We start from the raw sequence: 54,358 nt of genomic DNA, 5'->3' as shown, positions 1-54,358 counted from the left end.
GATTTGAATAACAGACTAGGAGTGTGACATGTTTGCTGTAATCTTCGGCCGTCCCGGCTGTCCTTACTGTGTCCGTGCTAAAGAGTTGGCAGAAAAATTGACTGAAGAGCGCGATGATTTCAACTTCCGCTATGTTGATATCCACGCTGAAGGTATCTCCAAAGCCGATCTGGAAAAAACTGTCGGTAAGCCGGTAGAAACCGTACCTCAGATTTTTGTTGATGAGAAACACATTGGCGGTTGCACTGATTTTGAAGCCTACGCCAAAGAAAATCTCAAGCTGTTTCAATAACCGTTTGCGGTAAAACAGTGAAAAGGCGCCTCAGGGCGCCTTTTGATTTATTACTGCCGGCCACGCGAGTGAAGCTGCTGCAGTGCATGCACAATAACCCGCATGAACAAATACAGCATGGCCCCAAAGACGCACCAGAACACCGCACTGACGGTATAAGCCAACTCCTGCCAAAGTGAATAACCGGGCGTCAGCCAGAAGTGACGGATAAACAAACAAAGTGGCACCGCATAGAGCGCCCCGAGCAGTGGACACAAAATGCGTTTCTTGCTCGACAGATAGCTGGCAATAGCACCAGGGATCACAAACAGCAGCAACCCCGTCTCACCATTATGAGCAGACTCGGAACCGCTGAAAACCCCGCCCTTCTGGCCCAGAAAAACCAGGCTAAACAGCAAGAAACTGCTGAGAATACCCAGCCAGTAGCGATAGCTTGTCATACACTTCTCCCCTTTAGCGATGTGACCACTGACTACATCGTAAAAACAGTCTTCTCACAGGCGTTGTGATGCGCAGCCAAAGCTGGCAACGCTGACTGAACTTTTCCTTGGCTATAAAAAGGGTTAAATGCATCGGGCGGCACATACCGGCATGCTTTATGCTGGCTGTCGCGCGTCATAGAGACTAGAATAAGCGCCGCTGATCGATGGTCTGAATTGCCTTCCGCTGGTCAGCTGTTCTATAAGTTTTTATCCCTATATTCTGTGGATAAATTTATATCTTATAGTTTTATACATCAAGAATTTACTGGTAAACAATAAGTTATCCTACGTGAACATAAACGTCGCTAGTTTGTTAAGCGGTAACTACATCCTGTTACTGTTTGTGGTACTCGCCCTGGGGCTCTGCCTTGGAAAACTCCGCCTGGGTTCCGTTCAACTCGGTAATTCCATTGGCGTTTTAGTCGTATCGCTGTTGCTCGGCCAGCAACACTTCGCTATTAACACCGAAGCCCTGAATCTCGGTTTCATGCTGTTTATTTTCTGCGTTGGCGTTGAAGCCGGCCCGAACTTTTTCTCGATTTTTTTCCGCGACGGCAAAAATTACTTCATGCTGGCGCTGGTTATGGTCGGTTCAGCGATGGTACTCGCCATCGGTCTTGGCAAACTGTTCCAATGGGATATCGGCCTCACCGCAGGTATGCTCGCTGGCTCAATGACCTCTACGCCCGTGCTGGTAGGGGCTGGCGACACGCTGCGTAACACCATTACCAATGGCCCGGCGCTGCTGGTGGCCCAAGATCATCTGAGCCTGGGCTATGCCCTGACTTACCTGATTGGCCTGGTGAGCCTCATTTTTGGCGCACGCTACCTGCCAAAATTGCAGCATCAGGACCTCCCAACATCCGCCCAACAGATTGCCCGCGAACGTGGCCTGGATACCGATAGCCAGCGCAAAGTCTATCTGCCGGTGATCCGTGCTTATCGTGTTGGTCAGGAACTGGTTGCCTGGGCAGACGGTAAAAATCTGCGTGAACTCGGTATTTATCGCCAAACGGGCTGTTATATCGAACGTATTCGCCGCAACGGTATTCTGGCCAACCCGGATGGTGATGCCGTGTTGCAGGTCGGGGATGAAATCTCGCTGGTGGGTTATCCCGATGCTCATGCACGCTTGGATCCCAGCTTCCGTAACGGTAAAGAAGTGTTCGACCGCGATCTGCTGGATATGCGCATCGTTACCGAAGAGATCGTGGTGAAAAACAGCAACGCCGTGGGTAAACGCCTGAGTCAGTTAAAACTGACCGATCACGGCTGCTTCCTGAACCGCGTGATCCGCAGCCAGATTGAAATGCCGATTGACGACAGCATTGTGCTGAACAAAGGTGACGTGTTGCAGGTCAGCGGTGATGCGCGCCGTGTGAAGAGCGTGGCAGAAAAAATCGGGTTTATCTCTATTCACAGCCAGGTCACCGACCTGCTGGCCTTCTGCGCCTTCTTTATTATCGGTTTACTGATTGGGCAAATCACCATCCAGTTCAGCAACTTCTCATTCGGCATCGGCAACGCTGCCGGTCTGTTGATGTCTGGCATCATGCTTGGCTTCCTGCGCGCCAACCACCCAACGTTCGGCTACATCCCACAGGGTGCGCTCAATATGGTGAAAGAGTTTGGCCTGATGGTGTTTATGGCGGGCGTTGGCCTGAGTGCTGGCGCGGGCATTGGGAACAGCTTGGGTGCCGTTGGCGGCCAGATGCTGATTGCTGGCTTGATCGTCAGCCTGGTACCGGTGATCATCTGCTTCCTGTTCGGTGCTTACGTCTTGCGGATGAACCGAGCCCTGCTGTTCGGTGCCATCATGGGGGCGCGTACCTGTGCCCCGGCAATGGAAATCATCAGCGATACGGCACGCAGTAACATCCCTGCGCTGGGTTATGCTGGGACCTACGCTATCGCTAACGTATTGTTAACGCTGGCAGGTTCGCTCATTGTGGTGATATGGCCAGGCATATGGGGATAACACATCAACAAAGAAATGATTCAGGGCTAAAATATTTTGGATTTTTTTATCGACCGCCAGAACTTTTCAATCTGACGATAGTCTGACTTAGTGCCACTGCTTTTCTTTGATGTCCCCAATTTGTGGAGCCCGTTAGTCCCGCCGTTTCAGGTTCAAGACTAGCGGGTTTTTTATTGCCTGAATTTTAGTGCCATTAAAAACAATCACTTACAATGTAATGAATTACCCGATGGCGACAAAGTGGCGGCGCATTTTTTATGGGCGAAAAAAAACCTGCTTTCGCAGGCTTCTTTCAGATCCACAGCGTTCCCTGGTTTTCCCTGGTTGGATGCGGCGGCACAATATCAATTTTTCCCGGTGTCACTATTTGGCGTTGAATTGATTCCAAGGTCACAAAGGTACAACTACAGTTTATATTCTGGCATTGGTGATAACGTTCTTTGGTGTTCTCACTCAGATAGCGACTTGTGCGGGCGTGTGCTGCGGTTCTGCAAAGCGGGCAATGCATCATTATACTATCCCCTCCTCTATCCCTCATTTGCCGCGATAATACCTCGCACGATCAAGAACAAAACCACCTTTAAGTGAATTTACAAAAATAATTCACATTATGATAATTGATAAGATACATCAGACAGCAAAACCTCCAACTCTACCGCCGTCGTAAAGCCGTTGTTACCCAGGTTATGCACCACCTTGCTGACTATCCAGGGTTGGGCGTCGATCACCTGCTTAAATCCCTTCACGCGGATCGGGGTTTCCGGCACCAGCTCGGCACGGCCCATGGCAAGCGACAGCGAGAACTCAGCCACACCCCGTTGTAGCTTTTCCCACTTAGCCTGTGCGGCACGCATGGCGGCTTTTTGGGTGGCGTACACCGTGGTAATGGTAAACACATTATCCTCCGCCCCCACCAGATATTCCCCCTCGCGGGGTGCTTCCGGTTTGCTGGCTTTCTTGCTGGCCGGTTTCGCCTTTGGGTGTTGCAGGGCGCGCAGGTGCTGGGTTTTCGGCTTGCGCTTCAGCGTCACTGTCTTTGGCTTGGGCTGGCGAGTATTGAGCCAGCTTGCCGTTACGCCGGTGTAGGCGTCCCGGTCAGCCAGACTAAAACTGTGCCGGTCGCCATCCTGTCGGGTCAGGGTCATGACCGGCAGCGGTTTGCCGTTCACCGTGGTGCCATTGCCTGGGCGGATAAGCAGCAGGCAGCCATTTTTCACCGCCGCCACTGTGCCGTTGAGTGACGCCAGTCGAGTGATAAACGCCGCGTCCGTTTCCTGCGTCTGGTCAATATGACCGATGGCGAGACTGTCCAACCCGTCGGCCAGCTTGGCGGTCAGTTGGTTACGGGCCGCCACCTGCTGCACGATATTGCCCAGGGTGGTGTCGTGGTAGGAGGCTTCGCGCCGGGTGTTGAGCGTGCCCCTAAAATCCGCACTGCGGGCGCGAATGGTCAGCGTGTCCGGCGCGCCCCGGTGCTCCACCTCGTCCACGGTAAAGCGTCCTTTCGGCGTCAGCGGCGAACCCTGCCAGCCGAGGGCCAGCGACAGCACCGCATTACGCTGCGGCATCATCATCAGCCCGTCGCTGTCGTCCAGCTCAATATCAAGCTGGTCAGCCTCAAAGCCCCGGTTATCGGTCAGTGACAACGACAGCAGCCGGGGGCGGATATTGTGGGTGATGTCGTTTCCCTGCAAAGTCAGTGAGAAGTCCGGGGCGACACGCGCCCCGGCGGGCAGTGGAACAGTGGTTATCATGGGACCAGTCCTCCCAATGCCTCACCGGCCTTTCCGGTCAGTTCACCCGCTTGACCATACAGTTCACTGGCCTGCTGTTGCAGGTCGCCGAACATCGCTGACAGGGATTCATCCACACGCTTGAGGGTCAGGGTAAACTCGGTGCGGCGTGGGCTGCCGTCGGCAAAGAACTGGCTGTGCGTTTCACTCACCGACTCAATCACAAACATGCCGTAAATGGTGCCGGTGCCTTCAATCAACGGCCATGCCCGCCCCTGTTCGGCCATCAGTTGCAGGGTCAGCAGTGACCAGCGCCCGCCGGTAATTTCGGGCAACAACACCCCGGATAACGTGATTTTCTCCTCATCCAGCCCCAGGAACTGCGCAGCAGGCCGCTGCCCAATACGCCCGTTGGTCGGCCAGCGGTAATCCGCCGTGCGTTGCATCGACTGGTAAGGCAGCGTGTGCAACATAAACACAAAGAGCCCCAAGGTCAGCATCATGATGATTTTCCTTTAATTGGTCATGGCACTGCGTGCCCGGGCGCGGCGTTCGCGCTCCTGCCGGGCCTGTGCCTCATTCAGCAGTTGGAGGGTCGCTTCCCGGCTCATGCCCGCAGGCACCACCACGTCATAGCGGTTATGGGTGACGCTGTTGTCGGTGTAGGCCGAGGAGGCTCCCGGCACCACCGGCGCATAGCGTGGCGGTATCACCGGTTTACTGGCGGGTAAGCTGGTCGGTGTTTCAGCGGCAGCCAAAAGCCCACCGCTGGGTGAATAGCCGCCACGCCCGTTGGGGTCGTTGGCATAGGGGTTGTTCTTTTCGGCCTCCTTATCCAGTTCGGCGGTTTCGTCTTTCATCAGCCCGAGCTTTTTCGCCAGCCAACCCACCTTGCTGCCGAGCTTTTCAAGTACCTGCATCGGTAAGGTCAACGCGTTGCCAATGGCGGCACCGAACTTGCGGCCCATCTCGGCGGCACTCTGTAATTCGGCCTGCGTGGATTTCACAGGGGCCAACAGCGCCATAAACCAGTCGTACACGGTTTTAATCTTCTCGCTAAACCAGTCAAACACAGGCTTGAGTGGCGTGAACGCTGCCACAACCGGGGCCAGTGCGGCCTTAAATCCTTCAGCCACCCCACCGATAAAGGCGCTAATCGGCTCCCAATATTTGCGGATAAGCAACGCACCGGCAGCCACGGCGGCAATCAATGCCAGCACCGGCCAGGATATCGCGGTAAACGCGGTGGCGACCGCGCCGCCGACGGCGGTAAACACCGTGCCTAGCAGGCTGGCCCCGGCCACCAACATATTCACCCCGGCCATCACCGGCCACGCCATCAGGCCGAGGGCTGCCAGCCCACCGATAAGCGCCGTGACCCCGGCGGTGACCCTCACCAACGAGCCGACCAGTTCCGGGTTGGCTTTGGCCCAGGCACCGACCTTCGCCAGCCACTCGGTGGCGGTGCTGGTCAACTGTCGCAGCGCGCTGTTCTGGCCGTCGAACACCTCAATGCGCACATCTTCCCAGGCAGAGAACAGGTTTTTCAGGTCGCCGTCCAGGTTGTCCACTTTGACCTTGGCAATCTGGGCGGTGGCGCCCTGGGAGCGGGTGACGGTGTCGTGTTTCTGCGCCAACTTGCCGTTACCGGCGGCAGCAATCAGCTTGGTGGCCCCCTTCATCGCCTCCTCGCCAAAAATCACCTTCAGGTATTCCGCCTGCTGTGCGGTACCGAGCTTGTGCTTTTTAAACGAGGTATCGATTTTCTTGAGAATGCCCGCAATCGGCAGCATGTTGCCTTTGCCGTCTTTGGTCTTCACCCCGAGTTCCGCCAGCGCGTCACCGGCCTGCCCGACCGGGGCCTGCAAGCGGGTAAACAGCGCACTGGTGGCCGTTCCGGCCATGCTGCCCTTGATACCGTTATCCGCCAGGACACCCAGCAGCGCGGTGGCATCCTCGATACTGGCCCCGGCGGCATCGGCAATCGGTGCGACGTACTTCATCGCCTCGCCAAAATCCATCAGGTTGGAGTTGGAGCTGGTAAACCCCTTGGTCATCACATCGGCAACACGCTGTATCTCGTCTATCGGCAGGTTAAACGCCGATTGCATGTTGGTGATGATGTCGGCGGCGTCGGCGATATCCAGGTCAGACGCCAGCGCCAGATTGACGGTGGACTCGGTCGATTTCAGGATAGCGTTACCGTCAAAGCCGGATTTTGCCAACACCGATTGCGTGCGGGCGACATCAGTCGGGGAAAACGCGGTGGTCGCGCCAATATCCCGCGCCTGTTGACGGATGGCCGCCAGTTGCCGGTCGTTTTTCGCCAGCCCCAGGGTGGCCTGGGTGTCAGACATCTGGCGGTCGAACGCCACACCCGGAGCAATAAAGCGGCTCTCGGCATACAGCCCGGCGGTGGCAACACCAATCCCGGCGGCGCTGGCATTGCGCACATTCCCGGTCAGGGCCTTGCCGCGCTGGTAGCGTTCACCGACGCGGTTCACTGCCGCCTGTTTCTGGCTCAGGCGCTCCAGTTCCGCACGCTGGCGTGTCAGGCTGCTACTGGCTTCGGTCACACTGGCTTTTAACCGGCGCTGTTCGGCGCTCAGGTTTTTGGTGGCGATACCGTCGGCGTTCAGCGCATCCCGCTGGCGCTGCACCGACTGGCGCAGGCCGTTGTATTTGGTCTGCAGTTCCGTGGCGGCCCGCTTTGAGGCCTCCAATAATCGCGCCTGTTGCGCGGTGGGTTTCTCGGTGGCTTTGAACTGCACCGCCAGGGCGGCGGCTTCCTGCTTGGCCTTCTTCAGTGCCGCACCGGTGACCGCCAGTTGCCCGTTGGCTTTGCGAAAACCCTCAATCCGTGCCGCCTGGGTATCCAGGGATTTGAGGCGCTGCTGGGTGCTCTTGATATCCCCGGCCAGGGTTTGGCTGGCCTGTTGGATACTTTTCAGCGGGCGGGTGGCCTGGTCAACAGCCTTCAGCAAGACCTGGAGTTGCAGATTTTTACTCATCGTCTTTCACCCCGCTGCGTTGTACCGCTTTATCCCGCCAGTTCAGCAACTCAGTGAGCGACATCCCGGCCATCTCCGACGGCGGCCAGTGAAATATCACTGCGATATCCGCCATCAAATCATCAACACCCAACCGGGTATCCGTTACGACGCCGAGTTCGGCGACAAAAAACCGACCACCTGCCCGGCCAGGGCGACCAAGTCCGGCAGCTCCAGGCGCGCACACTCCTCGCGGGTCAGCGGCGGCACCGTCATGCGGGGCAGCACCATCAGCAGCGCGTCCACGTCGGCATTGGCGACCGCTGCCAGACCGACACCGCGCAGGGTGCCCGCGTTGGGTTTTAACACCTGCACAGTGGTAATGGTGGTTTCACCACGTTGGATGGGTGTATCCAGGGTAACGGTGTTTTCTTTGCTGTTTTTCATTGTGTGACTCACTTAAAAAGAGATAACGGCCAGCCATTCAGGGCGTCAGGCTGGCACAGGGTTATGGGTACGGGTTACCAGTGACCAATGACGCACTACAGACCAATCGCCTTACGGTGTTCTGCCAGCCGGTCAACGCCGTTGACCTTCTCCACCATGTTCACCGTGTCGATTTCAATCAGCTCTTTGCCGTCAATCGTCAGCTTGTAGTAGGTGCATTCGGTGGAGACCTTGGTTTCGGTGTCTTCCCCTTCCTTATACTCACCAAAATCGATTTCCTTGTGGCGACCGCGCAGCACCACTTCCACGGCGGACACCTCGCCGGTGTCATCCCGCTGGAAGGCCCCGGCAAAGCGCAGCGGCACTGCCGCCACCGCACCCCATTGCTCCAGCACCAGGGCATCAAAGCCGCCCAGCGACCACTCGACGGTCAGCGCGTCATCGTCCAGCCCCATATCGATGGGGGCCGCGCCGTTCATGCCGCCGCCCCGGTATTTCTCCAGCTTGCGGGTGAGCTTGGGCAACGTCATGGAAGACACCACGCCCATGTAGCTGTAACCGTCGTTAAACAGGTTCAAGCGTTTCAGTTTTCTCGGCAATGCCATAGCGCAACGGCTCCTTAGCGGTTAACGGACGCGGCGAACGTCACCAGATATTTGTCGGTAATGCGCTGGCGCAGGGTCAAATCTTCCAGCGGCGGCACCGGGGTGTAGTCGTAATCGATAAACAGCTTCCCGGCCTTGAGGGTCTCTTTGTCGTTGGCGCTGTCGTCATACCAGCAATCACCATCGATAATCAGCCCGGCGGATTTCAGCTCACGAAACTTGGCCTTGATACCGTCGATCATGTCGCGGATCAGCGTCGGCGTGACCGGACGGTCAACCGCCCACAGGTGGGCTTCGGCCATCGTGTCGGCCAGCACCTGCGCGGTGCGGGTGTAGTTCTCGAACTGGAACAGCGGGTCGTCCGAACAGGTACGGGAGCCCCAGAACTTGAAGCCGTCTTTGCGGATCAAGGTGGTCACACAGGCTTCATTCAGCAGGTCGGCATCGGTGCCCGGGGCCTGCAAGTCCCAGAACACCGAAGCACTGATACCGGTCACACCATTGACGCCGACGTTGGACAGGGTCTTGTGCCAGCCGGTTTCGCTGTCGATTTTGGCCCGCAGACCGAGCGCCCGCGCCGTGGCATAGGCCATGTCGCTGCTGTTGGCGGTGGTATTCCAGGTGATGAAGTCCGGCCAAATCAGCATCAACTCGCGCTGGCTGAAGTTGTCGCGGTACTTGATGGCCTCGGACACCGTTTTGCAGCCGAACGCGCTGATATAGCCAAAGGCGCGCAACTGCTGGCAGACACTGGCGAGTGCGGTCGCCACCGCCAGCGAGTCCAACCCCGGCACGCCGAGAATACGCGGTTTGACGCCGAGGTCAGCCTGAGCGGCCAACAGCGCTTTCATGCCAGTGTAACGGCCTTGTGCATCCGCGCCGCCGATAATGTTGGAGGTGGTCTCCGCCTCGTCTTTGCCTTCGGCCACGCGCACCACCACGGTGACCGGGCGGGCCTGTTCGGCAATGGCACGCAGGGAACTGGCAAGGGTGCCGGATTTCCCGGCCTTGCCACTGGCGGCCAGGACATCGGTGATCAACACCGGGGTATTGAGGGGAAACAGGGTGGCGTCCGCCTCTGCCCCGGTGCAGACCATGCCGACAATGGCGGTCGAGACCGTGGAGATAACGCGGGTGCCGTCGTTGATTTCGACCACACGCACGCCGTGATGATAGTCAGCCATACGCTGTGTTGCTCCGTTGGGATTGGGTGCAAACAGGATGCCGCCCGGCGCACGCGGCTGCACGCGATGGCAGATGGAAGGCCGACCAGACAACAGGCCGCAGGGGAGAAACAACACCGGAGGAAGAGAACGATCGTTTTCGCCGATCAATATCGACGTATTGATCTGCTGAATCAATTGGACGGGTTTTAGCCCGATACGTTAGGGTTAAGTCCTCTCCGGCCACACCAGGGAAACCCAGAGAGAACACGGCCCGCTCTAAGCAGCGGGCCATTTTTTTATGCATCGGGGGCCAGCGGCCAGTCAATCTCCGGCGCAGTCTCCAGGTCAACGCGACTCAACTGCACCCGGTAGGCTTTCCACGCCAACAGGGTGGCGCTTTCGTCGTCCGTCGCCATGCCCAAGCTGACCGCATCATCCAACAACGTAATCTTGTCTGTCGCTACGCGCTGGCGTTGTGCCAATTCATCCCGGGCGGCATCCATCGCCGCCGCTTGCTGCGCGTCCGTATCGGTCACCCACTTTTTACCGTTCCAGGTATCGTAAGGTGTGGCCGGGGCCAACAAGGTGAAACCGTTATTCAGTTCACCTATCCGGGTGACGGTTTCCGGCTGACCGGTCTCGGTGCTATAGGCCGTCTGGCCGCGATAATCAGGCAGCGCTTCCCAGGCGTTGCTGTCCAGGCTACGCACCAGCGCCAGCCCGGCTTTCGGTAACGTCGGCTTATCGGCAAAGCAGAACGCAGGCAGGCCCACGCCCTCCGGCAGGTACTCAAGGGAAGCCTGCTGGTACTCCCGCTGGTCGGGCTCGATGCTGTAGACTGTCAGCCAACCGGCAGTGACGGCCAGACCGGCATCATTCAGGATAGCGTTAGGTAATGCAGTGCTGTAGTGGCTCATTAGGCGGCTCTCACAATGTAGTTAAAGGCAATGTTGCGCGGACGGATATAACCGGTGTTTCTACTTACGCCCGTTGCCGCACCCGTGTCGGTCCCCGTTGCAAGAGGGGCCCATGTTTCTGAGGTCATCACGACGATGCGTTGAGATTCCCATCCCTCATAGGGCACATCTTGATCGGTGAACCACGCATTCCCCCTCCCTGAATCATTATTCCCATACAGTTGGCCGCCCACCTTGGAAGCTTGCTGTGCCGACAGTAAGATGCGGCCACTGTCAACCCCGCGCCCATCATCCCAGCCACGAATAAACTCGCCGCGCAGGTCAGGCAGGGTGCCGGATGGATAGGCGACGGCCAGCAGCGGGTATTTGGCTTTATCGAACGCGGCACCGTTGCACTTCAGCCAGCCTGTCGGGGCGGTGTTGGTCGGCCAGGGCTGCGGAATACCCACCGGAAAATCGGTGCGGGCCAGCGCGCCCACCTCGGCGGCGGTCGGTTTGTTTTCCGTGCTGTAGAAATACTGAAAGGGCCCCCACTGGCCTCCCGGCGAGGTGCGGGTGCGGATATACATCTTGGTGCTGGCACTGCCCGCCTGCCAAAAGAGCTGTTTCGCCGAACCCGCATCGTATTTGATGCACAGCATCTCCCAGGACGCCGACGCAATGGGGGTACTGCTGGACTTGTTGGCCTCCAGGGAATAGAAGCCGTTTTTATCCGCGCTGTTGGCATCGGTGATCCGGGTACCAACGCTTCCGAGCCCAAACGCGCCGACCTCCATCAATTGCCCGGTAGCGCCGCCGACATCACGCAATGCCGCCGCCTTCAGCCCCAGGTTATTGCGTGCCACGGCCTTGTCGGGAATATCCGCCAGATTGCTGGCCCGCTTGACCGCCGCGTCGCTCACCGTCTTGACCGCTTTTGGCGTTGCCGCCTGGGTTTCTACCGCACTATCAATGGCACTGTTCAGTTGCACCACGCCTTTGGCTGCTGTGGTGGCATCCGGCACACTCGACAACTTGCTGGCGGCAAGGTCATAAGCCGCTTTCACCGCTTTCGGTGTGGCAGCCAGGGTTTCGCTGGCGCTGTTGGTGGCGCTGTTCAGTTGCACCAGACCCTTGGCTGCCGTGGTCGCGTCAGGCACGCTCGACAACTTGCTGGCAGCCAAATCATAGGCGGCTTTGACCGCTTTCGGCGTCGCGGCCAGAGTCTCGCTGGCGCTGTTGGTGGCGCTGCTCAGTTGCACAAAACCCTTTACGGTAATACTCGCATCCGGGTGATTGCGGGACTCCGCGTGTTTCTTCAGTTCGCTGTCCACATAGTCGCGGGTGGCGAGTACCGTTGCCGGGTCAATCTTCAGCGTTACTGCCTCGGTGCTACTGACAATCAGCACCATGCGCAGGGTCTGCGTGCGCCCGCTGCCCTCTTGTAACTGCGGCTTGTAGGTCTCCGGGCAGTTGGCGACGGCAATCAGGGTGCCGTCTTTGTCGAACAGGCCGATTTCGCGTATCCACCACCCGCCCTCATTCTCGGGAATGACCTGTTCAGCGATAATCTGGTTGGCGTTGGCCGGGTCAATACTCAGCATGTTAATGGCGGCTCGGCGCTTCTCCCCCTTGAGCGCGGTCTGTGCAGGGTCTGGGGTGGGCAAGGTGCCACCGCCGTCACCGACGGCGAGCTGCGTCAGGTCGAGTTGGGTGCCGAGCGCGGCGGCGTTCGCCAGCTTGGCCGCGCCCAAGGTTGTTAGGAGGGCAAAGAATTTTGTCATGCGTTGACTCTCAGGTTATCAATCAGGTGAACGGCTGCGCCCCGGTAGTCCACAGCCCCGACGGAAATCATTTCAGGTAAATACGGGTAAACCGTCAGCGCATCGCCGCTGTAGCTGCCTGCGGCGGTATACACCGAACACTCGCTGGTCAGGCTGATAGCCAACCCGGTGAGGTGACGGCTGGCCGGTTTGGCGTCCGCTATCAGGCGCTCCAGTTCCTGATACATGGCATCGGTAATGCCGGTCTCCAGCACCCCGACCACCAAGCGAAAGGTGCCGGGGGTTTCATCAAGCTGCCACCACTCGCGCACCTCAATCAGATAGCCGAGTGGCTCCACCACGCGCCGCAACGCGCTGATGGTGCCCTTGTGGCGGTGAACAAAATGCGCATTCGTCACCACGCTGCGCTTGATCGCCTCCGGCCAGTGTTCATCCCAACGGTCAACCGAGAACGCCCAGGCCAGATAGGGCAACAGGTTGACCGGACAGGTGGCCGGGTTCCACAGGGTGCGCAACGGCACCGGCACCCGAGCCAGTTCGGCACAGGCGCGGGCGGCGGCCACCTCCAGCGAGGAAGAACCGACCGGTAACAGGCGGTCACTCATCCGAACCCCCAACGGTAAGCTGGTAGTGCGTGCAGTAGGATGCCTGGGTGTTGTCCAGCACGATATCGGCCAGCGGGGCCTTCAGTTCAACCCGTTGCACCCCTTCCGCATGCAGGGCGGCATACAGGGCTGAGAGGCGGATATCCCGCCCTAACCGATGTTGCGCGCTGATGTAGTGTTGCAACCGGGCTTCAGCAGCGGCCTGGATCGGGGCCGCTTCTGGCCCGGGATAGAGGTGCAACACTGCATCAACCGCATAAGGTACAATCTTGGCAGACTGCACCGTCACCCGGTCACCCACCGGGCGCACGTCTTCGGCATTAAGCGCCGCCGTCACCACCGCCAACAGGTCAGCACTGGCGGTGCCGTTGTCCTCGCGCGACAGCACCGACACGGTGACACAGGCCGGGCTCGGGCTGATGGCTTTCACATCCGCCACCCGACCATCGGCAGAGCGGCCATGGTATTCATAGGCCCCGGACGGCCCGGCCACGCTGATGCCTTCAAACGCCTGCGGGATACGCACCCGGTAATCGCTGTCGGACTCTCTCACCGCCGGGGTGGGCGGCAAGGTCGAATCATCAGCAGGAACCAGCGTCAGGCGCGGGGTATTCACATTCGCCCCGAGCTGGTCGAGGTCGCTACCGGTCGCAAAAGCCACCATCACCGCACGGGCGGCATCGTTCACCCGCTGGCGCAAAATCACCTCCCGGTAGGCGTTCTCTTGCAACAACTTCACCAGCGGTTCGGACTCCAGCGACAGAGTGCGGGCCATCGCGGCGCGCTGCTCCTCCGGGTAAAGTGAAATCAGCGTGGCCTTGCGTTCGGCCAACAGGGTTTCATAGTCGAGCCCCTCGACAATCTCGGGGGCAGGCAGTTGGCTCAGGTCAATGGTGGGCATCGGTTCACCTCACAGGAATGGACAGCGCCAACGCGCCAGGGGTATCGGTTCGGGTGCCAGTCAGCTCAACGGCCATCTTGCCGTCAAAGGTGGTCTGCAGGCTGATACCGGTCAGCTTGACACGCGGCTCCCAGGCTAAAACCGCGCTGTAACAGGCGGCCATGATTTGCAGGCGCAACGCGTCATTCTGCGGCTGGTCGAGCAACGCAGACAGCAATGAGCCATAAGCCCGGCGCATCACGCGGGAGCCGACAGGCGTCACCAGGATGTCGGCTACCGACTGGCGAATATGGTCAATGTCCGCCACCCCACACCCGCTATCACGGTGCATACCGAGGTATTTAGCCGGGCTCATGACGGCGTATCCGTATTGCCACCGCCACGCTGGACGCCGCCGTGGGTGTGGGTATGCAGCACCACGCCATTAGATGTGATACTGCCGCCAGTGTGGGTGAGATTGCCGGTCAGGCTACCGCCTTGCTTCACCTGGAGCGTGCCAGTGATTAACTGATTGGTACATTCCACCACCGGCGCATCCAGGGTGATTTTTTTGCTGGCGTTGACCGTCACCACCGACGCGCGGGCGGTAATGGACTCGGCGGCCTCCACGGTAGCCGTCTTAATACCGGTGACAGTCAGTGCGCCGGTGGCCGGTTCATACTCCAGCACCGCCCCGTCGGGGAACGCGATATGCAACGCATCTGCCGAGGCCGACGGGGCCGGAAAGTCATCAGAGAAAATGCCCGGCAGCACAAAGGCAGTATCCAGTTCGCCACCCAGTGCCAGGAGCAACACCTGTTCCCCTTCGGACGGGGCCCACCAGGAACGAGACCGCCCCGCCCGGCAGGTGAGCCAGGGCAGCCAATCGGTGAGGTTGTCGCCGGTCTCCACGCGGCAAAGCGCGTGCTCCAGGTCAACGGCATTCACGGTGCCAATGCGGATCAGATTGCGCAGCAGGCGCAGGATGTTGGTTTGAGTGTTCATAGCTGGAGGATGCGATTTGAGAGATAAAACGGCAACCTGTTGGCGTTCTGAGATCTTTAACACAACTTACCAATACACCATTTTGTGATGAGCGATATAGTCAAAAAAACTCTAAGGATTATCATAAGAGGCAACCGTTAAGAGCATTGCTGATGGAGCGTTTACATTCATAATCTTTATGCTTTTCGTGGCCACACAAGACTCTGAGTTATGTCTTCCCAAGGAACGCTGTAAAAGTTACATCTATGCAAATGGGTTTTAGTAAGTTTCATAGGAATTTTTATTATAACCAAGGACATTTAAATGAGAGCTAGTGAGGTTTTTACCCCTGGGGGATTTCCCGAAATAACTTTTGTCGATGACCATTTGAAGGATAAAGGGCAGCAACTGTTAGATGTTCTTGAAACTGGCTCAATGTTGATCTCAATTTCCGGCCCATCAAAATCAGGGAAAACTGTTTTTGTTGAGAAACTATTAGGGCGGGAGTCATTGATACAGATAACTGGGGCCGGGGTAACTTCAGTTGATAATCTATGGTTAAAGGTTTTTGATGCTTTAGGAACACCAATAACCAGAACTGAAAACAAAGCTCATGTAACCTCACTTAATGCAACGGGGAAAGTCTCTGGCCAAGCTGGGGTTTTATTTGCAAAAGCCGCTGCAGAAGGAAGTATTGGTGGTGGTTATAGTGATCAACAAGGTTCAACATCGACAAAAGCAGTGGACTACTTGCAACTACTTATCAGCGAGGTAGGAGGAAGTGATTTCATTATATTCATTGATGATTTCCACTATATCCCTAGAGAAGTTCAGTCTGAACTTGCGAAACAAATAAAAGAGGCCATTAGAAAGGGATGTAAATTCATATGTGCTTCCGTACCCTATCACTCTGATGATGTAATAAAAGGAAATCCTGATTTAACAGGTCGGTTCTTTTCAATAAACTTTGATTATTGGAATGTGGACGTACTTGAAAAAATCGCAAACAAAGGCTTTACCAAACTTAACATTGAATGTAATAAAGATGTAATAAAAAAATTGATTGACGAGTCTGCTGACTCCCCACAATTAATGCAATATCTATGTTTAAACTCTTGCTATGAGCTTAATGCAAGGGAAACACAGCAAGAAATTCATCCTTTCCCTAACGAGAGGATTTTACTGGAAAGCATTTGCAAAAGAACCGTGCCAGCAACTGATTTTAGCTCGGTTATAAATAAGATGCTTGATGGCCCAAAAACAAGAGGCTCTGAAAGAAAATCATATACCATGACAGATGGCACTCAGGGTGATGTATACAAAGTACTTATAAAAGCTATAGCCCTCAGTCCCCCACAGCTTAATTATCGCTATCAGCAATTAGTGGATAGAATCGATAGGATATGCTCCAATGGCTCACCTAGTGGTTCGAGTATAACAAGTGCTTGCTTGCATTCATCTACTTTGGCAAATAACTTTTCATCCGAAAATGTAATTGAGTGGGACTCTGAAAATGATGTTTTAGACATAAGGGATCCATACTTGCTTTTTTATATTCGCTGGAGTGAACTTGTTAATTAGTTAAAAAATAAATAACAACCCGTTCCAACTCAATAAGAGCAGGTTTAGAATGGCCTAATAAGGGGCGTTCCTCATACTTCAATGTTTGACTATAAACGGAAGGCCGATCCCGCAGTCCATAATGATGCACCTCGGCCATGCGTTTCACCCGCCCGACAAACTCCACCACGGCGGCATCGCTGCTGCCGGTGGCTTTCATATAGCGGGCGGTGCGCAGCTTAGTGAACATCGCCCGCTTGAGGCGGCCTTTCTTGTTTCTCAGTGTGGCCTTGCGTGGCGCATAGGGTGTGCCGTCTGGGGCCTGCTGTCGCTTGATATTCTGCTGCTGGCTGGCGCGCAGGCGTTTGGCAATCGTCACGACCAATGCCTTGCGCGACTGTGGCGACAATTTGCTAATCAACCCCGCCAGCCGGGTATCAAAGGGTTCTAGCTCATTCATGCCATGTACTCACTAACTCACCGTGGACATAGAGCTGCATCGGGCGGGTGACGTTCTCCGGCAACGGCGGTTCCGGCAGGTGGTCAACGTGCAACGCCCCGGCATGTTCTTTCACTATCACCCGCTCGGTCAGTTGCAGGTTGATGCTGATATCACAGGAGCCGTCGTTGTTGATATCGGCTTCGAAGGTGTAACCGGTGCGCCGTTTCTCCTCGGTTGCCATGATGTCCGGCTGGTGCTGGCGCAACCATGCCAGGATAGGGACGATGATTAAATCCATGTCCCCGGTGTAGTCGGTGATCAACAGGTTCAGCCGAAACTGATATTCAAACGAAAGTGAATTTGCCAGCGTGGACGCAATGCGCCCGCTGTCGGTAAACAGGCGCAGGTTCTCCGGATGGCGTTGCAGCCAGGGCAGTGATTCAGTCAGCGCGGCGCGTAACTGTTGGGGCTTTATCATGGTGCTGTTCCTGACACTGTTTAATCATCTCGACCTGGAGCGCACAGGCCACCAGGGTCTGTTCCAGTTGGCGGATATCCGCACTTAACTCACCAAGGGTGGTCGGCTGGCTGCCCGGTATCGGGCACGGGCTGACCGTCGGACAGCCAACGTAAATAATCGTCGGGGTGGTTGAAGGCGGGCCGCTGGTGCAGCCGGATAACGTCAGCAGGCAAAGGCTGGCTAAACCAGTCACGTAATAGCGCGTTGTCATTGAGTACCCTCTGTAAATCCTGTTCACGTTTCAGCGCCAGCCGCTGCGCGCCGCTCAGGCTGTTTCTCAGTTGTTGCTCGGCCTGTGCCTGTTGCTGGGCTTCACGTTGTAATGTCGTGATAACCGTATCCCGGTGGTTGACGGCGGCGGTGAGCGTGCCGTTTTGCTGCTGTGCTGCGTCCAGGGACTCCTCCAGAGAGACCACCTGCCATTTCAACCCGCCGATGACCGCCAGCGACACCAGCGCCAATAACCATGCGGTTCGACTGCTCATGCGGCCCCCTTGAGGCAGAGCGCCTTTTCCGCTGCCCTTCTGCGCTCTAGGCCATTGGACTTCACGCCGTTGACGTACACCCAGCGCGGCAACTGCTGGCAGGCGTTGCGCCAATCCTGTTGCCGAAGATACCCGGCCAGGGTGGAGTTGCATGCGGCGGTAGTGCCAACGTTAAAGGCAAAGGCCACCACCGCGTCATAGACCGGCTGCGGCATCGTCACCGACAGGCAGCGCCCGAGGGCCCGCTCGGTGCGGTAGACATCGGCTATCAGGTTGATGGCGGCCTGCCGTTCGCTGATGACCTTGCCCGGCACCACGCCAGCGGTGTGACCGATGCCGCTCGTCCACACCCCGGCGCTGCACTGGTAGGGCGACAACTGGCAACCCTCAAAATCGGCAATCAGCCGCAACCCGGCCTCCGAGGTGTTGAGCGCGCGGTATTGCGGCAACAGCATTGCCAGGGCCAACACCGCCCCGGCGGCACAGCGTTTAACGGTTAAGCTCATCCGTCACCCTCCGGGGAAGCCCGAGTGTATTCAGGAGTTGATAGGTTTTACGGCGGTAGTACCAGTTCACCAGGAAGGTGCCGACACCCACCGCCGCCCCGACCATAAAGGCGATATCCTGCGGCGAATACTTCCCCACCCAGGCCAGGAACACCGCCATGGCGTAGGCAAAAAAAGAGGTGATGCGCTCCATGTTGTCAGTCCCATAAGTTGACGGTTTCACGTTGCGGGGCGGCGATGATGTCCGGCAGGTCAACCGGCTGGCCGTGGGGCAGTATCACCCCAACTTCGGCCAGCCCGGCGTTGAGGGCATACACCTGTTCGACCACGCCCTGGGGGCGGCCAACGTAGCGCCAGCACAGGGCATCGACCGTGTCGCCTTGTTCGGCTATCACCCGCATCACAGCAACCCGATAATGCAGTGGCTACGTTCGGCCACGTTGCTGATGGCCTGCCGCGCAGAGCGCCACAGTTCATCTATCGACGCCTCGACCACCTCGGCTTTGCGGGCCCCGGTGGAGGTGGTGTCCAGGCTGCGGTATTGCTCGGACAGCAGCGCCAGGGTCATGGCGCTGACCGCGTTCTGGTACTCGCTCACCCGCAGGCTTTCACCGTCGAGCTGTTCGGCAGGCACCTCGGCCAAGAGCTGATAGCCGTCGGCCATCCGGTCGCGGCGGTAGGTGAACAGTTCGGCATTCACCTCGGCGATGGCGGACTTAATCGCCCGGCGCAGCCGGGGGGCGGTGATACTGCCTTCAATGCGCATCACGTCACGCACGGCCACCGGGTCAACGTCCGGCCAGAACAGGCTGTTGATAATCATCGGCTCGGTTACCGCCGGAGGGCGCAGCGGCGGCGCATCCGGGCGTGGGGTGGGAATAATGACAGTGCTCATAAAACCTCGAAAATAGGGGGCGGTGGACGCGGGCATTGACGCAGAGGTTTCTGGTCGCCGCCCGCGTGCCGCCCGGCGCGGGGCGCGTTCGGTCAGCGGCTGGTCGCGTTGCGGATGGCACGCTCCAGCCGTTCTATGTCCTTTTTGACGCCGCAGCCGTTGTGCAACTGCAACGCCCGTTTCAGGTGGTTTAAGGCCCCCTCGGCCCGGCCCGCCTCCCGCAACACATACCCGGTGATTTTGTGCAGCTTGGCGCGCACTTGGTCGGGCATGTCTTCGGCGTCGGTCAGTTCCAGGGTCTGCAACAGGTGCTCGATGTTGACCGGCTGCCCGGCCTCATGGGCGCGGGTGGCGGACTCGGCGACGTCTTCAGCTATCAAATACGGCGTGGAGCGGTTGAACCCGTTGGGTGGCACCAGCTTGTGGCGCAGCGCATAGCGGGCAATCGCCAGCGCCCCGGGGATATCCCCCGCATCCAGCCGCCAAATCATCACCGTCATCACGATGACGTCCTGCGCGCCGCGCCCTTCCGCCAGGACACCGGCCACCCACGGGGCATAATCCGGCAGCAACTGGCGCTTAAGGTCGGCTTTGCGTTCCTGGGAGCGCACCTGTTTAAGCCTGCGCTTGTCCTCATACAGCTTGAGCAACATCAGCTCATAGCCGTTGGCGTGGGCGGTGGGGCCCGCCGCCTGACGGGCGGCCTCGATGGCGGACTGGCGCAAAAAGTGACGGCGGGCCGGGTTGCTCATGGCTTACTCTCCGCTTTTCGCAGGGGCATCTTCCGGCGGGACAGCCGGGGTGAAATCACCCAGTTCGATGTTCTCCACCACGCAGCCACAGGCATAATCCTCCACCACGTAATCCTCATTGATGGATTCGTAGTTCTCGACGCGGTCGCGCTTGGGGTTTTCTTCCAGGTGGCGACGGTGGGTGTCTTCCTGCCAATAGATAGAGAGGTTATCCAGGCGGGTGATCATCAGGGCATTGGCCGGGAAGTACGGCACGCGTACCGCTGGCAGATTGCCGATACGTTTCTGGCTGATAATCATGTCAGCCGCCATGGCTTCGCTGTTGGGCTGTACCTGATTGACCAGCGGGAAGTATTTATCCGCCAGCAGCTTGCGGCCACAAATCACCACCAGTTCCGGGTCTTCCTGATACCAGTCGGCAATCAATTCGGCGTGGGCGCTCATCACCAGCGCATCGAGGTTGGTGTAATCGCCACCGGGCCCCACACGGAGCGTGTCAGACAGGATGGTGCCGTTATCGTCCTGCGCATTGCTCATCACCCGCGCTGGCGCTTCGTCCCGGTATTTTTGCAGCCAGCCGACGGCAATATCCTGCAACATCGGGTTTTTAAGGCGGTTGGAGGTCTTGGCACGGTGGGTGCCGTTAAAGCCGATAGTGATACGGTCAAGCGCCTGACGCTTCACGATGGCATCACGTAGGCGGGTTTGGAAATCCTGGTAACGCGCCCACAGGTCGAGGGTGTTATAGCGGATATGGAAATCGTAGTTCACCTGCTGGCAGAAATAGCCGTCCTTATCCAGGGAAGCAAAGTCAGCGGTTTCGCGTTCGTCACCCGCGCTGGTGTCGGTGGTGCTGGCAATGGTGCCATTGACGCCCAGGCCGACCTTCTCGGCCTTCATCTCGGCCACCGGCACAATGTTGATGCTACTCAGGAACGCGGAGGACTCCTGTACGCGTGTCATGATGGTTTGGGTCACCGACGGCTCGACGCTGAATTTCTTGTCCAGGTCGCCAGTATCGATGCCGTTCAGTTCGGCGATACGGCTTAAAAACTTGTTAAATTGAAAGCGGGTTTTCTGACGCATGAATTTTATCCTGTGAATTATCGTTTTCTGTGCGGGTTAGCAGTCGGTCAGCACGTCTTGCACACCGCTGCCGCCGGTGGCGGGCGGGCGCTGTCCTTGGCTGAAACTCTCGGTGCGGGCAAGCTGCTGTTTCAACGCCGCAAAGGCCGCCGCGTCGGTCTCCACCTGCTGCTTGAGGTCGGCCACCTGCTGGGTCAGGGTGGTTTCCAACTGGCTGAATCGCTGCTCGGTGCCTTGCACCTGCTCGGCCACGGTCATCACCGCGCCTTCCATCTCGCTAAAGCGCGCCTCATCGCTGGCCTGCTTGCGGCTAAACATGGCTTTTACGCGGGCGGCAAAGGTCGGCTCCGGGTCGGCCAGCTCTTCAAACTCAATCAGCGCCTCACTGGCGACGGTGAACACATTGGCCGGGTCAGCCTTGCGGGCGGTCAGTGGGTTGTGCTGCGCGGTACGGCTGAAGGTCAGCATCTCGGTGCCGAGGCTCGCCGGGTCATCGGTCACCGCCAGCCCCATGAGGTAGCTGCTGCCGGTCTTGGCAAAATTGCGGCCGATTTCCATGGAGGTGTAGACCTTCTGGCTTTTGCCAATCATCGCCACCAGTTCGGCGGTCGGGGATAACTTGGCGTACAGCGCCCACTTGCCGTGCAGGCGGGGTTCGTCCGGGTCGTCAATCTGTTCGGCCTTCAGCTCAATCACATCGCCATAACGGCGAAAATCACTGTCGGGCAAAATCCCCTTGATGTGCTCCAGGTTGATGCGTGCCCCGTAGACCTTCGGGTTATAGCTGCTGCCCATTTGCTGAATGTCGTTGGCGTCAATTTCGCGACCGTCGCAGGTATCCCCCTCCAGGCCAATGCGAAACCACTTTGAAACTTTCTTTGCCATGTTGAACGGCTCTCCGGTTGTGGGGTTCGGGGCCAGTGTGCGGACAACAGCCCGCTGGCTCAACGCGTTGCAGTTGGACGAACCGAGGCACAACAGGGACTTAAGGCGGGTTGAAACGGGCTTGCGTAGCCTTGGCAGCATGAACACGACACCGACGACACTCATCAGCGACCCGCGCCGACAGGCGGCCCTGCTTTACTGGCAGGGCTTCTCTGTGCGCCAGATTGCCGACACGCTGCAAACCAAGGCCCCGACCGTGCAGAGCTGGAAGCTGCGCGACAAGTGGGACGCCATCGCGCCGATATCCCGCGTCGAGCAAAGCCTGGAAGCGCGGTTAATCCAGCTCATCATGAAGACCCACAAGGAGGGCATCGACTTTAAGGAGATTGACCTGTTGGGCCGACAGGTGGAGCGGCTGGCCCGGGTCAACCGCTACGCCCAGACCGGCAACGAAGCGGATTTAAACCCCAACATCGCCAACCGCAACAAAGGGGAGCGCAAGCCCGTTGAGCGCAACCTGTTCAGTGACGCGGCCATTGAGAAGCTGAGCGACATTTTCCAGCACTCCACCTTTGACTATCAGAAAGGGTGGTATCGCGCCGGGCTGCAACACCGTATCCGCAACATCCTCAAGTCACGGCAAATCGGGGCCACGTTCTTCTTTGCCCGTGAGGCGCTGCTGGATGCACTGACCACCGGACGAAACCAGATATTCCTCTCGGCCTCCAAGGCCCAGGCGCATGTGTTCCGCAATTACATCATTGATTTTGCGCGGTTGGTCGAGGTGGATTTGAAGGGTGACCCGATGGTGTTATCCAACGGCGCACGGCTGATGTTCCTCGGCACCAACGTGCGCACCGCGCAGAGTTACACCGGCAACCTGTATCTGGATGAATATTTCTGGATCCCCAAATTCCAGGAACTGCGCAAGGTCGCCAGCGGCATGTCGCTGCACAAGAAATGGCGCACCACCTACTTTTCCACCCCGTCCAGTCTGGCACACAGTGCCTATCCGTTCTGGTCGGGGGAGCTGTTCAACAAGGGACGGCGCAGCAAGGCCGACCACCTCCAACTCGACCTCAGTCACAGCCACTTATCCAAAGGCGTGCTGTGCGGCGATGGACAGTGGCGGCAGATTGTCACGGTGGAAGATGCGCTGACCGGCGGCTGCAACCTGTTTGACCTTAACCAGCTTTCACTGGAATACAGCCCGTCGGAATACCAGAACCTGCTGATGTGCGAATTTGTGGACGATACCGCCTCGGTGTTCCCGTTCGCCGAGTTGCAGGGCTGCATGGTGGATACGCTGGAAGAGTGGGACGACGTCAACCCGTATGCGGTGCGGCCCTTTGGCTATCGCCCGGTGTGGATTGGTTACGACCCGTCGGAGGCCAACGGCGGCGACAGCGCCGGGTGTGCGGTTATCGCCCCGCCGATGGTAGCCGGGGGCAAGTTCAGGGTGCTGGAGCGCCACCAGTGGCAAGGGATGAACTTTGCCGACCAAGCCCAAAAGATTAAAGACCTGACCGACAAATACTGTGTGGAATACATCGGTATCGATGCGACCACCGTCGGGCAAGGCGTATTCCAGTTGGTGCGGGAATTCTTCCCCGCCGCCCGTGAAATCAAATACACCCCGGAAATCAAGACGGCGATGGTGCTGAAAGCCAAGGACACCATCGGGCGCGGTTGCCTGGAATACGACACCAGCCACACCGACATCACCGCCTCGTTTATGGCGATACGCAAGACCATGACCGCCAGCGGCGCACGCTCGACCTACACCGCCAGCCGCAGTGAGGAAGCCAGCCATGCCGATTTGGCCTGGGCCATCATGCACGCCCTGTTAAATGAACCGTTGACCGCCGGGAGCGGCCACAGCAGCCCGAACATTTTGGAGTTTTACTGATGAGCAAACGCAAGAGCCGCAAGGCATTGACCACCACAACACAACCCACAAACCCACCCAAAAACGCACAGAATGTGGAGGCGTTTACCTTTGGGGAGCCGTCGCCGGTGATGGACAAACGGGAAATCCTCGACCACCTGGAGTGCTGCGGCAACGGCAAATGGTACGAACCGCCGATCAGCTTTGACGGGCTGGCGCGCAGTATGCGGGCCGCCGTGCATCACAGCTCACCGATGTTTGTGAAGCGCAATATTCTGGCCTCCACCTTTATTCCGCACCCATTGTTAAGCCAGCAGGAATTTAGCCGCTATGCGCTGGATTACTTGGTGTTCGGTAACGCGTTCCTGGAACTGCGCAGAAACCAGCTCGGGGAACCGTTGCACCTGCAATGCTCCCCGGCCAAATACACCCGCCGGGGTGTGGAGCCGGATACCTACTGGTTTGTGCAGGACTGGAAAGAGGCGCACCAATTCGAACCGGGCAGCGTGTTTCACCTGATTGAACCGGATATCAACCAGGAACTGTACGGCCTGCCGGAATACCTGAGCGCGTTGAACTCCGCATGGTTGAACGAGGCCGCCACGCTGTTTCGCCGCAAGTATTACCAGAACGGCGCGCATGCGGGTTACATCTTGTATATGACCGATGCGGCACAGAGCACCAGTGACGTGGACAGAATGCGGCAGGCGATGCGCGACACCAAAGGGCTGGGCAATTTCCGCAACCTGTTTATGTACGCGCCGAACGGCAAGCCCGACGGCATCAAGATTTTGCCGTTGAGTGAAGTTGCTACCAAGGATGATTTTTTCAATATCAAAAACTCCAGCCGTGACGATCTGCTGAGTGCGCACCGCGTCCCACCGCAGATGATGGGGATCATCCCGAACAATACCGGGGGATTTGGGGATGTGGAAAAGGCGAGCCAGGTGTTTGTGAGGAATGAGTTGATGCCGTTGCAAGAGAGGATGAAGGAAATCAACCTTTGGTTAAGCAGAGACATTATCAACTTTAAAGATTATGCCTTTTTATAATGAACTACAGCACGAATTGGACTTAACATGCGCTGTGATTTTTTGATTACAAATACTATAGACATAAAGGAATCAGCCGGGATATCATCGAAGAAGTAATTTATAAAGACAGCTAAATCTTCAGTGAGTTAACTTTTAGACACAGTAAGGAAAATCCATGTTTATGCCGAGTGATAGAGTAAGGAAAGCCATGTACTCAGAAGGAGGCTCAATGTGGATAGTACCTACACAAGACGATGTTAATGACTTGGCAATATTGATTAAAGCTCCTACAACATCAATAAAAGCCATGATAACAGGGTGTGATTTTGATGTTATCCTTGGCGTTGAAAATAACATTCTTTGTTATTCCCTACGTATATTCGACACGATTGACACACCTCTATTTATTTCTGGGTGCATCATCAATGAAGAAGAAATTGTTGCCACTCGTAAACTCACAAAAGAAAAGAAAGCAATCGTTTATTTATTTAATGAATTAGATTTTTGTATCGGCTGGAGTAGATTTTCTATCGAGTTGGGCAACACTGGAGTAGAAGAAAAATTTTTTGAAAAATCTGGCGCACTGTATAGAGGGGAGATTGACGACAAATGTAATCATGCCATGGATTGCTTACGCTTATCTATAGAGCAAGACGGAGCCAAACCTAATCCAGAATTGATTGAACTATATAAAATGACCATTAAAACTGAGAGGTGGAACATTAATACTCTCATAGTTATTGGGCAGCACGAGAGTAATTCAATAGAATTAGATAACCCTAATGAAGGTGAAATGTTAGAAAGAGCAATATGGTCCTCCCTTGAGTCCGTATTCCCGCTCACAATTTACAAATCCCCTAGAGTTAAAATTGGCGATAAAGTACGTGAGCTTACAGATGTTCTAGCCTTTGATGACCTTGAATGTATATTAATAGAGTCAAAGGATTTATCTGTTATAAGTTCAGGCATTCAAAGAAAATCAGATCGCCGCGTGAAAGGGATACAAAACCAAGCCAAAACTGCAATAGGTCAACTTGTAGGTGCGTGTAACGCTTTAGGTCGAGGGGAAATTATATCTAGTGCAAGTGGTGAGGAACTAGATGTTGGTAGGAGTGGCCCTCATCATTGCATAGCTCTTGTTACAGAAATTAGTCATTATGGGGATTGGACAATAGTAACTGATGAACTGATGAAAGCATTTAGACAAACTAGATCATTTTTCCATTTAATGGATCTTAGAGAATTGGTAGCTCTATTAAAAGTAAGCAAGGGAGACCCACGAAGGTTGAGAGTTAACTTGGTCAAGAGGTTTAAGCTTTTTGTAGAAAAGAAAAGCGTCCATATTAGAGTGAATTAAGTTATTTAGAGTACAGAATGCAAGCCCATTACTTAATGGTTAGGTATGATAAAAACACTCTTTTTTTTCAGAAAATGATTTATTAAAATTAGACTCACACTTCAGATTAAAAACGAATTTCAAGAACTATCTTAATGGCGATGATTCTTTTTATTATTAAGTTAGGTGACCGTATAAACGATCACATTTAATAGACTGCCCGTTATACAGGATCATGAAAAAAATCGCAAAAACTCATGAGTTAACCAAAAACTACAATCTATCATTTAATGACTTTTTATTTTTCTTATTTTTTAAATCAATTATAAAATTGACATTTGACGCTATGACTACATAGACCCCAATAAGCTGGATATAGCTCAGAGTAAGTAAAGAAAACAAACCCACTCCATTTATTAAAGCTGGGGTGGATTTGTAAATTTCAGATTTCAATATAAAAGGTCTTGCTATAACCCCAATCATTAGTAGTGACAAAACTACTGCTGAAAGAACAACCACCCCAACAATTACTTGCACTCTATCGTCATCTTCCTCAGAGAAAATAGCTTCGACTTTTGATGGTTGAGTAATTCTTAGAATAGCATTCGGATAAAGATAAGCAATCCATATCCCCATTATTGTGAAAATCATTACAGATGTATTCTGCAAGATTGATATAATAGGCTCAACATCTTTTTCATTTAATAATTGGCAATAAGAGTAACTTACCCATAGAATCAGAGCCAAAGGGATTATATGAAGAAATTTTAGTAATTCTCTATTTTTATTTTTCATAAGCCTTACCAACTAAGCATTAGCTTGTTCTACTGATTCTGATGAGACAGTAGTTGTAAAAGCAGCCAATAAATCGTCACGTCTAAGTTCTAAAGCACGATGGAGCCTATTGGTTGTATAATAGCCTGAATCATCAGATTGATTTATATCACTGACCAATAATGTGTTTTTTACGACAAACTCATTGAGCCAGCAAATACCACCGACTCCTTCTTTTTTGAAGCCTAAGTTAGTCCAACTATCAGTTATTACATTATAATCTTCATTATATTTTTCAAAAATCCCGCGTAATTCTTGTTCTGTAGGGGCGGCTTCAATTGATAATTCAATTTTTCGTGAATCTCTTGTCACTTGGCTAGAAATGAAGGGAAGCCCCCTGAAATATCTAGTCCATGAAGGATCAGGTTGCACTGATGCACTTATAACATCTCTTTTAACAAAGTGAGTGATCTGACTAGCAATTCTTCCAAGGTCTGCTTCGTTTGTTAGCTTTGTATATTGCTCACTGTAAATCCTGAGCCAGAGGTTATCACCTAAACTCGATACAAATGAAATACTCAGGTAATTACCTTGTTTTCCCTCTTTTAATTCCCTGCGTTTTTGCCTAACTGTACTATGTAACTCCATGAAATCACGTAAATAGCGATTCATTAATTCTGTGTCAGAGATTGAACTATGAAATTTAATTGATGAGAAAATTCCAATTGAAGGAATAAACCAATAGTATGCAGGCTCACCCCAAATTACTGATTCACCATCAATCTCGTCATCTGCACTATATAAACGGGTATCACTCAAGGCAGAATCAGAACGTATACCATATACACCATTCCCATTTCCTATAGCTCGCCATAATATTACAATGTAATCACCAGTATCCTCATTTTTTTCAATGGATTTTAGATAAACTTTTTTCCTACTGGAGTAACCTGGTGTTTCATCATCCCAAAGTAAAGTATCGGCTAATGAAGTCCTTGTCAAAAACCAAGAGTGCAAGGATTCAAGCATCTGAGCCATATCTAATGGCTCGTAGTAGTCATCTCCACGCTTATGAAATCCTAGCTTTTTGTATTTGAAAAAAGTAACTAATCCTTCACTCATTTGCTCACCATTAGTTGTGACCAGAAAGACATCCAATACCTAAATGGAACTTATAGTTAGAGTACTCAACTACGTTATGCATTTAATCATGTTCTTGGATTTATGCAACAGGAAGCGCGCAATGCTATCCCCGCCTCGCCTGCCCGCTTCATGTGTCGCTTTTCATGCAGTTGCGTGATCCGGCGCGATCCGCGCCAGGGCTGGCGCTACGGGGGTAAAAATCGCACAGGATCATCATGCAAATTCATGCACTCAATGCATGCACAGCCCAACTAGCAAAGCATGAGGTAAATATTGTGCTGATTGCGCCCCGCCTCAATCATCCTGAAAGTATGGCCGGACTGGTGCAGGATATAGCCATTCACCTCTTCAGGCGTCACATGCCTACCCTGCTTTGCGGCTGCCTGGATAAAATCCCCCGTCTTAATCCGGCAGCCCTTGCTCGTCATTTTCAACGCCTCGTCCAAGGCTGAAGAAAGGATCTCTCTTTTCATCATGCGACCTGCCATGGATTACTAAACTGTAGCAAGCTGCTTAATCACAGCGGCGTTTTCCGGGCTGAGGTTGTTTTTCATCTCACCCGCCAATTCTGAAATCCATATCAGTGCTATTTCTTTATCTCTCGCTTGACTCTCATAGCCCACTCCCAGGCGGGCGATGAGTTCAATGCGTTCCAGGATCACCACTTCTTCAATATCTTGCCGATGCACCCTTTTCCTCCGACACGTTAACTGTATTTATATACAGTATTACTGATTGATTTTGATCGCGCAACCCATTATTCGAAGCTTGCCCAATCCTTAACCGGTTCATATTGCATTGATATGTCACCGAATTTCACTTTGGCACCGCGCACCAGGGCTTCAAGTTCCCAACGCTCGGCCTTAATGTTTTGTTGTGCCAGCGCTGAGTAAATCTGAGGTAATCTGTCACGCTCCGCCGGGGTTAAGCGGGCAGAAGGAGCCACAGTGCGCCCCCGATAAGCATCGCGACTGCGTTGAGATCGGTTCACCTGCGGGGTATTGGCCCTTATTCGCGCCATAACCGACCGTGTCACGGTCATGTCCTGCCAGTCAATAACGGTTTCCGGTGCGTGCTCGAGCACCGCCACGTCGTCGACAGGCTCACTATTCTGCGGATTTGTTGCTTCACCGCTACCGACCCACCCACAGTTATTGACAGGACTCCGAGGCGCGCCAGAGGCGCTTTTTAAGGTCAAGCCCTCAAGGTCAACGGCTTTGGCGACAATCCGCCATTGCGTGGTGCGGGTCTCATGAATGTGTGTGCTGCCCAGGTGCGGCGCGAAAATGCCGACCACCTTTTGCACCTCTTCGTCATAGGTGTTGAGTTCATCGGCAACACGGCGCGCCACACGCACGGTCTGTTCCTTGCGGGGGATATTGGCCCCGCCCTGCGCCAGGATATAGGCGGCAAAGTCCCCAGCATCAGCAGCAGCGCGAACAGCCTCAACGCTGTCGTCAAACGTATCAGCCAGACTGATGGAGCGGATACGGCGGCACTCACGGTAAGCGCCCATGGAAGGCAGGCCGATAGAATGAAACTGAGGAATACGCCATGTTGACGCCCAGGCAGTAACAGCGGCGGCGGTCTCGGTCAGCAGTTCCCCGGTTTCGTGGTCGCGTTCACCGTCCAGGGCATAGCCATCGATATTTTTTGCGATGTACTTCGCAATATAGCCCGCCGCACCACCTTTATTGAGGTGCTTGCAGTCAAAACGGTTCTTTGCTGCGCCGCGTTCGTCGCCATCCTCGGCCATGGCATAGCGACGCATGATGTCGATCACCGGCTGGCGCTGCGCTTTGCTGGTGAACAGCATCATGTGCCAGTGCGGCGTCGCATCGTGATGCGGTTCAACCACGCGCACGCCATACACTTGCAGGTCGTTATCTTTAAACGCGGTGCGGATCTTGCTCCACAACTTCACCAGATAACGCTGGCCATCTTTGGGGGTGTAGGCTTCCGCATCCCAATTATGATTAAACTGCACCTTGGGATGGGTTTTGCCGAGGGTGCGCGTCGGGTGGTATTTGGACGGCGTGGTGATGGTGATAAACAGCCCTTTGTGACCCGACTCAGCGGCGGCTTTCTCGACACCGGCGATCATCGCCATTAACTCCATCCGGCGGATCTCCGGGTTAGAGATACTCGCCAGCACTTTGTCGATCAGGCTGATGCGTTCGCCGGTGTCGGCGTTCTCCAGCTCACGGCTGTTCAGATAATCCAGGTTGGACTGGCGGCGGGCTTTCACTTCGCGGATCGCCTGCTTGCTGGCATAGGCGGAAACACCCCGGTTCACATTGCCAACCGCAATCAGCAACGCCTCACGCCAGCGGGTGCGTTGGGCCTTGAGCTGACGTTCCCACCACTCGGCATTCACCAGCCGTGACAGGCTGGCTACCGCTGACCGCGTATCCAGTTTGCCTTTACGGTATTTGCGCCAATGCATCGGGGTGATATTGAAGGCGCGGGCCATTCCGGCAACCTGCGCATAAAACGTCGCCTGGGTAGCATCCTCCAACAGGCCGGTATTATCGCCGTCGTTCTCGGCCAGAAATGCCTCGCAATACCGCTCATAGTTCTGCATCAACTGCCCGGCGATGCGGTCAGCAAAACGCTTCAGCGCTTTATCATCCATCCCCGGCAAACTGGCGTAGTTCTCCCGCTCCAACATAAAGCACTGTGATGCCTCGATATCCATCGCGTTCTTGTCATTCACGGTCTGGATACGCGGCCAGATACGGCGGTCAAATTGCAGCATCAGCCACTTGTTGGCCTCATGCAGCCCTCGGCTTTTCAGCAGATAGTCATGGCGAGAGAGGAACAGCGAACTGAGGAAACGCGGCAGTGCGTGGATCTTGCGTAAAACAGCTTGCCCCTGAGCGTGTTGCTCACGGGTAAGCGGTCTTACCGGCCCGGCAATCGCCGGGCGCGGTGCATTCCAGGGGTAAACATAGGCGGGTGCCGCTGGGCTCATTGAACTTTGGCACCGTTAGCGTGGGCGCAGTTACCGCAGTAACGCTCATTGCAGGGGGAACAGGGATTGCCTTCGGTGCGCGGGGCCACCCTCACCTCTCTGGCCCGGTATTGCTTACCATTGCGCAGCACAATGAACGTTTCCGCGCTATTGATGATCGACGGGTAGCTAAAGGCAATATCCTGCTGATTGACTACGCGCGCTTTCCCGTTACTGATGAATGACAGTTGTGATGCCATGCTGGCTCCTTACTCTTGGTTAGGGGTTTTCAGGCGGCGGGCACTGTGCAGATCGCTCAAGTCGGCGGCCAAAAAGTGCCCTACGGCCATCAACAGCAAACCGACTGCAATGAGATAACCGGTCATGGATTCCTCGCAATATGACGGCGCTGTGCCTCGCGGATATGCTGGCAACTCACGCAGGTCTCGACGCCGAGAACCGCAACGCGGCGGGCTAACGGAATTGGGGCGTCGCAATCCTCACAGAAGAATGCCGAGGGCATCGTGGACGATGAGCGGGCGTTGGCGATCTGCGCTTCCAGGATCAGCGCCTGACGCTCTTGTGCGATATCCATAAGATCGGCCATCAGTGCAGCTCCTGCGCGCGATGCTCGATGGCTTCCGCCTCTTGGCGCAGCAACTCCACCGCCTCGACCGTGGTCAGGTCATTTTTTGTAATGTGCGCAGCCAGACGCACCAAGCGGGCGGCGGCCAGCTCCGCCTGATTTTTGCGTTCATCCAGACGGGCGGTATTCAGCAGCACGACAATCTTGTCCTGCTCCAGTTCATTGGTGCTATCCAGGCCGATACGTTGTTGATTCATTATGTTTATTCCTTATTTCAGGCAAAGCGATGCCCGGCGGGTTTACGCCAGAATGTCGCGGTGGGTTAATTGGTGTTTAATTCGCAATCATCATTACTGATAAATCGCGGTAAGGTTTTTGATAAATCAATCAGGTCATTCAGCGCCCAGATAATTTTCTGACGCTCGGTATAGCTCATTTCGGCAAACGTCATTTGCACATGGCGGGCTTTCAGCTCGGCATGAAAACAGAGTGTCTTGCGGATGTGCTCTGGCGATTTATCAAACGCCTCTTGTGCCAGATTCTTTTTATGTGCAAACAGTTCCCGTTTAATCTGGGAAATACGCTTGAGCGCGACAGTTTTTTGAGCTTCAGTTGCCAGTAACATATCAACCCCAATCAACGGCAGAACACGCGGTGCAACAGTGGTTTCTTGTGCGCCGATGACAACCCGCGCAACAAAGGAGCCTGACAGTGCGTTGGCCGCCAGCGTTTGCCGCTCGGCAGTTCCATAAAGCCATGCTCAAAATGGCGTGATGGGCTTTGGCGTTTTAACAGTGGTGCAATGGAGATAGGCATAACGTCCCCTTCAACTTAAGCCCGCGACAACACCCAGACCGCTGATCACATCAACGGTAGAGGCCAGTGCCGGGGTAGATTGGATGCGGTTTTGAACGGTCAACCCGATCAGTGACAGATGGCGGATCGCAGTATTGACGCTTTCCAGCAAAGCAGACTTGCGGGACTCTGATTTGTGGTCGCCCTCTACGGCAGCAGCAGCGACAGAACCCACAGCAGCAGTTGCTTTCAGTGCATAGGTTGGGATATTCGTCGCACACACCTCATTCACTGGCACAGAAGGCAAACAGTTCAACTGCGCCAACAGTGCATCAATCAGGCTTGAGTCCTCTGTAGCATCAGTAATCGCCAATAGCTCAGCACAACTCAGTTGGTGTGGTTGTTCTGGGTTTAGCTTGTTACGCAGCATCTGTGGTTTCATCTTGATCTGTTCAGCAACACGGACAAGATTTTGACGGATTGCGAATTGACGGCAGGCCATCTCAAAATGTGGATGTTTCGATATTTCAAAATCAAACATTTCTCTCCCCTTTTGCGTCTGGCAACATCCCAAACAGCCACTTAAAATTCACATTATGAGAGTGCATTCAAAGTAAGCTTCACCATGTTGATCAGCACTTTCTCCCGTTTTCCACCGGTTCCCAGGCGGTGACGGTATGAAGATAGGCGACCATCGGCCAACATATCGTCAACCGTATTTTTCGATAACCCTGTGAGTTCACAGTACTTTTCTATGGTTACGTGGGGCGTAGGCACCGTGATTGAAATGTTTTTATGCATAGTGCAAGATCCTCTGATGACCTGTGGCGGGTCGTGTTAAGTGGTGATAAGCGCCAAAATCTCTTATCGAGATTGAATTTACAATCTTGCATTAAGATGGTCAATGATTTTATCTCAAAAAGAGATTCAAATGATTAATCAGGATACAAAAGCTGTAATTGACAGAATGCTCCTTGCCTACGGTCTCAAGACAAAGCTGGCACTTTGCGAAGCACTTGATATCACCGCTAGCGCTTTAGCTAACAGACAACTGCGAAATGCGTTTCCTGCGGAGTACGTCCTAAAATGTGCCTTAGATACGGGAGCATCATTGCGGTGGCTAACATACGGACAAGGTGAGATGTTCGAGCAAACAGTGGTTTCAGCACCTAATGCTCTGGCTGTACCAAGTAAGAAACTGTTGGGAAGACAACTGCACGCTGGTGAGACACTGCTTCTTGATAAAGCTTTTTTACCGGAAGGAATTAAAAGCCCGCTTGTCTTGATAGACGGCTCAACTCAGTACATCGCCACTCAAACTTATGATGAAGTTTATGATGGTACTTGGCTTGTGGATATCGATGGCAATATAAGTATTCGGGAACTTGTAAGAATACCTGGAAATAAAGTGAATGTGTCCGATGAAAAGTCTTCATTTTGTTGTTTAGTAGAAGAGCTAAGTGTAGTTGCTAAGATTATAATTTGCTGCAGTCCGATATAAAAATAAAACTAGATAATGTAAGGATGAAAAATGTTTGAGTTTGCTAGCGAAAGAGCTTCAGAGCTCATGAAAATAGTAGATTACTCATGGAAAAACGATAAGTTATCCAAAAATGAGTTCAATTACTTAGTTAATAAATTAAAAGAGAACGATACTAACACCGTTGAAAGTCACTTATTAAGAAGAGGGTTAGATAAAAAAATAATTGAAGACCTACCACCGATAGAAAAAAAACACAAATCCCAATATAGTGCTGATTTATTCCCAAGAAACGAGCCCGATAACTATGCATACTTAGAACAACAAATAGATAGTTGGAGGAGTTTATCTCAAGAATTAGATGATAAAAATTCTATATTAAACAACGAATTAAAGAGAAGCATAAAAGCGCATAAAGATATAGTATATAAATATGACTCTGCTATTGATAAGCTCAAAGAGTTAGAAGAAAACCAAGAAAAAACAAGTGACAGAATAAAGATACTGACGACAGAAAACACTGAATTAAAAAATAAGTTTCAGCAAAAGCGAATAGATGAAAAAATCCCCGACTACGTCATTGATGTAAGTCAGAAACTTGATGATGCAGATATTTTCTTCACGAGAATGTCGAATTACTGGTCAATCGGCGGTATATTATTAGCAATATCTGCCGTTATTTCAGCATTCTGTACTTTTATTTATGGATTGGAAGCAATTTCAGATTTAACAAAACTCACACCAACATCAATTGCATATACATTTATCAGAGGTGGGCTGGGAATTGCCTTGCTTTCATGGATTTCATATATCTGTTTCTCAAACTCAAGAAATTATACACATGAGTCTATTTTAAGAAAGGATAGACAACATGCTCTAACATTTGGTCGCTTATTCTTGCAAATATATGGCTCAACAGCAACCAAGGAAGATGCTATCAATGTATTCAAAGATTGGAATATGTCTGGAGATACCGCATTCTCTAATAAGAGTAAAATGCCACCTAATCCACTAAAATACCTCGATTCATTCAGAAATGCTTTATTTAAACAAAATAATGTAAACAAAGACTCATCTAAAGCTACAGAATAATGTTTACTGTAACCAACATAAAACATTGACCACTGTAATTACATACAGTTAAATATGCCCCACTTAAAAGAGGGGTTACAATGGCAGTTCGGAAACAGACATCCGGTAAGTGGTTATGCGAGTGTTACCCTGCGGGTCGTACAGGCCGCAGGGTGCGTAAGCAGTTTGCAACAAAGGGTGAAGCAATCGCATTCGAGCGTTTCACCATGGAACAGGTGGACAACAAGCCATGGCTTGGTGAAGCAGTTGATCGCCGCAGCCTAAGTGATGTTGCCAAGCTCTGGTTTAACCTGCACGGCCAATCGCTAACGGCTGGCGAACGGACATACAAAAAGCTGTGCTTAGTCATTGAGGCGTTGGGCGATCCACCTGCAACCACCTTCAGTGCAAAAGACTTTGCTCACTATCGCGACAAGCGTCTATCTGGTGAAATTCACTTCTCTGATAAGTGGAAGAATGGCGCAGAGCCGGTCACTATTAACCTGGAACAAAGCTACCTGAGCGGTATGTTCAGCGAACTGGCGAGGCTTGGTGAGTGGAACCAGCCTAACCCGCTAGAGAACATGCGCAAGTTCACCGTTCCTGAAAAGGAAATGGCTTGGTTAACCCACGTACAAATCACAGAACTGCTCGCCGCCTGTAAGAAAAACAACGCTGATTTAGCGTTGATCGTTGAGGTGTGTCTTAGCACCGGGGCAAGATGGCGAGAAGCGGAAAACCTCACCCGCTCACAAGTCACGCCGCATAAAATTACGTTTGTTAGAACCAAAGGGAAAAAGAACCGCAGCGTGCCGATCAGCAAAGAACTTTATGAAAAGTTGCTCAAGTGCGGTGAGGGTCGTCTCTTCAGCGAGTGCTATTTTAAGTTTATGTCGGTCATCGAAGGCACCAGCATCGTGTTACCGAAAGGGCAGCTTACCCATGTATTGCGTCACACCTTCGCGGCTCACTTTATGATGTCTGGCGGTAACATATTGGTGCTGCAACGCATCCTCGGTCACCACGACATTAAGATGACTATGCGTTACGCTCATCTGGCACCAGAACACCTCGAAACTGCGCTACAGTTCAACCCACTGGCAACGATGCCGAGTGGCGACAAAGTGGCGGCGTAGGTAAGTAATCGTCGCATTTTATCACCCTTCACCATCCTAACAACCTGCTATAAAATCAATAAGTTATTGATTTTATTATTGTGGTGAGAAATGCGGGTTTTTTATTGCCTGAATTTTAGTTCCCTTTAAAAAATAAGTTACAATACAATAAATTACACGATGGAAAAGGATTCTCAAATGCCTGCACAGGCTACAATTGATTGCTTAACAGCAAAATACCCAAACGCCGTATCTTGGGCGTTTGGTGATTCACCGGAACTTGCCGATGAACTTGTCGCATTGGTGATACAAGGAAAAAAGACCGCAAGCTGTGGTTCTCTGAGTTCTTTTGAACAGGAAGATGGATCCCCTTCAATCGGTGGCTACAGCATCATTCTGAGCGGAGAAGGCCAACCGGTTTGCGTGGTAAGAACCCTGGTTCTACGCCTTGTGCGATTCTCCGAGATAACCGCAGAGCAGGCGAGTAAAGAGGGTGAAGGCGATCTAAGCCTGGATTACTGGCGAGCCGGGCATCAGGCTTTTTTCGAGCGTGAAGGCACCTATGCTGAAAATATGGAACTCGTCTTTGAAGAGTTTCAGCTTGTCGAAGTTTTGTAATGGATGCATTCCGAACGACTACGCATTCCACTGGAGTGTGTAGTCGAAAACCTGAATTACATTAATGTAAGCCTATTGTATCTGTTCGTGACACCCTCTTATTATTAATTTCCTACACGGCCACTTATAAACTGAAAGCATTACCCATAACCATTGTAGGACAATAGCGTTAATTAGCCGAGAAAACTCCGTAAATGATAAAAATAAGGCTTTAGTGATGACGCTGCAATCATTTATCTTTATAGTTAACCCGCCTTGAGGTGTATCTAAGCCTCTGTGCTATTAATACATAGAAAATGTATTAACTATGATTAACAATAGCAAGTTTTTAAGGCCATTTAAACTATTTAACCATAAGGATATCAGTATGAAAAAATTAAACGCATCAGAAGCTTCAACTGTTATTGGCGGGGCTGCCACCTGTTCTACCGCGATCGAAAAAAGTACGGTAGGTGATGCTATTGTCTGCACCGAAGTTACAACTTGCAAAACAACGGGTAAATACGGTAATAATGTTACAACCTCTAACGTTGTTATTGACTGCCTGCCAGAATAACCATCATTTCCTGTTGTAGTATTATGATTTGCACTTGAGTTAGCAAGTCATGTTACAAGGTGCAGAACTCATGTTCTGTGCCTTATTACTTAAGAACACCTTATTCTAACAATCATTTCAGAGCCCCAACTTAATTGTTAAGCTGTTACGGCGATAGTTTCTCAAACTCTCGTATTAAAATTAGCCATCAATAATTCTTTTTATAAAACACATCTATTCCCGCTACGGATACCATGGTTATTCACTGAATAAAGCCCCTAACAATCACCACTTATTTTAAGCATGCAATCCAGACACTCATACATAAGAGATACTAATGATTATCATATCACCTCCTCCAATGGCCTATTATAAATAGCCGTAAATCATTACGGTGACGAGGAACGCGTTTTTTCTGCTGCCTAAATTCGATGAGATTTAAAAGTAATTACTTATTAAATACGTTGAAGACACAACCCACTCGGCCGGTGCACTAAGACAGTTAGCAGATGGGATTCTCTCCGCACGACAAAACTTGTACTTTAGTGCCAATCTTGATCTGATTGCGCAACAGGTGCAGGAATCAGTCGGTGTGCTCTTGAGATAAAACGCCGTTCTCAGAGAAAAGCAGCAATATGATATAATGACGAAGAGAAACAAACAACAAACTTTATTTCCCAAGAAGAAAAACACTTATCAAGTCCTATATAATTCTATATTATGAAAACAGTACTCACTAATGAGGGGGTTAATAATGTTTGATTCTTTCACAACAGATGAAAGTAAAGCTTTGCTAATGTTTTTATTTGTTTGTCTGCTGATCACTAGAATGGGAGGTTTTGCGTTTTTATTTCAAATAATACTGAGAGTTTTAAGGGTGGATTTTCGTAGCGAAAAATTAAAAAAATATAATGACAACGCCTTTGATACGCAAATTTATCGACTTTTAAATGGAATCAATGTTGCCTGCGTGGATGATGCAAAGTTGATAGAGGAGAACATTGAAAGTGGTCGACTCCGGCGTACATCATTTTGGTTTACCGGTTTCTTTGGCCCTATGGGGCATAAAAAGATAATTGGCTTTGACTTTATTCTTGTTAGCTTTGTTTTTACTCTCAGCGTTATCCATGGTATTACCCTACTAACAAACACTATTTTAAATTATAAAATAGGATACGCCACCTTTAATTTAAAACATGAGAGACTGTATATCTCCACTGATGAAATATACAACAAAAATGCAGAGATAATAATAGATAAAAAGCATTGTAGCCAATATAAATATGCTCTATCAAATATTTATGACGAAGCTTGTGATTACATAACGCCAACATCAAAAGAAAAATCAAACGCATTGATTGATGCTATAGAAAATGAAAGAAAAAATGCCATTACATCCCTGCTTATTGGTTTAAGTTTCCTGTGTATGGCCATAACATTACTTCTTGGCTTTATTACATTCAACTCGTTAAATAAAGAGATATGTAACATTAAAGATAACGTTGCAAACAGTGTCACTTAGGCGATAAAAACAACTCTATCGACAAGGGTTGAACACTCACTTTCTCTGTTATTCCAAATACTTCTATACCCAAAATAATTCGAGTGGCTTGTAGGCGGCCAGTCCGAGAGTCGCCAGGAGCATAGATAACTATGTGACTGGTGCGAGCGGACGCAGCCAACACCCAAGCAACTTGAAGTATGAAGGGCATACACGCCCTAGACATAAAAAATCTGCCGGTCAATGCATACCGGCAGATTAGATTGATAAAAAAACACTTGGCAATGCTAACGGATTTATTTCACTACCGCGCGCCCAATAGTCTCACCGGCAGACCATATGCGGTAACGTACTTCAACCTCTTTCGGCACGTAAACCACGATCGGCAGCCTGCTGTTGTAACGCTGCATCGCTGCATCTCCCAAGTTAGCGGCAACAAACTCCTGCCGCTTGCTGTTATCCGGGCAGGCCATCATCGTGGATGCGGGTGCCGAAATTTTTGCCAGCACCAGATAGTCATAACCCCAACCGGCTAGCGTTCTGCTTTCCAAAGTGCCACCCATCATGTGCCGGTTACAGTCTACTTCCAGCGTTTTACCGATCAACAGTTCTACTTTGAAGTTCTGCTCATTCTCCTGTTTCGGCAGGTAAATTACCTGGCGGCTCATCCCCTTCTCTGCTTTTGGGAATGGCGCGACCTTTTCCAACGGTTGCAGGCTGAGATCGCCATTTTCGCTGGCTGCTGTTGCGGCAACCGCGCTGGCAGAGGCCACCATCAGCAGGCTGGTAAACGCAAAAGAAAGCTTATTCATTTTTTATCCCTATGATTCATGGCGTAATATTGAAGTACGTTAGCACGATATACAGATCCTGATTATAGGTTAAATCTGGATATCCTCCCGTTTTGCCAAGATCCCGCGTCATAGCCCATTAAGGTTTTCTTAAGCCGGAATTATTACAGTAGTGTTATTCTTTACCGCCAATGAGCTACCGCGTGAACACGTCGAAATCCTCAGAACCTTCATTAAATCAATCCTCAACAGCTATGCAGATTAAGACTGATGTCCTTTACTCCCTGCCAACATCCTTTTACCGTTGGCAGGTTTTTGGCTTGCTTGTGACCGGAATGGTATTGATCTGGTTATCACGTAATGAACAGTTGGACTGGGCGCTCAGTAATTACTGGTATGACGCCGCAAGCCACCGTTTTCCTTGGCAGAACAATTACTGGTTGGATCTGATCAATCACCGGCTCTTGAAGATCGGGGTTATCACCGGTGCAGTACTCGCGCTTTTTTGGGGTATTTATCGCCGCAATACGCGTTTGATCGTCACTATGTTACTGGTTGGTGTCGGGCCATTGGTTGTCGGTATGTTGAAAGCGGTCAGTGCCCATTCCTGCCCGTGGGATCTGCTGGAATACGGTGGCAAAGCCATGTCGTTTACGCTGTTTGGCACTACACCCGCTTTTCCAGGACCGGGCCGTTGTTTTCCTGGTGGTCATGCCTCCAGTGGTTTTGCCCTGATGGCGCTGTTCTTTCTGTTTTATCCGCAACGTCCGCGCCTCGCTTACTGGTGCTGGTTGGGCGGTATCGCCTGCGGCATGCTGATGGGGTTTGGTCAGATCATGCGCGGAGCTCATTTTCTTTCCCATAACCTGTGGGCTGGGTGGTGGGTCTGGTTCAGCCAACTGGCTGTCTATTGGTGGGTTAGCGGCTATTTCAGCCGCAAGACGAGGTAATACATCATGATGGATCAATTGAACTATCTTCTTTTCGCCTGGATCAATGCCACTCCGGCCAGCCCGGAATGGTTGATCGATCTTGCCACATTTTTTGCACGGGATCTGATCGCCATTATCCCGTTACTGATGGTCGCTTTGTGGTTCTGGGGGCCGCAGCAGCAATTACATTCGCAGCGAGAAGTGGTGGCCAAGGCGACAATTGCTCTGTTATTTGCCATGAGTGCCTCTGCCTCTATTGGTATGTTACTGCCACACGAACGGCCATTTGTGATCGGTGTCGGCTATACCTTCTTGGCGCACGCACCAAGCAGTTCTTTCCCCAGCAACCATGGCACCGCCATCTTCACTTTCGCGCTGGCGTTCCTGTGCTGGCACCGTACCTGGTCTGGTATTCTGCTGATGGTTGCTGCGGTAGCCATTGCCTGGTCACGCGTATTCCTTGGCGTTCATTGGCCGTTGGATATGGTTGGTGGCTTCCTTTTGGCGTTTGTGGGTTGCCTGTTCGCACAGCTGTTATGGAATCTGTTTGGTGAGGCGATCGCTAACCTGCTGACACGCCTGTATCGCTTCCTGTTTGCTTTCCCGATCAGCAAAGGATGGGTGAAAGAGTAATACCTCCACAGGCGGGGCCACGTGCCTCTGCCTGTCTCCGCTTTATCTCTCTCAACGTGAGTACAGGGCTGATGTTATTTAAATAACATTGGTGAGCTATCATCTCTCTAACCCCCAGTAACAGCAGCTATCAATCAGCAAAACTGAATGTTAGGATAATCACATTCAGCTATACGTTAACGACCTCAGAGGGATCACCATGACCACCGAACAGATTGACTATGCCCACTATATCGACCACACCCTTTTGGCGATGGATGCCACCGAAAGCCAAATAGCCAAACTGTGCGAAGAAGCACAATTGCATAACTTTTATGCAGTGTGCGTAAACTCCGGCTATGTTCCGCTGGCGGCGCACCTGTTGCAGGAAAGCGAAGTGAAAGTTTGCTCAGTCATCGGCTTCCCGCTGGGCGCAGGTCTGACCGTCACCAAGGCGTTCGAGGCCAAAGCGGCCATCGCAGCAGGCGCTCAGGAGATCGATATGGTCATCAACGTCGGTTGGTTGAAAAGCGGTCTGCTGGACGACGTACAAGCCGATATCGCCGCAGTGCGCGAGGTTTGTGCGGCAATTCCGTTGAAGGTTATCTTGGAAACCTGCCTGCTCAGCGATGAGCAAATCACGCAAGTATGTGAGATGTGCCGCGAACTTGACGTTGCTTTCGTTAAAACGTCTACGGGTTTCAGCACCGGCGGTGCGCGCGAAGAGCACGTCAAACTGATGCGTGCCACCGTAGGTAGTGAGATGGGCGTGAAAGCCTCTGGAGCGGTACGTGATCGTGCCACCGCCGGGAAAATGATCGCCGCTGGCGCTACGCGCATCGGCACCAGCTCAGGCGTGGCCATTGTTTCAGGCGACAGCGCCGTAGCCGGTAGTTACTGAACAACGACACCGAGATTGATGCGGGGTAGTGCTACTCGTGCGCCCCGCATTGTAGTGTGGAATGCTTAGCAACAGGAGAACAGATGGAAAAGCGGCGTGAAGATCGTATCAACCGGTTAATTCAGGCATTAAAGCGTTCCGACAAGATCCATCTAAAAGAAGCTGCCGCACTGTTAGGCGTCTCGGAAATGACCATTCGCCGCGATCTCAATGCTGAGCCTGCCGCCCTAGTTTTGCTTGGCGGCTACGTGGTAGCGGAACCGCGCAGCCATGGCGTAACCCACTATTTTGTCTCTGACCAACAGGCCAAACAGGTAGCTGAGAAACAGCGCATCGGCATGCTGGCCGCGCCATTGATCAATAAAAACGATACGGTATTCTTTGACTGTGGCACGACTACGCCAGCCATCATTAACGCGATTGCGGACGACCTGGCCTTCACCGCCGTATGCCATTCACTCAATACCTTTCTAGCATTGCAGGCTAAACCCAACTGCAAGGTGATCCTGTGTGGCGGCGAGTTCAAGCCGAACAACGCCATTTTTGCCACGGTTGGCCAGCATAATGAACTCGAACACATCTCCCCCAATATTGCCTTTATCTCTGCGGCGGGTATTAACCTGCAACAGGGCGCTACCTGCTTCAACTTTGACGAACTGGATATGAAGCACAAAGCCATAGCCATGGCGCAGCAAAAGATTCTGGTGGTGGATCACAGCAAATTTGGTCAAACCAGACCGGCCTGCATCGGCCCGCTGACACAGTTTGACCGGATCATTACCGATCGCAAACCTGAAAGCGAGTTCACCAAATTCTTCAGTGAGCAGGCGATCGCTATCCGATTTTAGCTCGCGCCTCGTGATTTTCTGTACGAATTAACAGCAATCAAACCTAAGAAATAGCTTATTATCCATAATTGCAGGTTAATGAATTGCAACAGCTTGCCGTGGTTATTATTTCGTACGAAATAAAATTGCCGCAAATTAAGTCAAATCCCCCCGGGTGAGAATATTATAATCCGATTTTAAACCGTGATATTCGCTTCACTGTTCTGCGTGAAATATCGGCAATCATCTTTATTTATATGACAAATAAATATGCGTTTTTACCCGCTCTAAATCTCAATTACTTGACTCTACAATCCAACCTTTATTTACATTAATTCCTTAATAAACAAAAAATTAAGCCAAGACAGCCCGTGCTTTAAGCACGCCAGATAAGATGAATATGACGTTCAACCAAGCCAAAGCAATACATTAAAGTATATCGCTAGACCTGAGATGATAAGCAGCTTTTTATCTGGCAAAACACCATACAATCCGGTTCAATCACACAGGATCACTTAGCGCACCTCCCGCATGAAATCTCTTACAACTGCGCAACATGTGCACGAAAAAACAATAAAAAAACGCCTAAATGCACAAATAACGCATTTGAGAGTGCGATCACGGTTGTTTCTGCTGTAAATCGTTATCTTGCCGCCAACAAAAATCGGCAGGCAACGATCTTCCGGCAGAAGTCACGGTTTCCAGCGATTAAACAGCAGAAAACCATTGAGCCAGTTATCCGGCAAATAATGCCAAGGGTAATTAGCATAATAAACAACCAGGGGTCGTCATATAACCTCATATCACTCTTTTCGCTGAAGAAAACTGATATTTCGCCAGCAGGTTTCATCCTTAAATTTTTCGTTTAAATTCAAATTAACGTGTTCACCTCGGAGATATTTATGGACACTACACAGACCGGCACTATCGCCTCTGCGGCTTCGGTTTCCAGCAGCACCTGGCGCAAATCTGACACCATGTGGATGTTGGGCCTGTATGGCACCGCCATCGGCGCAGGCGTGCTGTTCCTGCCCATCAACGCGGGTATCGGTGGTTTGATTCCTCTGATTATCATGGCCATTATCGCTTTCCCAATGACGTTCTTTGCCCACCGTGGCCTGTGCCGCTTCGTACTGTCAGGGAAAAACCCTGGCGAAAATATCACCGAAGTCGTAGAGGAACACTTTGGTATCAGCGCCGGGAAGCTGATCACCCTGCTCTACTTCTTCGCGATCTACCCTATCCTGCTGGTTTACAGCGTGGCGATCACCAACACCGTTGACAGCTTTATCACCCATCAGTTGGGGTTGGTCTCACCACCGCGCGCTGTTTTATCCCTGATCCTGATCGTTGGGCTGATGACCATCGTGCGCTTCGGCGAGCAGGCAATCGTCAAGACCATGAGCATCCTGGTATTCCCGTTTGTTGGCGTACTGATGATGCTGGCGCTGTACCTGATCCCTAACTGGAGCGGTGCCATCTTCGAGAACGTTTCTCTTGCAGGCTCTAGCAGCGGTTTGGGGCACGGCCTGGTGATCACGCTGTGGCTGGCGATCCCGGTGATGGTATTCTCCTTTAACCACTCACCGATCATCTCCGCTTTCGCAGTGGCAAAGCGTGAAGAGTATGGCGCGGGTGCCGAGAAAAAATGCTCACGTATTCTGGCTTACGCACACATCATGATGGTTCTGACGGTGATGTTCTTCGTCTTCAGTTGCGTATTAAGCCTCTCTCCGGCCGAGCTGGCCGAAGCCAAAGCACAGAACATCTCAATCCTGTCTTATCTGGCCAATCACTTTAACAACCCGATGATCGCCTATATCGCACCGGTGATCGCCTTTATCGCCATCACCAAATCGTTCCTGGGTCATTATCTGGGTGCCCGTGAAGGCTTTAACGGCATGATCATCAAATCCATGAAGAGCCGCGGCAAAACCATCAGCAGCAATAAGCTGAACCGTATCACCGCGATCTTCATGCTGGTGACCACCTGGATCGTCGCCACACTGAACCCAAGCATCCTGGGGATGATTGAGAACCTCGGTGGCCCAATCATCGCTATGCTGCTGTTCCTGATGCCGATGTACGCCATCCGTAAAGTTCCTGCCATGCGCAAGTACAGTGGGCACATCAGTAACGTATTCGTGGTCGTGATGGGGCTGATTGCCATTTCCGCCATCCTGTACACCCTGTTCGGTTAATCACGCTCAACCGGCGCTGTATGGCGCCGGTTTTTCGATGTCACCCTTTCTATTACTCAAGCCTGTAACCTGCAGAAGATGGTTAAGACTATGATCAGCGTTTTCGATATTTTCAAAATTGGTATCGGCCCATCCAGTTCCCATACCGTCGGCCCTATGAAGGCTGGCAAACAGTTTACCGACGATCTAATCACCCAAGGGCAACTGTACGACACCACGCGGGTAGTGGTTGATGTTTACGGCTCGTTGTCTCTGACCGGTAAAGGCCACCATACCGATATCGCGATTATCATGGGCCTGGCGGGGAATCTGCCGCATGACGTGGATATCGATAGCATGGCCGGTTTTATCCGCGACGTGGAACAGCGTGGCCGCCTGCCGTTGGCCAATGGCGAACACGAGGTGGATTTCCCACGTCAAGGTGGTATGAATTTCCACAGCAACAATTTGCCGCTGCATGAGAACGGCATGTGCATTAGTGCTTATGCTGGTGAGCAGTTGTTGCGCAGTAAAACCTACTACTCCACCGGCGGCGGTTTTATCGTTGATGAAGAACATTTCGGCCAACCAACCAGCAATGCCGTGTCAATTCCCTACCCTTATCGTTCCGCGCAAGATTTGCAACAGCACTGTAAGGAAACCGGGCTTTCGCTTTCTGGGCTGGTGATGCAAAACGAGCTGGCGCTGCGCAGTAAAGCCGAAATTGAAGCGCATTTTACCGAGGTGTGGCAGGTGATGCGCACCGGGATTGAGCGCGGGATGAATACCGAAGGTTTACTACCGGGCCCAATGAAGGTTCAGCGCCGCGCCGCAGCTTTGCGGCGTATTTTGGTGACCGGTGACAAAAATAATATCGATCCGATGAACGTGGTGGATTGGATCAATATGTTCGCTTTTGCGGTAAACGAAGAAAACGCCGCCGGCGGCCGTGTGGTGACCGCACCGACCAACGGTGCCTGCGGCATCATCCCCGCCGTATTAGCCTATTACGACCAGTTCATCCGCCCGGTCAACACCAACTCTTATAGCCGTTTCTTCCTGGCTTCCGGAGTGATTGGCACATTGTACAAGATGAATGCGTCGATCTCTGGGGCTGAAGTGGGTTGCCAAGGGGAAGTGGGCGTCGCCTGCTCCATGGCGGCGGCCGGACTGGCTGAACTGATGGGTGGCAGCCCGGCACAGGTGTGCATTGCCGCAGAAATCGCCATGGAACACCATCTGGGGCTAACCTGCGATCCGCTGGCCGGGCAAGTACAGGTGCCTTGCATCGAGCGTAACGCCATTTCTGCGGTGAAAGCCGTCAATGCCGCACGCATGGCGCTACGCCGCACCAGCGAACCACGCGTGTGCCTGGATAAGGTGATCGAAACCATGTATGAAACGGGCAAAGACATGAATGCCAAGTACCGTGAAACCTCACAGGGCGGCTTGGCGATCAAAGTGGTGGCGTGTCATTGATTTGAGCAGGGGCCACTCATATGGCCCCGTTTATCTTCAGCCAAAAATGCCGCCAAACCACTGGCTCAGCTTCATCATGACAAAATCCCACATGCGGCTTAAGAAGTTCCCTTCTTTAACTTCCTGCATTACCACCAGCGGATGTTGCTCAATGGTTTTGCCGTCAAGCAGGAAATCGATAGTCCCCACCACCTGATTTTTCGTCAAAGGGGCTTCCAGCGTTGGTTCATTGAGCTTGTAACTGGCTTTCAGATTCTTCATCTGCCCTTTCGGGATGGTCACCGCAGCGTCTTTAGCAACCCCTAGCGGCACTTCGCCCACATCGCCAAACCAGACTTTCTGGGTGACAAAAGCTTTGTCGGCCTTAATGGGAATGGCGGTCTCATAGAAGCGGAAACCCCACGCCAACAGCTTCTCGCTCTCGCTGAAACGCACGCGATCGCTCGGTGCCCCCAGCACCACCGAAATCAGGCGCATTGGGCCATCGGTCGCTGACGCTACCAGGTTATGCCCGGCACCGCTGGTATAGCCGGTTTTGATCCCGTCTACGTTCAGATTCGTGCTCCACAACAGACGGTTACGGTTGATCTGGCGGATTTTGTTAAAGGTGAACTCTTTCTCTTTATGCAGCGCATATTCGTCCGGCACGTCACGGATCAGCGCCTGACTCAACAGCGCCATATCGCGCGCGGTGCTGTATTGCCCTTCGGCATCCAAGCCATGCACCGTCAGGAAATTCGTATTCTGCAGCCCCAGAGATTTAGCGTAGTTATTCATCAGCCCAACGAACGAATCCTGGCTACCCGCCACAAAATCCGCCAGCGCGATGCTGGCATCGTTACCTGATTGAATAACGATACCTTTATTCAGTTCCGACACTGGCACCTGATCGCCGGGTTTGATAAACATCAGCGAAGAACCACGCAACACCGGGTTGCCGGTAGCCCAGGCATCTTTGCCCACGGTGACCAGATCATCCGGCTTGATTTTGCCCGCCTTCATCGCCTGGCCGATCACATAGCTGGACATGATTTTAGTCAGGCTGGCAGGATCGAGGCGGGTATCAGGATTGCCTTCTGTCAGGATCTTACCGCTGTTGTAGTCCATCAGCACATAGGCTTTGGCATCCACTTGCGGTACGGCTGGCGCTTCTGCCGCCTGAACGGCGGGAACAACCAAGAACATGACGCCTACGCCGAGGGTCAGTTTTTTAAAAGAGGTGGAAAAGTTTTTTTTCATCATGACGTCGCCAGAATGTCCATTCAAACCATTGAAATAGCGTTAACCTTCAAACTTGTTTACGTTTTCGGCCAACCAGCGAGAGTGGCTCGATGCAACGCTGCCAACCGTAAAACCTACGCGGCTCCCGTTTGGGCCAGCGTTGTACCGAAAGTGCCTCTGCAGTGAGTTTATTCGGTTTCTGTTATTCTTGCAGGGATTGGCCTGATTTTTCTGCACTTTTACACAACTGTACGCTTTAGTCGGTGAATTGGCTAAAAATCATGCCATTCGCTTTCATAATGGCGTGCTAGCTTAGGCAAACATTCAACAAACTGTCGCCAAACGGTCATCCATGTTTCTTACGCTCTACGCTGTTTCACCGCCCTTATCGGAGGAGAATGATGGATCTAGCCCTTTTCGACCTGGATGAAACCCTGATCGATGACGACAGCGCCAGCCTGTGGATCCGCTGGCTAGTGGCAGAGGGATTTGCCCCTGCGGAGTTGGAACAGCAGGAACAGCAACTGATGCAGCTCTACTATCAGGGCAAATTGCCGATGGAAGATTACATGCGGGCCACGCTGGTTCCCTTGACGGGGCTGAGTACCCAGACCGTAGCTGGTTGGGTACAGCGCTATATCCGTCGCGATATCCTACCGCGCGTCTACCCCGCCGCGCGTGAGCGCATGCTGTGGCACCGTGAGCGTGGTGACTACATTCTGGTCATTTCTGCCACCGGCGAACACCTGGTGGCCCCGATCGCCGCGCAACTGGGGGCCGATGGCGCACTGGCGATTGGCGTTGAAGTGGTTGATGGCCGTTTTACCGGCAACACTTACGGCACCATAACCTATCAGCAAGGCAAAGTGATCCGCTTACGGCAATGGTTGCAGCAGCATCCTGAACTGAAGTTTGAGCACAGCCATGGCTACAGTGACTCCATCAACGACCAAGCCATGCTGGAGTTTGTCGACAGCGCCACGGTAATCAACCCCGGCAGCGATCTGAACGAACTGGCCGTCCTTTCTGGCTGGGAAGTGTGCCACTGGGAACGCTGACGATTTGCGTATCACCTAGCAAAAAATGCCTTTCGGTGTGACAAAAACCGCTTTATCGCGTAGGTATTAACGCGACTTTATCAAATACACGAAGAGGCGTTTTATGTTGACCATTTGGGGCCGTGCAAACTCGAATAACGTAAAGAAAGCACTCTGGTGCGCCGCTGAACTGGGTCTGAACTACGACCATATCAATGCGGGTGGCGCTTACGGCAAGGTGAATGAACAGCCGTACCGCTCACTCAACCCCAACGGGCTGGTGCCGTTGCTGCAAGACGACGATTTCGTGCTGTGGGAATCCAACACCATTGTGCGCTATCTGGCGGCCAAATATGGTCAAGCACCTTTTTATCCGCAAGATTTGCAAGCGCGCGCCGCCGCAGAAAAATGGATGGACTGGCTCACCTCAACCATCGCAGCACCATTCCGTACCCTGTTTTGGGGCATGGTCCGTACCCCGCCCGAACAGCGCGATCATGCGGCTATTGACGCGGCGATCGCCGAGTTGGAACAGCACTTTGCTACCGTCGAACAAACTCTGGCACAACAGCCCTACCTTTCTGGTGCCGCATTCGGCATCGGTGATATCCCACTGGGCAGCTTTATCTATGCCTGGTTTGAACTGCCGATTGAACGCCAGCCGCGCCCGCATCTGGAGCGTTGGTATCAGCAACTGTGTGCCCGCCCCGCCTACCAAAGTGCAGTGATGATCCCCCTCACATAATGCTATGCACCACGGCGTTTAACCCATTGAATTTAAAAAATTCGCCGCTAAGCTAAAGTAATCCCCAAGGAGGAAACATGAATATCACCGTAACAGATGCTCTGCGTGCAGAAGATACCGAAGAAATCCGCAATCATTTAAAAGATTACAACCGCACATTCGTTGGCGACATCCTGAACAAGAACATCGGGGTTTTTGTCTTGGATGATCACGGCAACAAAATGGCCGGGTTGACCGGCAGCACCGTAGGTCATTGGTTGAACATCGATCTGTTATGGGTTTCCGAGGCACTACGCGGCGAAGGCGTTGGCAGTAAGCTCATCAAAGCGGCAGAGCAGCAGGCCATGGCTGATGGTTGCAAGTTCGCGCGGGTAGATACCTTCAGTTTCCAGGCTCGGCCTTTCTACGAAAAGCTGGGCTACCAGTTACAGATGATATTGCACAATGCTCCAGTGGAGCATGAGCGCTACTTTTTCACCAAATCTCTCACGGACTGACAGGTAACCGGATGGAAACCCAAACCATGGTGGTAAACAGCGTCGCGTACAAAGCGGGTAAGCGACTGGGCGACATCACTATTGATGATATCAGTGAGGTGGTTAAAGAGCCGGACACCTTCGTCTGGCTGGGACTATGGCAACCCGAAGATGCCTTCATGCGCAAGATCCAGGAAGAGTTCGGCCTGCACGATCTGGCGATCGAAGATGCGCTGTGTGCCCACCAGCGGCCAAAAATTGAAACCTATGGTGACTCACTGTTCATCGTGGTGAAAACCGTACAATGGGAGAATAACGAGGTGGAGTACGGCGAAACCCATTTCTTCGTCGGTAAAAACTTCCTGATCACGGTGCGCCACGGCGCCTCTTCCAGCTATGCCCCAATCCGGGCCAAAACGGAAGAGAACCCCAAGCAGCTGTGCCATGGGCCAGGGTTTGCACTCTATTCGGTGCTGGATTTCATCGTTGACAATTACCGCCATATCGTCGGCAAATTTGAAGAGATGATCGAAGGCATCGAATCCAATATGTTCAAGTCGGAGTTTGATGAAACCGCGATTGAAAACGTCTACAGCCTGCGCCGCCATCTGCTCGGCCTGCGCAACGCGGCGCTACCAATGGATGAGATCTGCAATCAGTTGATTCACCTGCATGATGATGTGATCCCCAAAGAGCTGCGCGCCTATGTGCGGGACGTACAGGATCACGCCCGGCAGGTCGCCAGCACCCTGGACGACATGCGCGAAATGCTGACCAACGCCATGCACGTTAACTTGGCGCTGGTGACCGTAAAGCAAAACGAAGTGGTCAAACGGCTGGCGGGTTGGGGGGCAATTCTGGCCATCCCAACGGTGATCTTCAGCCTGTATGGCATGAACTTTGCCGATATGCCAGAACTGAAGTTCCCTTGGGCCTATCATACTACGCTGGGCGTGACCATCGTCGGCTGCGCTCTTCTGTATAGGAAACTCAAACGTTCCGGCTGGTTATAAGCCCGGCACCTATCCCAACAAAGCGGCCTAACCGAGTAGCGGTCGCTTTTTATTGATGCCTCTGCACATAACTCGCTTTCATGCCGCCGCGCCCCGCATGATTAAAAAACGTACTCAAAGCCACGTTTTTATCCATTTAGTAACCTTTTTATGCGAACTTACCTGAATAGATTACACATTCGAAATTATTGATTAACAAAATTAACCTCAGCCGCATTTTGTAACAGGAAGTTTTCAAAATGAAGGGTTCACCTGTAAAACTCGTCATCGCTCTTTTGATGAAAACAACCTATCCTATTGTAAATAAATAAATTTTCACCCTCACCACCCTTGGTTTCTTAGTCGGGTGTTTTATAATAAAGCATTAAGTTTCATCACACTTTCATATAAGGAATGTCGGAAAAAACTCGCAATCCCCCGCTTATTCCGGTAATCTCGGCTGCGTTTGTGCTTGGTTTACATGGATTCAGTACCAAACATCTTAAATGTGTGCGTTCATGCACATTTTCAGCGGTAACTGATTGTCCTGTCAGCTTGCGCCGATTAGTCTCATTTCGTTTGGCATTTTTCAGATAGCGACTTTTGTCGTTAAGGACTTCAAGGGAAAACAATTACAATGGTCAAATCTCAACCTTTTATGAGATATTTTTTGCGGGTGCTCCCTGCAATTGCAGCAGCGGTTGTGCTTTCCGCCTGTAGCTCGATGAATACTTCGAAATTAGATAACTCACAAACTGAGATGCATGCAGTTAATGACAAAAACAGTCTTTTACTGCAAGCCTCTCAGGATGAATTCGAAGCCATGGTGCGTAACGTTGACATCAAGTCAAAGATTATGGACCAGTATGCCGACTGGAAAGGTGTTCGCTACCGTTTAGGTGGTGATACCAAGCGCGGCATTGATTGCTCAGGTTTTGTTCAGCGTACTTTCCGCGAACAGTTCGGTATGGATTTGCCTCGCTCAACTTATGAGCAAGAAGACATGGGCAAGAAAATTCAGCGTACCAAGCTGCGTCCTGGCGATTTAGTGTTGTTCCGCGCCGGTTCTACTGGCCGCCATGTGGGTATCTATTTGGGTAACGACAAGTTCGTTCACGCCTCTACCAGCAGCGGTGTCACTATTTCCAGTATGACAGAAGCCTATTGGGACAAGCGTTATCGCGAAGCCCGCCGAGTGCTTGGCAGGAGCTAAGCACGCAGTATCTGAATCAGTCCTGAAAACCAAACAAACGAGACAAGACGCTGCCCTAGGGCGGCGTTTTTTATCACTGCACCGATAGCTCACAGCGTTACTCAACCCACACAATTTTACTCGTTTATCTAAAGGAAACTGCACGGTCGGGGAAAACTAGCCTATTATCGTCACAGGGCAAACGATAGGATGATGCGTTATTTACGCTGTACTTGAGAAGTGCCGCATATCAGGCCTGATGAATAATGACTCAAATAGTATCAATGAGATATATTAATCGTCACCATCATAACAGCGAAAAAACGTTACGCCGTGCTCAGGGGGCAAGTTATGGGCTTAAAGAGGGCATTCACCCGCCATGTTTCACAGAAACGGCGCAGCCTGATCACAAGCAGCATTGCCGCTCTGGTATTTTTTATTGTTTTCACTTCTGCCACATTATTCCTGATTAATCACCAACGTTTGCAATATCAGCATCAGTTCGAAACCCGCACACAAAAACTCACGCTAAATTATCTCGATCGTCTGAAAACCATCATGCACGAGATCATGCCACTTACCGGCCAGCCCTGTGTTACCAACCTTTCGAATCTCACTTACCGGGCAGCTTTCACCAATGGCGTACGTACCTTTTTACTGGTGAAAGATGGCGTTGCTTATTGTTCTTCCGCGACCGGCGACATGGTGCTGGCGACCAATCATCTCTACCCAGAAATCGATTGGAAAAAGCCTCTTGATATGCAACTGCAACAGGGTACACCGCTGGTACCGGATCAACCGGTTATTGCTCTGTGGCTACGTCAACCGAGCCAGAGTAATGCGACAGATAACGGCGTTCTGGCGACATTAGACCTCAGCCTGACACCCTATCTGCTGATGACATCGCAGAATAGTGACGCTCCTGGTTTAGCCATCGTGATTGGCAAGCAGGCGGTCACCACCTTCAGTTCTCGCCTGATTCCGATGAGTCAATTGCCAAAAAACCATGCTCACCGTTTGGAAATTCCGCGATATCCATTAACCATTATCTTTTATAGCCAGCAACTGACCGCCAATGATGTACGTTTGACCGTGCTCGGCAGCCTGGTGCTTTCGCTGATGATCGGCGTGCTGTGTTACTACGCGCTGATGCTGCGCCAGAGCCCGGAGCGGGCAATGATGCGTGGTATCAGGCGCGGAGAGTTTTTTGTTGAGTACCAGCCGGTATTTCATACCGCAACCAGGTCATTGGCCGGAGTGGAAGCCCTGCTCCGCTGGCAACATCCAACTGAAGGGCGTATTTCACCCGACCTGTTTATCCCCTATGCAGAAAGTGAAGGGGTGATCGTTCCGATTACCCGCCATCTGTTTAGCCTGGTCGTCGCTGACCTCCCGCAACTGATGCAGGCATTGCCGCGCAATGCCAAACTCGGTCTGAACCTTTCACCTTCCCATCTCAGCGTTCCGTCATTTCATGACGACGTATCTAAGCTGCTGGCGAAACTGCCGGATGACTATTTCACGCTGGTGTTTGAAATCACCGAACGCGGGATGGTGGAGGAAGAGAATGCACAGACCGAGTTTGACTGGTTGCACCGCCAAAACATTGAGATTGCGGTAGATGACTTCGGCACCGGCCACAGCGCCTTGATCTATCTGCAACGCTTTCCGTTGGACTACCTCAAGATCGACCGGGGTTTTGTCAACTCTATCGGCCAGGATACCGCCACCGCCCCCGTATTGGACGCCGTCATTGCACTGGCGAAAAAGCTGAAAATGCTCACCGTTGCCGAAGGGGTTGAAACCGAAGAGCAAGTTAACTTCCTGCAAGCACGCGACGTTAACTTTATGCAAGGCTACTATTTCAGTAAGCCGCTCAGCATTGAGGCGCTGTTAGCGTTTTGCCGGGAGAATCCGGTTGCCGATCGTCAAACTTCATTTAATATCTGATATTTAAACTTCTTTACTCAGCAAACTGGCCTGAAATGCTATGCTAGCGGCCGGTTTAATTGACTACACAGCAGGAGCTTACCGTAAAGATGTCTGTGCGCATTTTTGCTGCCCTGGTGCTTTCGGCACTCAGTTTCGGTCTACAGGCCGAAACCCTCAATGAAAGCTACGCTTTCGCCACGCTCGGTGAACCGAAATACGCCACCGACTTCAGCCATTTT

65 protein-coding genes (1 of these 65 running past the window's edge) are annotated in these 54,358 nt (G+C 52.3%); 25 read left to right on the top strand and 40 right to left on the bottom strand.

The window, feature by feature from the left end; genetic code table 11:
- Window positions 1-28 precede the first annotated feature (28 nt).
- Window positions 29-292 (top strand): GrxA family glutaredoxin, encoded by a 264-nt coding sequence (locus ACX1CU_RS08450; protein ID WP_459402128.1) that lies wholly within the window; start codon window positions 29-31, stop codon window positions 290-292.
- A gap of 50 nt (window positions 293-342) precedes the next feature.
- Here ACX1CU_RS08450 and ACX1CU_RS08445 read toward each other — a convergent pair whose 3' ends face one another.
- On the bottom strand, window positions 343-732 hold the full coding sequence (locus ACX1CU_RS08445) for an inner membrane protein YbjM (protein ID WP_459402127.1): 390 nt from the start codon (window positions 730-732) through the stop codon (window positions 343-345).
- A 331-nt stretch (window positions 733-1,063) separates the two neighbouring features.
- On the opposite strand from ACX1CU_RS08445, the gene ACX1CU_RS08440 reads away from it, so the two are divergent.
- Window positions 1,064-2,752, top strand: a complete 1,689-nt coding sequence (locus ACX1CU_RS08440; RefSeq protein WP_459402126.1) for an aspartate:alanine antiporter — start codon at window positions 1,064-1,066, stop codon at window positions 2,750-2,752.
- A 292-nt stretch (window positions 2,753-3,044) separates the two neighbouring features.
- On the opposite strand, the gene ACX1CU_RS08435 is transcribed toward ACX1CU_RS08440, so the two are convergent.
- The 14 genes from ACX1CU_RS08435 to ACX1CU_RS08370 form a co-directional block, all read right to left on the bottom strand.
- Complete coding sequence (locus tag ACX1CU_RS08435; protein WP_459402125.1) at window positions 3,045-3,263, bottom strand: DNA-binding transcriptional regulator; 219 nt, start codon at window positions 3,261-3,263, stop codon at window positions 3,045-3,047.
- Window positions 3,264-3,360: 97 nt separating this feature from the next.
- A complete protein-coding gene (locus ACX1CU_RS08430; RefSeq protein WP_459402124.1) occupies window positions 3,361-4,506 on the bottom strand; it encodes a phage late control D family protein in 1,146 nt (381 codons plus the stop codon).
- On the bottom strand, window positions 4,503-4,988 hold the full coding sequence (locus ACX1CU_RS08425; RefSeq protein ID WP_459402123.1) for a phage tail protein: 486 nt from the start codon (window positions 4,986-4,988) through the stop codon (window positions 4,503-4,505). Before ACX1CU_RS08425 ends, ACX1CU_RS08430 begins: the two co-directional genes overlap by 4 nt.
- 12 nt (window positions 4,989-5,000) lie before the next feature.
- Window positions 5,001-7,496: a phage tail tape measure protein gene (locus tag ACX1CU_RS08420; RefSeq protein WP_459402122.1), complete on the bottom strand. Its 2,496-nt coding sequence runs from the start codon at window positions 7,494-7,496 to the stop codon at window positions 5,001-5,003.
- Window positions 7,489-7,611: a GpE family phage tail protein gene (locus tag ACX1CU_RS08415; protein ID WP_459402121.1), complete on the bottom strand. Its 123-nt coding sequence runs from the start codon at window positions 7,609-7,611 to the stop codon at window positions 7,489-7,491. The genes ACX1CU_RS08420 and ACX1CU_RS08415 overlap by 8 nt, the downstream gene beginning before the upstream one ends.
- 29 nt (window positions 7,612-7,640) lie before the next feature.
- Window positions 7,641-7,922, bottom strand: a complete 282-nt coding sequence (locus ACX1CU_RS08410; protein ID WP_459402753.1) for a phage tail assembly protein — start codon at window positions 7,920-7,922, stop codon at window positions 7,641-7,643.
- A gap of 95 nt (window positions 7,923-8,017) precedes the next feature.
- Window positions 8,018-8,527 carry a phage major tail tube protein gene (locus tag ACX1CU_RS08405; protein ID WP_459402120.1) on the bottom strand — a complete coding sequence of 170 codons (510 nt, stop codon included), beginning with the start codon at window positions 8,525-8,527 and terminating at the stop codon, window positions 8,018-8,020.
- Window positions 8,528-8,541: 14 nt separating this feature from the next.
- Window positions 8,542-9,711 (bottom strand): phage tail sheath protein, encoded by a 1,170-nt coding sequence (locus ACX1CU_RS08400; protein ID WP_459402752.1) that lies wholly within the window; start codon window positions 9,709-9,711, stop codon window positions 8,542-8,544.
- A 278-nt stretch (window positions 9,712-9,989) separates the two neighbouring features.
- On the bottom strand, window positions 9,990-10,610 hold the full coding sequence (locus ACX1CU_RS08395; RefSeq protein WP_459402119.1) for a tail fiber assembly protein: 621 nt from the start codon (window positions 10,608-10,610) through the stop codon (window positions 9,990-9,992).
- Entirely contained in the window at window positions 10,610-12,373 is a 1,764-nt protein-coding gene (locus tag ACX1CU_RS08390; RefSeq protein WP_459402118.1) for a phage tail-collar fiber domain-containing protein, read from the bottom strand. Before ACX1CU_RS08390 ends, ACX1CU_RS08395 begins: the two co-directional genes overlap by 1 nt.
- Window positions 12,370-12,978 carry a phage tail protein I gene (locus ACX1CU_RS08385; RefSeq protein WP_459402117.1) on the bottom strand — a complete coding sequence of 203 codons (609 nt, stop codon included), beginning with the start codon at window positions 12,976-12,978 and terminating at the stop codon, window positions 12,370-12,372. Before ACX1CU_RS08385 ends, ACX1CU_RS08390 begins: the two co-directional genes overlap by 4 nt.
- A complete protein-coding gene (locus tag ACX1CU_RS08380; protein WP_459402116.1) occupies window positions 12,971-13,879 on the bottom strand; it encodes a baseplate assembly protein in 909 nt (302 codons plus the stop codon). Before ACX1CU_RS08380 ends, ACX1CU_RS08385 begins: the two co-directional genes overlap by 8 nt.
- A 4-nt stretch (window positions 13,880-13,883) precedes the next feature.
- Window positions 13,884-14,234 (bottom strand): GPW/gp25 family protein, encoded by a 351-nt coding sequence (locus ACX1CU_RS08375; protein WP_459402115.1) that lies wholly within the window; start codon window positions 14,232-14,234, stop codon window positions 13,884-13,886.
- A complete protein-coding gene (locus tag ACX1CU_RS08370; protein ID WP_459402114.1) occupies window positions 14,231-14,863 on the bottom strand; it encodes a phage baseplate assembly protein V in 633 nt (210 codons plus the stop codon). Before ACX1CU_RS08370 ends, ACX1CU_RS08375 begins: the two co-directional genes overlap by 4 nt.
- Before the next feature lie 303 nt (window positions 14,864-15,166).
- Here ACX1CU_RS08370 and ACX1CU_RS08365 point away from each other — a divergent pair, with 303 nt between their 5' ends.
- Complete coding sequence (locus ACX1CU_RS08365; protein ID WP_459402113.1) at window positions 15,167-16,423, top strand: P-loop NTPase family protein; 1,257 nt, start codon at window positions 15,167-15,169, stop codon at window positions 16,421-16,423.
- On the opposite strand, the gene ACX1CU_RS08360 is transcribed toward ACX1CU_RS08365, so the two are convergent.
- The 11 genes from ACX1CU_RS08360 to ACX1CU_RS08310 all read right to left on the bottom strand — a co-directional run bounded on the left by ACX1CU_RS08360 (window position 16,416) and on the right by ACX1CU_RS08310 (window position 21,973).
- On the bottom strand, window positions 16,416-16,862 hold the full coding sequence (locus tag ACX1CU_RS08360) for a phage virion morphogenesis protein (protein WP_459402112.1): 447 nt from the start codon (window positions 16,860-16,862) through the stop codon (window positions 16,416-16,418). The two genes, ACX1CU_RS08365 and ACX1CU_RS08360, sit on opposite strands and share 8 nt — an antisense overlap.
- Entirely contained in the window at window positions 16,855-17,322 is a 468-nt protein-coding gene (locus ACX1CU_RS08355) for a phage tail protein (protein ID WP_459402111.1), read from the bottom strand. Before ACX1CU_RS08355 ends, ACX1CU_RS08360 begins: the two co-directional genes overlap by 8 nt.
- Window positions 17,285-17,530 carry an Rz1-like lysis system protein LysC gene (gene lysC / locus ACX1CU_RS08350; protein WP_459402751.1) on the bottom strand — a complete coding sequence of 82 codons (246 nt, stop codon included), beginning with the start codon at window positions 17,528-17,530 and terminating at the stop codon, window positions 17,285-17,287. Before lysC ends, ACX1CU_RS08355 begins: the two co-directional genes overlap by 38 nt.
- Complete coding sequence (gene lysB / locus ACX1CU_RS08345; protein WP_459402110.1) at window positions 17,412-17,849, bottom strand: Rz-like lysis system protein LysB; 438 nt, start codon at window positions 17,847-17,849, stop codon at window positions 17,412-17,414. Before lysB ends, lysC begins: the two co-directional genes overlap by 119 nt.
- Window positions 17,846-18,355: a lysozyme gene (locus tag ACX1CU_RS08340; protein WP_459402109.1), complete on the bottom strand. Its 510-nt coding sequence runs from the start codon at window positions 18,353-18,355 to the stop codon at window positions 17,846-17,848. The genes lysB and ACX1CU_RS08340 overlap by 4 nt, the downstream gene beginning before the upstream one ends.
- Complete coding sequence (locus ACX1CU_RS08335; RefSeq protein WP_459402108.1) at window positions 18,339-18,548, bottom strand: HP1 family phage holin; 210 nt, start codon at window positions 18,546-18,548, stop codon at window positions 18,339-18,341. Before ACX1CU_RS08335 ends, ACX1CU_RS08340 begins: the two co-directional genes overlap by 17 nt.
- Window positions 18,549-18,552: 4 nt before the next feature.
- Entirely contained in the window at window positions 18,553-18,756 is a 204-nt protein-coding gene (locus ACX1CU_RS08330; RefSeq protein ID WP_459402107.1) for a tail protein X, read from the bottom strand.
- Entirely contained in the window at window positions 18,756-19,250 is a 495-nt protein-coding gene (locus ACX1CU_RS08325; protein ID WP_459402106.1) for a head completion/stabilization protein, read from the bottom strand. The genes ACX1CU_RS08330 and ACX1CU_RS08325 overlap by 1 nt, the downstream gene beginning before the upstream one ends.
- Window positions 19,251-19,342: 92 nt before the next feature.
- Complete coding sequence (locus ACX1CU_RS08320) at window positions 19,343-20,002, bottom strand: phage terminase small subunit (RefSeq protein WP_459402105.1); 660 nt, start codon at window positions 20,000-20,002, stop codon at window positions 19,343-19,345.
- Window positions 20,003-20,005: 3 nt separating this feature from the next.
- Window positions 20,006-21,088 (bottom strand): phage major capsid protein, P2 family, encoded by a 1,083-nt coding sequence (locus ACX1CU_RS08315; RefSeq protein WP_459402104.1) that lies wholly within the window; start codon window positions 21,086-21,088, stop codon window positions 20,006-20,008.
- A gap of 36 nt (window positions 21,089-21,124) precedes the next feature.
- The gene (locus ACX1CU_RS08310; RefSeq protein WP_459402103.1) at window positions 21,125-21,973 is read right to left on the bottom strand and encodes a GPO family capsid scaffolding protein; all 849 of its coding nucleotides are present in this window, start codon (window positions 21,971-21,973) and stop codon (window positions 21,125-21,127) included.
- Window positions 21,974-22,112: 139 nt separating this feature from the next.
- On the opposite strand from ACX1CU_RS08310, the gene ACX1CU_RS08305 reads away from it, so the two are divergent.
- The 3 genes from ACX1CU_RS08305 to ACX1CU_RS08295 all read left to right on the top strand — a co-directional run bounded on the left by ACX1CU_RS08305 (window position 22,113) and on the right by ACX1CU_RS08295 (window position 26,252).
- A complete protein-coding gene (locus ACX1CU_RS08305; RefSeq protein ID WP_459402102.1) occupies window positions 22,113-23,882 on the top strand; it encodes a terminase ATPase subunit family protein in 1,770 nt (589 codons plus the stop codon).
- On the top strand, window positions 23,882-24,913 hold the full coding sequence (locus ACX1CU_RS08300) for a phage portal protein (protein WP_459402101.1): 1,032 nt from the start codon (window positions 23,882-23,884) through the stop codon (window positions 24,911-24,913). Before ACX1CU_RS08305 ends, ACX1CU_RS08300 begins: the two co-directional genes overlap by 1 nt.
- 211 nt (window positions 24,914-25,124) lie before the next feature.
- Window positions 25,125-26,252 carry a hypothetical protein gene (locus ACX1CU_RS08295; protein ID WP_459402100.1) on the top strand — a complete coding sequence of 376 codons (1,128 nt, stop codon included), beginning with the start codon at window positions 25,125-25,127 and terminating at the stop codon, window positions 26,250-26,252.
- Window positions 26,253-26,504: 252 nt separating this feature from the next.
- Here ACX1CU_RS08295 and ACX1CU_RS08290 read toward each other — a convergent pair whose 3' ends face one another.
- From ACX1CU_RS08290 to ACX1CU_RS08235, 12 genes are all read right to left on the bottom strand, one after another.
- Entirely contained in the window at window positions 26,505-27,026 is a 522-nt protein-coding gene (locus ACX1CU_RS08290; protein ID WP_459402099.1) for a hypothetical protein, read from the bottom strand.
- 12 nt (window positions 27,027-27,038) lie between these two features.
- The gene (locus ACX1CU_RS08285; protein ID WP_459402098.1) at window positions 27,039-28,127 is read right to left on the bottom strand and encodes a hypothetical protein; all 1,089 of its coding nucleotides are present in this window, start codon (window positions 28,125-28,127) and stop codon (window positions 27,039-27,041) included.
- 272 nt (window positions 28,128-28,399) lie between these two features.
- The gene (locus ACX1CU_RS08280) at window positions 28,400-28,624 is read right to left on the bottom strand and encodes a hypothetical protein (RefSeq protein ID WP_459402097.1); all 225 of its coding nucleotides are present in this window, start codon (window positions 28,622-28,624) and stop codon (window positions 28,400-28,402) included.
- 18 nt (window positions 28,625-28,642) lie between these two features.
- Window positions 28,643-28,837 (bottom strand): hypothetical protein, encoded by a 195-nt coding sequence (locus ACX1CU_RS08275; RefSeq protein ID WP_459402096.1) that lies wholly within the window; start codon window positions 28,835-28,837, stop codon window positions 28,643-28,645.
- A 68-nt stretch (window positions 28,838-28,905) separates the two neighbouring features.
- The gene (locus ACX1CU_RS08270; protein ID WP_459402095.1) at window positions 28,906-31,122 is read right to left on the bottom strand and encodes a replication endonuclease; all 2,217 of its coding nucleotides are present in this window, start codon (window positions 31,120-31,122) and stop codon (window positions 28,906-28,908) included.
- Complete coding sequence (locus ACX1CU_RS08265; protein ID WP_459402094.1) at window positions 31,119-31,361, bottom strand: hypothetical protein; 243 nt, start codon at window positions 31,359-31,361, stop codon at window positions 31,119-31,121. Before ACX1CU_RS08265 ends, ACX1CU_RS08270 begins: the two co-directional genes overlap by 4 nt.
- A gap of 122 nt (window positions 31,362-31,483) precedes the next feature.
- Window positions 31,484-31,708 carry a TraR/DksA family transcriptional regulator gene (locus tag ACX1CU_RS08260; RefSeq protein ID WP_459402093.1) on the bottom strand — a complete coding sequence of 75 codons (225 nt, stop codon included), beginning with the start codon at window positions 31,706-31,708 and terminating at the stop codon, window positions 31,484-31,486.
- Window positions 31,708-31,944, bottom strand: a complete 237-nt coding sequence (locus tag ACX1CU_RS08255) for a DUF2732 family protein (RefSeq protein WP_459402092.1) — start codon at window positions 31,942-31,944, stop codon at window positions 31,708-31,710. The genes ACX1CU_RS08260 and ACX1CU_RS08255 overlap by 1 nt, the downstream gene beginning before the upstream one ends.
- A gap of 65 nt (window positions 31,945-32,009) precedes the next feature.
- Window positions 32,010-32,312: a hypothetical protein gene (locus ACX1CU_RS08250; protein ID WP_459402091.1), complete on the bottom strand. Its 303-nt coding sequence runs from the start codon at window positions 32,310-32,312 to the stop codon at window positions 32,010-32,012.
- Between the two features lie 11 nt (window positions 32,313-32,323).
- Window positions 32,324-32,503, bottom strand: coding sequence for a phage filamentation protein Fil family protein (locus ACX1CU_RS08245; protein WP_459402090.1), 180 nt, complete (start codon window positions 32,501-32,503; stop codon window positions 32,324-32,326).
- Window positions 32,504-32,513: 10 nt separating this feature from the next.
- Window positions 32,514-33,023 (bottom strand): phage regulatory CII family protein, encoded by a 510-nt coding sequence (locus ACX1CU_RS08240; RefSeq protein ID WP_459402089.1) that lies wholly within the window; start codon window positions 33,021-33,023, stop codon window positions 32,514-32,516.
- Window positions 33,024-33,076: 53 nt separating this feature from the next.
- Entirely contained in the window at window positions 33,077-33,283 is a 207-nt protein-coding gene (locus ACX1CU_RS08235) for a MerR family transcriptional regulator (protein ID WP_459402088.1), read from the bottom strand.
- Window positions 33,284-33,413: 130 nt separating this feature from the next.
- Between ACX1CU_RS08235 and ACX1CU_RS08230 the strand changes: the two genes are divergently transcribed.
- The 6 genes from ACX1CU_RS08230 to ACX1CU_RS08205 all read left to right on the top strand — a co-directional run bounded on the left by ACX1CU_RS08230 (window position 33,414) and on the right by ACX1CU_RS08205 (window position 38,823).
- Complete coding sequence (locus ACX1CU_RS08230; protein ID WP_459402087.1) at window positions 33,414-33,983, top strand: phage repressor protein CI; 570 nt, start codon at window positions 33,414-33,416, stop codon at window positions 33,981-33,983.
- Window positions 33,984-34,013: 30 nt separating this feature from the next.
- Complete coding sequence (locus ACX1CU_RS08225; RefSeq protein ID WP_459402086.1) at window positions 34,014-35,054, top strand: hypothetical protein; 1,041 nt, start codon at window positions 34,014-34,016, stop codon at window positions 35,052-35,054.
- Window positions 35,055-35,134: 80 nt separating this feature from the next.
- Entirely contained in the window at window positions 35,135-36,169 is a 1,035-nt protein-coding gene (locus ACX1CU_RS08220) for a phage integrase (RefSeq protein ID WP_459402085.1), read from the top strand.
- A gap of 159 nt (window positions 36,170-36,328) precedes the next feature.
- On the top strand, window positions 36,329-36,766 hold the full coding sequence (locus ACX1CU_RS08215) for an ASCH domain-containing protein (RefSeq protein ID WP_459402084.1): 438 nt from the start codon (window positions 36,329-36,331) through the stop codon (window positions 36,764-36,766).
- Between the two features lie 367 nt (window positions 36,767-37,133).
- Complete coding sequence (locus ACX1CU_RS08210) at window positions 37,134-37,322, top strand: DUF4762 family protein (RefSeq protein WP_459402083.1); 189 nt, start codon at window positions 37,134-37,136, stop codon at window positions 37,320-37,322.
- A gap of 733 nt (window positions 37,323-38,055) precedes the next feature.
- Window positions 38,056-38,823, top strand: a complete 768-nt coding sequence (locus ACX1CU_RS08205) for a hypothetical protein (RefSeq protein WP_459402082.1) — start codon at window positions 38,056-38,058, stop codon at window positions 38,821-38,823.
- A gap of 275 nt (window positions 38,824-39,098) precedes the next feature.
- Here the strand turns inward: ACX1CU_RS08205 and eco are convergent, their stop codons facing one another.
- A complete protein-coding gene (eco, locus tag ACX1CU_RS08200) occupies window positions 39,099-39,614 on the bottom strand; it encodes a serine protease inhibitor ecotin (RefSeq protein ID WP_459402081.1) in 516 nt (171 codons plus the stop codon).
- Between the two features lie 170 nt (window positions 39,615-39,784).
- Here eco and ACX1CU_RS08195 point away from each other — a divergent pair, with 170 nt between their 5' ends.
- The 6 genes from ACX1CU_RS08195 (at window position 39,785) to ACX1CU_RS08170 (ending at window position 46,524) form a co-directional block, all read left to right on the top strand.
- Complete coding sequence (locus ACX1CU_RS08195; RefSeq protein ID WP_459402080.1) at window positions 39,785-40,543, top strand: phosphatase PAP2 family protein; 759 nt, start codon at window positions 39,785-39,787, stop codon at window positions 40,541-40,543.
- A 9-nt stretch (window positions 40,544-40,552) separates the two neighbouring features.
- A complete protein-coding gene (gene ybjG / locus ACX1CU_RS08190; RefSeq protein ID WP_459402750.1) occupies window positions 40,553-41,158 on the top strand; it encodes an undecaprenyl-diphosphate phosphatase in 606 nt (201 codons plus the stop codon).
- Between the two features lie 199 nt (window positions 41,159-41,357).
- Window positions 41,358-42,038: a deoxyribose-phosphate aldolase gene (gene deoC, locus ACX1CU_RS08185; protein WP_459402079.1), complete on the top strand. Its 681-nt coding sequence runs from the start codon at window positions 41,358-41,360 to the stop codon at window positions 42,036-42,038.
- Window positions 42,039-42,121: 83 nt separating this feature from the next.
- Window positions 42,122-42,886, top strand: a complete 765-nt coding sequence (gene deoR / locus ACX1CU_RS08180) for a DNA-binding transcriptional repressor DeoR (protein WP_459402078.1) — start codon at window positions 42,122-42,124, stop codon at window positions 42,884-42,886.
- Between the two features lie 881 nt (window positions 42,887-43,767).
- Entirely contained in the window at window positions 43,768-45,066 is a 1,299-nt protein-coding gene (locus tag ACX1CU_RS08175) for an HAAAP family serine/threonine permease (protein WP_459402077.1), read from the top strand.
- 90 nt (window positions 45,067-45,156) lie between these two features.
- The gene (locus ACX1CU_RS08170) at window positions 45,157-46,524 is read left to right on the top strand and encodes an L-serine ammonia-lyase (RefSeq protein ID WP_459402076.1); all 1,368 of its coding nucleotides are present in this window, start codon (window positions 45,157-45,159) and stop codon (window positions 46,522-46,524) included.
- Between the two features lie 36 nt (window positions 46,525-46,560).
- Here ACX1CU_RS08170 and ACX1CU_RS08165 read toward each other — a convergent pair whose 3' ends face one another.
- Window positions 46,561-47,766, bottom strand: coding sequence for a serine hydrolase (locus ACX1CU_RS08165; RefSeq protein WP_459402075.1), 1,206 nt, complete (start codon window positions 47,764-47,766; stop codon window positions 46,561-46,563).
- 380 nt (window positions 47,767-48,146) lie between these two features.
- Here ACX1CU_RS08165 and ACX1CU_RS08160 point away from each other — a divergent pair, with 380 nt between their 5' ends.
- The 7 genes from ACX1CU_RS08160 to ACX1CU_RS08130 form a co-directional block, all read left to right on the top strand.
- Window positions 48,147-48,803, top strand: a complete 657-nt coding sequence (locus ACX1CU_RS08160) for an HAD family hydrolase (RefSeq protein WP_459402749.1) — start codon at window positions 48,147-48,149, stop codon at window positions 48,801-48,803.
- A gap of 103 nt (window positions 48,804-48,906) precedes the next feature.
- Window positions 48,907-49,527 (top strand): glutathione S-transferase family protein, encoded by a 621-nt coding sequence (locus ACX1CU_RS08155; RefSeq protein ID WP_459402074.1) that lies wholly within the window; start codon window positions 48,907-48,909, stop codon window positions 49,525-49,527.
- A 77-nt stretch (window positions 49,528-49,604) separates the two neighbouring features.
- On the top strand, window positions 49,605-50,024 hold the full coding sequence (locus tag ACX1CU_RS08150; RefSeq protein ID WP_459402073.1) for a GNAT family N-acetyltransferase: 420 nt from the start codon (window positions 49,605-49,607) through the stop codon (window positions 50,022-50,024).
- Between the two features lie 11 nt (window positions 50,025-50,035).
- The gene (locus ACX1CU_RS08145) at window positions 50,036-51,016 is read left to right on the top strand and encodes a magnesium and cobalt transport protein CorA (protein WP_459402072.1); all 981 of its coding nucleotides are present in this window, start codon (window positions 50,036-50,038) and stop codon (window positions 51,014-51,016) included.
- Between the two features lie 616 nt (window positions 51,017-51,632).
- The gene (gene mepS, locus ACX1CU_RS08140) at window positions 51,633-52,208 is read left to right on the top strand and encodes a bifunctional murein DD-endopeptidase/murein LD-carboxypeptidase (protein ID WP_459402071.1); all 576 of its coding nucleotides are present in this window, start codon (window positions 51,633-51,635) and stop codon (window positions 52,206-52,208) included.
- Window positions 52,209-52,538: 330 nt separating this feature from the next.
- Window positions 52,539-54,137, top strand: coding sequence for a cyclic di-GMP phosphodiesterase (locus ACX1CU_RS08135; RefSeq protein WP_459402070.1), 1,599 nt, complete (start codon window positions 52,539-52,541; stop codon window positions 54,135-54,137).
- 89 nt (window positions 54,138-54,226) lie between these two features.
- Window positions 54,227-54,358 carry the beginning of an extracellular solute-binding protein gene (locus ACX1CU_RS08130; protein WP_459402069.1) on the top strand. Its footprint extends 1,677 nt past the window's final position, so the window shows 132 of its 1,809 coding nt (coding positions 1-132); it begins with the start codon at window positions 54,227-54,229; the stop codon falls past the right edge of the window.

The sequence above is a fragment of the Serratia sp. D1N4 genome (assembly GCF_054552755.1).
This window is presented reverse-complemented; position numbering and strand designations above follow the sequence as displayed.

What these genes read in the sequence shown, in the direction of transcription:
- ACX1CU_RS08450 (WP_459402128.1), top strand. Translation starts at nt 29, where the DNA reads ATGTTTGCTGTAATCTTCGGCCGTCCCGGCTGTCCTTACTGTGTCCGT.
- ACX1CU_RS08445 (WP_459402127.1), bottom strand. Translation starts at nt 732, where the DNA reads ATGACAAGCTATCGCTACTGGCTGGGTATTCTCAGCAGTTTCTTGCTG.
- ACX1CU_RS08435 (WP_459402125.1), bottom strand. Translation starts at nt 3,263, where the DNA reads ATGATGCATTGCCCGCTTTGCAGAACCGCAGCACACGCCCGCACAAGT.
- ACX1CU_RS08430 (WP_459402124.1), bottom strand. Translation starts at nt 4,506, where the DNA reads ATGATAACCACTGTTCCACTGCCCGCCGGGGCGCGTGTCGCCCCGGAC.
- ACX1CU_RS08425 (WP_459402123.1), bottom strand. Translation starts at nt 4,988, where the DNA reads ATGATGCTGACCTTGGGGCTCTTTGTGTTTATGTTGCACACGCTGCCT.
- ACX1CU_RS08420 (WP_459402122.1), bottom strand. Translation starts at nt 7,496, where the DNA reads ATGAGTAAAAATCTGCAACTCCAGGTCTTGCTGAAGGCTGTTGACCAG.
- ACX1CU_RS08415 (WP_459402121.1), bottom strand. Translation starts at nt 7,611, where the DNA reads ATGGCGGATATCGCAGTGATATTTCACTGGCCGCCGTCGGAGATGGCC.
- ACX1CU_RS08410 (WP_459402753.1), bottom strand. Translation starts at nt 7,922, where the DNA reads ATGAAAAACAGCAAAGAAAACACCGTTACCCTGGATACACCCATCCAA.
- ACX1CU_RS08405 (WP_459402120.1), bottom strand. Translation starts at nt 8,527, where the DNA reads ATGGCATTGCCGAGAAAACTGAAACGCTTGAACCTGTTTAACGACGGT.
- ACX1CU_RS08400 (WP_459402752.1), bottom strand. Translation starts at nt 9,711, where the DNA reads ATGGCTGACTATCATCACGGCGTGCGTGTGGTCGAAATCAACGACGGC.
- ACX1CU_RS08395 (WP_459402119.1), bottom strand. Translation starts at nt 10,610, where the DNA reads ATGAGCCACTACAGCACTGCATTACCTAACGCTATCCTGAATGATGCC.
- ACX1CU_RS08390 (WP_459402118.1), bottom strand. Translation starts at nt 12,373, where the DNA reads ATGACAAAATTCTTTGCCCTCCTAACAACCTTGGGCGCGGCCAAGCTG.
- ACX1CU_RS08385 (WP_459402117.1), bottom strand. Translation starts at nt 12,978, where the DNA reads ATGAGTGACCGCCTGTTACCGGTCGGTTCTTCCTCGCTGGAGGTGGCC.
- ACX1CU_RS08380 (WP_459402116.1), bottom strand. Translation starts at nt 13,879, where the DNA reads ATGCCCACCATTGACCTGAGCCAACTGCCTGCCCCCGAGATTGTCGAG.
- ACX1CU_RS08375 (WP_459402115.1), bottom strand. Translation starts at nt 14,234, where the DNA reads ATGAGCCCGGCTAAATACCTCGGTATGCACCGTGATAGCGGGTGTGGG.
- ACX1CU_RS08370 (WP_459402114.1), bottom strand. Translation starts at nt 14,863, where the DNA reads ATGAACACTCAAACCAACATCCTGCGCCTGCTGCGCAATCTGATCCGC.
- ACX1CU_RS08365 (WP_459402113.1), top strand. Translation starts at nt 15,167, where the DNA reads ATGAGAGCTAGTGAGGTTTTTACCCCTGGGGGATTTCCCGAAATAACT.
- ACX1CU_RS08360 (WP_459402112.1), bottom strand. Translation starts at nt 16,862, where the DNA reads ATGAATGAGCTAGAACCCTTTGATACCCGGCTGGCGGGGTTGATTAGC.
- ACX1CU_RS08355 (WP_459402111.1), bottom strand. Translation starts at nt 17,322, where the DNA reads ATGATAAAGCCCCAACAGTTACGCGCCGCGCTGACTGAATCACTGCCC.
- lysB (WP_459402110.1), bottom strand. Translation starts at nt 17,849, where the DNA reads ATGAGCAGTCGAACCGCATGGTTATTGGCGCTGGTGTCGCTGGCGGTC.
- ACX1CU_RS08340 (WP_459402109.1), bottom strand. Translation starts at nt 18,355, where the DNA reads ATGAGCTTAACCGTTAAACGCTGTGCCGCCGGGGCGGTGTTGGCCCTG.
- ACX1CU_RS08335 (WP_459402108.1), bottom strand. Translation starts at nt 18,548, where the DNA reads ATGGAGCGCATCACCTCTTTTTTTGCCTACGCCATGGCGGTGTTCCTG.
- ACX1CU_RS08330 (WP_459402107.1), bottom strand. Translation starts at nt 18,756, where the DNA reads ATGCGGGTGATAGCCGAACAAGGCGACACGGTCGATGCCCTGTGCTGG.
- ACX1CU_RS08325 (WP_459402106.1), bottom strand. Translation starts at nt 19,250, where the DNA reads ATGAGCACTGTCATTATTCCCACCCCACGCCCGGATGCGCCGCCGCTG.
- ACX1CU_RS08320 (WP_459402105.1), bottom strand. Translation starts at nt 20,002, where the DNA reads ATGAGCAACCCGGCCCGCCGTCACTTTTTGCGCCAGTCCGCCATCGAG.
- ACX1CU_RS08315 (WP_459402104.1), bottom strand. Translation starts at nt 21,088, where the DNA reads ATGCGTCAGAAAACCCGCTTTCAATTTAACAAGTTTTTAAGCCGTATC.
- ACX1CU_RS08310 (WP_459402103.1), bottom strand. Translation starts at nt 21,973, where the DNA reads ATGGCAAAGAAAGTTTCAAAGTGGTTTCGCATTGGCCTGGAGGGGGAT.
- ACX1CU_RS08305 (WP_459402102.1), top strand. Translation starts at nt 22,113, where the DNA reads ATGAACACGACACCGACGACACTCATCAGCGACCCGCGCCGACAGGCG.
- ACX1CU_RS08300 (WP_459402101.1), top strand. Translation starts at nt 23,882, where the DNA reads ATGAGCAAACGCAAGAGCCGCAAGGCATTGACCACCACAACACAACCC.
- ACX1CU_RS08295 (WP_459402100.1), top strand. Translation starts at nt 25,125, where the DNA reads ATGTGGATAGTACCTACACAAGACGATGTTAATGACTTGGCAATATTG.
- ACX1CU_RS08290 (WP_459402099.1), bottom strand. Translation starts at nt 27,026, where the DNA reads ATGAAAAATAAAAATAGAGAATTACTAAAATTTCTTCATATAATCCCT.
- ACX1CU_RS08285 (WP_459402098.1), bottom strand. Translation starts at nt 28,127, where the DNA reads ATGAGTGAAGGATTAGTTACTTTTTTCAAATACAAAAAGCTAGGATTT.
- ACX1CU_RS08280 (WP_459402097.1), bottom strand. Translation starts at nt 28,624, where the DNA reads ATGATGAAAAGAGAGATCCTTTCTTCAGCCTTGGACGAGGCGTTGAAA.
- ACX1CU_RS08270 (WP_459402095.1), bottom strand. Translation starts at nt 31,122, where the DNA reads ATGAGCCCAGCGGCACCCGCCTATGTTTACCCCTGGAATGCACCGCGC.
- ACX1CU_RS08265 (WP_459402094.1), bottom strand. Translation starts at nt 31,361, where the DNA reads ATGGCATCACAACTGTCATTCATCAGTAACGGGAAAGCGCGCGTAGTC.
- ACX1CU_RS08260 (WP_459402093.1), bottom strand. Translation starts at nt 31,708, where the DNA reads ATGGCCGATCTTATGGATATCGCACAAGAGCGTCAGGCGCTGATCCTG.
- ACX1CU_RS08255 (WP_459402092.1), bottom strand. Translation starts at nt 31,944, where the DNA reads ATGAATCAACAACGTATCGGCCTGGATAGCACCAATGAACTGGAGCAG.
- ACX1CU_RS08250 (WP_459402091.1), bottom strand. Translation starts at nt 32,312, where the DNA reads ATGTTACTGGCAACTGAAGCTCAAAAAACTGTCGCGCTCAAGCGTATT.
- ACX1CU_RS08245 (WP_459402090.1), bottom strand. Translation starts at nt 32,503, where the DNA reads ATGCCTATCTCCATTGCACCACTGTTAAAACGCCAAAGCCCATCACGC.
- ACX1CU_RS08240 (WP_459402089.1), bottom strand. Translation starts at nt 33,023, where the DNA reads ATGTTTGATTTTGAAATATCGAAACATCCACATTTTGAGATGGCCTGC.
- ACX1CU_RS08235 (WP_459402088.1), bottom strand. Translation starts at nt 33,283, where the DNA reads ATGCATAAAAACATTTCAATCACGGTGCCTACGCCCCACGTAACCATA.
- ACX1CU_RS08230 (WP_459402087.1), top strand. Translation starts at nt 33,414, where the DNA reads ATGATTAATCAGGATACAAAAGCTGTAATTGACAGAATGCTCCTTGCC.
- ACX1CU_RS08225 (WP_459402086.1), top strand. Translation starts at nt 34,014, where the DNA reads ATGTTTGAGTTTGCTAGCGAAAGAGCTTCAGAGCTCATGAAAATAGTA.
- ACX1CU_RS08220 (WP_459402085.1), top strand. Translation starts at nt 35,135, where the DNA reads ATGGCAGTTCGGAAACAGACATCCGGTAAGTGGTTATGCGAGTGTTAC.
- ACX1CU_RS08215 (WP_459402084.1), top strand. Translation starts at nt 36,329, where the DNA reads ATGGAAAAGGATTCTCAAATGCCTGCACAGGCTACAATTGATTGCTTA.
- ACX1CU_RS08210 (WP_459402083.1), top strand. Translation starts at nt 37,134, where the DNA reads ATGAAAAAATTAAACGCATCAGAAGCTTCAACTGTTATTGGCGGGGCT.
- ACX1CU_RS08205 (WP_459402082.1), top strand. Translation starts at nt 38,056, where the DNA reads ATGTTTGATTCTTTCACAACAGATGAAAGTAAAGCTTTGCTAATGTTT.
- eco (WP_459402081.1), bottom strand. Translation starts at nt 39,614, where the DNA reads ATGAATAAGCTTTCTTTTGCGTTTACCAGCCTGCTGATGGTGGCCTCT.
- ACX1CU_RS08195 (WP_459402080.1), top strand. Translation starts at nt 39,785, where the DNA reads ATGAGCTACCGCGTGAACACGTCGAAATCCTCAGAACCTTCATTAAAT.
- ybjG (WP_459402750.1), top strand. Translation starts at nt 40,553, where the DNA reads ATGGATCAATTGAACTATCTTCTTTTCGCCTGGATCAATGCCACTCCG.
- deoC (WP_459402079.1), top strand. Translation starts at nt 41,358, where the DNA reads ATGACCACCGAACAGATTGACTATGCCCACTATATCGACCACACCCTT.
- deoR (WP_459402078.1), top strand. Translation starts at nt 42,122, where the DNA reads ATGGAAAAGCGGCGTGAAGATCGTATCAACCGGTTAATTCAGGCATTA.
- ACX1CU_RS08175 (WP_459402077.1), top strand. Translation starts at nt 43,768, where the DNA reads ATGGACACTACACAGACCGGCACTATCGCCTCTGCGGCTTCGGTTTCC.
- ACX1CU_RS08170 (WP_459402076.1), top strand. Translation starts at nt 45,157, where the DNA reads ATGATCAGCGTTTTCGATATTTTCAAAATTGGTATCGGCCCATCCAGT.
- ACX1CU_RS08165 (WP_459402075.1), bottom strand. Translation starts at nt 47,766, where the DNA reads ATGATGAAAAAAAACTTTTCCACCTCTTTTAAAAAACTGACCCTCGGC.
- ACX1CU_RS08160 (WP_459402749.1), top strand. Translation starts at nt 48,147, where the DNA reads ATGGATCTAGCCCTTTTCGACCTGGATGAAACCCTGATCGATGACGAC.
- ACX1CU_RS08155 (WP_459402074.1), top strand. Translation starts at nt 48,907, where the DNA reads ATGTTGACCATTTGGGGCCGTGCAAACTCGAATAACGTAAAGAAAGCA.
- ACX1CU_RS08150 (WP_459402073.1), top strand. Translation starts at nt 49,605, where the DNA reads ATGAATATCACCGTAACAGATGCTCTGCGTGCAGAAGATACCGAAGAA.
- ACX1CU_RS08145 (WP_459402072.1), top strand. Translation starts at nt 50,036, where the DNA reads ATGGAAACCCAAACCATGGTGGTAAACAGCGTCGCGTACAAAGCGGGT.
- mepS (WP_459402071.1), top strand. Translation starts at nt 51,633, where the DNA reads ATGGTCAAATCTCAACCTTTTATGAGATATTTTTTGCGGGTGCTCCCT.
- ACX1CU_RS08135 (WP_459402070.1), top strand. Translation starts at nt 52,539, where the DNA reads ATGGGCTTAAAGAGGGCATTCACCCGCCATGTTTCACAGAAACGGCGC.